General features: G+C 74.5%; 42 protein-coding genes (1 of these 42 cut by a window edge). 28 read left to right on the plus strand and 14 right to left on the minus strand.

What is annotated here, in order from left to right:
- The first annotated feature begins 275 nt into the window (after positions 1–275).
- From ACZ4VT_RS06760 to ACZ4VT_RS06775, 4 genes are read left to right on the plus strand one after another with little or no spacing between them, the layout of a single operon-like run.
- Positions 276–1,529, plus strand: a complete 1,254-nt coding sequence (locus tag ACZ4VT_RS06760) for a hypothetical protein (RefSeq protein ID WP_467947245.1) — start codon at positions 276–278, stop codon at positions 1,527–1,529.
- Positions 1,526–3,610 carry a VMAP-C domain-containing protein gene (locus tag ACZ4VT_RS06765; protein ID WP_467947247.1) on the plus strand — a complete coding sequence of 695 codons (2,085 nt, stop codon included), beginning with the start codon at positions 1,526–1,528 and terminating at the stop codon, positions 3,608–3,610. Before ACZ4VT_RS06760 ends, ACZ4VT_RS06765 begins: the two co-directional genes overlap by 4 nt.
- Positions 3,611–3,642: 32 nt before the next feature.
- Positions 3,643–4,737 (plus strand): AAA family ATPase, encoded by a 1,095-nt coding sequence (locus ACZ4VT_RS06770; RefSeq protein WP_467947249.1) that lies wholly within the window; start codon positions 3,643–3,645, stop codon positions 4,735–4,737.
- On the plus strand, positions 4,734–8,351 hold the full coding sequence (locus ACZ4VT_RS06775) for an SAV_2336 N-terminal domain-related protein (RefSeq protein WP_467947251.1): 3,618 nt from the start codon (positions 4,734–4,736) through the stop codon (positions 8,349–8,351). The genes ACZ4VT_RS06770 and ACZ4VT_RS06775 overlap by 4 nt, the downstream gene beginning before the upstream one ends.
- A gap of 13 nt (positions 8,352–8,364) precedes the next feature.
- On the opposite strand, the gene ACZ4VT_RS06780 is transcribed toward ACZ4VT_RS06775, so the two are convergent.
- The 4 genes from ACZ4VT_RS06780 to ACZ4VT_RS06795 all read right to left on the minus strand — a co-directional run bounded on the left by ACZ4VT_RS06780 (position 8,365) and on the right by ACZ4VT_RS06795 (position 11,987).
- The gene (locus ACZ4VT_RS06780; RefSeq protein WP_467947253.1) at positions 8,365–9,264 is read right to left on the minus strand and encodes an ion transporter; all 900 of its coding nucleotides are present in this window, start codon (positions 9,262–9,264) and stop codon (positions 8,365–8,367) included.
- A gap of 146 nt (positions 9,265–9,410) precedes the next feature.
- Positions 9,411–10,181: a thioesterase II family protein gene (locus ACZ4VT_RS06785; protein WP_467947255.1), complete on the minus strand. Its 771-nt coding sequence runs from the start codon at positions 10,179–10,181 to the stop codon at positions 9,411–9,413.
- A gap of 37 nt (positions 10,182–10,218) precedes the next feature.
- A complete protein-coding gene (locus ACZ4VT_RS06790; RefSeq protein WP_467947256.1) occupies positions 10,219–10,422 on the minus strand; it encodes an acyl-CoA carboxylase epsilon subunit in 204 nt (67 codons plus the stop codon).
- Positions 10,423–10,427: 5 nt separating this feature from the next.
- The gene (locus ACZ4VT_RS06795) at positions 10,428–11,987 is read right to left on the minus strand and encodes an acyl-CoA carboxylase subunit beta (RefSeq protein WP_467947258.1); all 1,560 of its coding nucleotides are present in this window, start codon (positions 11,985–11,987) and stop codon (positions 10,428–10,430) included.
- Positions 11,988–12,258: 271 nt separating this feature from the next.
- Here ACZ4VT_RS06795 and ACZ4VT_RS06800 point away from each other — a divergent pair, with 271 nt between their 5' ends.
- From ACZ4VT_RS06800 to ACZ4VT_RS06835, 8 genes are read left to right on the plus strand one after another with little or no spacing between them, the layout of a single operon-like run.
- Positions 12,259–14,070 carry a fatty acyl-AMP ligase gene (locus ACZ4VT_RS06800; protein ID WP_467947260.1) on the plus strand — a complete coding sequence of 604 codons (1,812 nt, stop codon included), beginning with the start codon at positions 12,259–12,261 and terminating at the stop codon, positions 14,068–14,070.
- Positions 14,067–15,878 (plus strand): acyl-CoA dehydrogenase, encoded by a 1,812-nt coding sequence (locus tag ACZ4VT_RS06805; RefSeq protein WP_467947262.1) that lies wholly within the window; start codon positions 14,067–14,069, stop codon positions 15,876–15,878. Before ACZ4VT_RS06800 ends, ACZ4VT_RS06805 begins: the two co-directional genes overlap by 4 nt.
- Entirely contained in the window at positions 15,875–16,177 is a 303-nt protein-coding gene (locus tag ACZ4VT_RS06810) for an acyl carrier protein (protein ID WP_467947263.1), read from the plus strand. Before ACZ4VT_RS06805 ends, ACZ4VT_RS06810 begins: the two co-directional genes overlap by 4 nt.
- Positions 16,177–19,146: a type I polyketide synthase gene (locus tag ACZ4VT_RS06815; RefSeq protein WP_467947265.1), complete on the plus strand. Its 2,970-nt coding sequence runs from the start codon at positions 16,177–16,179 to the stop codon at positions 19,144–19,146. The genes ACZ4VT_RS06810 and ACZ4VT_RS06815 overlap by 1 nt, the downstream gene beginning before the upstream one ends.
- Entirely contained in the window at positions 19,143–20,201 is a 1,059-nt protein-coding gene (locus ACZ4VT_RS06820; RefSeq protein ID WP_467947267.1) for a 3-oxoacyl-ACP synthase III family protein, read from the plus strand. The genes ACZ4VT_RS06815 and ACZ4VT_RS06820 overlap by 4 nt, the downstream gene beginning before the upstream one ends.
- A gap of 7 nt (positions 20,202–20,208) precedes the next feature.
- Positions 20,209–22,140, plus strand: coding sequence for an HAD-IIIC family phosphatase (locus ACZ4VT_RS06825; RefSeq protein ID WP_467947269.1), 1,932 nt, complete (start codon positions 20,209–20,211; stop codon positions 22,138–22,140).
- A complete protein-coding gene (locus ACZ4VT_RS06830) occupies positions 22,127–22,363 on the plus strand; it encodes a phosphopantetheine-binding protein (protein WP_362807644.1) in 237 nt (78 codons plus the stop codon). The genes ACZ4VT_RS06825 and ACZ4VT_RS06830 overlap by 14 nt, the downstream gene beginning before the upstream one ends.
- Positions 22,360–23,274: a 4'-phosphopantetheinyl transferase family protein gene (locus ACZ4VT_RS06835; protein WP_467947271.1), complete on the plus strand. Its 915-nt coding sequence runs from the start codon at positions 22,360–22,362 to the stop codon at positions 23,272–23,274. The genes ACZ4VT_RS06830 and ACZ4VT_RS06835 overlap by 4 nt, the downstream gene beginning before the upstream one ends.
- Before the next feature lie 16 nt (positions 23,275–23,290).
- On the opposite strand, the gene ACZ4VT_RS06840 is transcribed toward ACZ4VT_RS06835, so the two are convergent.
- Positions 23,291–24,328 carry a LuxR C-terminal-related transcriptional regulator gene (locus ACZ4VT_RS06840; RefSeq protein WP_467947273.1) on the minus strand — a complete coding sequence of 346 codons (1,038 nt, stop codon included), beginning with the start codon at positions 24,326–24,328 and terminating at the stop codon, positions 23,291–23,293.
- Between the two features lie 207 nt (positions 24,329–24,535).
- Between ACZ4VT_RS06840 and ACZ4VT_RS06845 the strand changes: the two genes are divergently transcribed.
- Positions 24,536–24,691: a hypothetical protein gene (locus ACZ4VT_RS06845; protein ID WP_467947275.1), complete on the plus strand. Its 156-nt coding sequence runs from the start codon at positions 24,536–24,538 to the stop codon at positions 24,689–24,691.
- Positions 24,692–24,712: 21 nt separating this feature from the next.
- On the opposite strand, the gene ACZ4VT_RS06850 is transcribed toward ACZ4VT_RS06845, so the two are convergent.
- Complete coding sequence (locus tag ACZ4VT_RS06850) at positions 24,713–25,441, minus strand: 4'-phosphopantetheinyl transferase family protein (RefSeq protein WP_467947277.1); 729 nt, start codon at positions 25,439–25,441, stop codon at positions 24,713–24,715.
- Positions 25,442–25,751: 310 nt separating this feature from the next.
- On the opposite strand from ACZ4VT_RS06850, the gene ACZ4VT_RS06855 reads away from it, so the two are divergent.
- From ACZ4VT_RS06855 to ACZ4VT_RS06865, 3 genes are all read left to right on the plus strand, one after another.
- Positions 25,752–26,579, plus strand: a complete 828-nt coding sequence (locus ACZ4VT_RS06855) for a metallophosphoesterase family protein (protein ID WP_467947278.1) — start codon at positions 25,752–25,754, stop codon at positions 26,577–26,579.
- A 145-nt stretch (positions 26,580–26,724) separates the two neighbouring features.
- Entirely contained in the window at positions 26,725–29,430 is a 2,706-nt protein-coding gene (locus ACZ4VT_RS06860; protein WP_467947280.1) for a helix-turn-helix transcriptional regulator, read from the plus strand.
- Between the two features lie 165 nt (positions 29,431–29,595).
- On the plus strand, positions 29,596–30,546 hold the full coding sequence (locus tag ACZ4VT_RS06865) for a polyprenyl synthetase family protein (protein WP_467947281.1): 951 nt from the start codon (positions 29,596–29,598) through the stop codon (positions 30,544–30,546).
- Positions 30,547–31,369: 823 nt separating this feature from the next.
- On the opposite strand, the gene ACZ4VT_RS06870 is transcribed toward ACZ4VT_RS06865, so the two are convergent.
- Genes ACZ4VT_RS06870 through ACZ4VT_RS06885 form a run of 4 tightly spaced genes read right to left on the minus strand, consistent with a single transcriptional unit; the run spans position 31,370 to position 39,199 of the window.
- Positions 31,370–33,097 carry an AMP-binding protein gene (locus ACZ4VT_RS06870; protein ID WP_467947282.1) on the minus strand — a complete coding sequence of 576 codons (1,728 nt, stop codon included), beginning with the start codon at positions 33,095–33,097 and terminating at the stop codon, positions 31,370–31,372.
- Positions 33,088–35,409: an ATP-binding protein gene (locus ACZ4VT_RS06875; RefSeq protein ID WP_467947283.1), complete on the minus strand. Its 2,322-nt coding sequence runs from the start codon at positions 35,407–35,409 to the stop codon at positions 33,088–33,090. The genes ACZ4VT_RS06870 and ACZ4VT_RS06875 overlap by 10 nt, the downstream gene beginning before the upstream one ends.
- Positions 35,406–38,189: an AfsR/SARP family transcriptional regulator gene (locus ACZ4VT_RS06880; protein ID WP_467947285.1), complete on the minus strand. Its 2,784-nt coding sequence runs from the start codon at positions 38,187–38,189 to the stop codon at positions 35,406–35,408. Before ACZ4VT_RS06880 ends, ACZ4VT_RS06875 begins: the two co-directional genes overlap by 4 nt.
- A gap of 5 nt (positions 38,190–38,194) precedes the next feature.
- On the minus strand, positions 38,195–39,199 hold the full coding sequence (locus tag ACZ4VT_RS06885) for an AfsA-related hotdog domain-containing protein (protein WP_467947286.1): 1,005 nt from the start codon (positions 39,197–39,199) through the stop codon (positions 38,195–38,197).
- A gap of 552 nt (positions 39,200–39,751) precedes the next feature.
- Here ACZ4VT_RS06885 and ACZ4VT_RS06890 point away from each other — a divergent pair.
- From ACZ4VT_RS06890 to ACZ4VT_RS06940, 11 genes are all read left to right on the plus strand, one after another.
- Entirely contained in the window at positions 39,752–41,167 is a 1,416-nt protein-coding gene (locus ACZ4VT_RS06890) for an MFS transporter (protein WP_467947288.1), read from the plus strand.
- Between the two features lie 96 nt (positions 41,168–41,263).
- Entirely contained in the window at positions 41,264–42,214 is a 951-nt protein-coding gene (locus ACZ4VT_RS06895; protein WP_467947289.1) for an AIR synthase-related protein, read from the plus strand.
- A gap of 143 nt (positions 42,215–42,357) precedes the next feature.
- Positions 42,358–42,957: an acyltransferase gene (locus tag ACZ4VT_RS06900; RefSeq protein ID WP_467947291.1), complete on the plus strand. Its 600-nt coding sequence runs from the start codon at positions 42,358–42,360 to the stop codon at positions 42,955–42,957.
- A 407-nt stretch (positions 42,958–43,364) separates the two neighbouring features.
- Complete coding sequence (locus ACZ4VT_RS06905; protein WP_467947293.1) at positions 43,365–44,534, plus strand: hypothetical protein; 1,170 nt, start codon at positions 43,365–43,367, stop codon at positions 44,532–44,534.
- The gene (locus ACZ4VT_RS06910) at positions 44,531–45,301 is read left to right on the plus strand and encodes a WecB/TagA/CpsF family glycosyltransferase (RefSeq protein ID WP_467947295.1); all 771 of its coding nucleotides are present in this window, start codon (positions 44,531–44,533) and stop codon (positions 45,299–45,301) included. The genes ACZ4VT_RS06905 and ACZ4VT_RS06910 overlap by 4 nt, the downstream gene beginning before the upstream one ends.
- Complete coding sequence (locus ACZ4VT_RS06915) at positions 45,301–46,557, plus strand: nucleotide sugar dehydrogenase (RefSeq protein WP_467947297.1); 1,257 nt, start codon at positions 45,301–45,303, stop codon at positions 46,555–46,557. Before ACZ4VT_RS06910 ends, ACZ4VT_RS06915 begins: the two co-directional genes overlap by 1 nt.
- A 5-nt stretch (positions 46,558–46,562) precedes the next feature.
- Positions 46,563–47,705 (plus strand): non-hydrolyzing UDP-N-acetylglucosamine 2-epimerase, encoded by a 1,143-nt coding sequence (gene wecB / locus ACZ4VT_RS06920; RefSeq protein ID WP_467947299.1) that lies wholly within the window; start codon positions 46,563–46,565, stop codon positions 47,703–47,705.
- A 22-nt stretch (positions 47,706–47,727) separates the two neighbouring features.
- Positions 47,728–48,486 (plus strand): YveK family protein, encoded by a 759-nt coding sequence (locus ACZ4VT_RS06925; RefSeq protein ID WP_467947301.1) that lies wholly within the window; start codon positions 47,728–47,730, stop codon positions 48,484–48,486.
- A complete protein-coding gene (locus ACZ4VT_RS06930) occupies positions 48,483–49,940 on the plus strand; it encodes an oligosaccharide flippase family protein (RefSeq protein ID WP_467947303.1) in 1,458 nt (485 codons plus the stop codon). The genes ACZ4VT_RS06925 and ACZ4VT_RS06930 overlap by 4 nt, the downstream gene beginning before the upstream one ends.
- Positions 49,937–51,010 (plus strand): hypothetical protein, encoded by a 1,074-nt coding sequence (locus ACZ4VT_RS06935; protein WP_467947304.1) that lies wholly within the window; start codon positions 49,937–49,939, stop codon positions 51,008–51,010. Before ACZ4VT_RS06930 ends, ACZ4VT_RS06935 begins: the two co-directional genes overlap by 4 nt.
- A gap of 13 nt (positions 51,011–51,023) precedes the next feature.
- Entirely contained in the window at positions 51,024–51,827 is an 804-nt protein-coding gene (locus tag ACZ4VT_RS06940) for a glycosyltransferase family 2 protein (RefSeq protein ID WP_467947306.1), read from the plus strand.
- On the opposite strand, the gene ACZ4VT_RS06945 is transcribed toward ACZ4VT_RS06940, so the two are convergent.
- Entirely contained in the window at positions 51,797–52,825 is a 1,029-nt protein-coding gene (locus ACZ4VT_RS06945; protein ID WP_467947308.1) for a glycosyltransferase, read from the minus strand. The two genes, ACZ4VT_RS06940 and ACZ4VT_RS06945, sit on opposite strands and share 31 nt — an antisense overlap.
- Positions 52,741–54,792 (minus strand): O-antigen ligase family protein, encoded by a 2,052-nt coding sequence (locus tag ACZ4VT_RS06950; RefSeq protein ID WP_467947310.1) that lies wholly within the window; start codon positions 54,790–54,792, stop codon positions 52,741–52,743. The genes ACZ4VT_RS06945 and ACZ4VT_RS06950 overlap by 85 nt, the downstream gene beginning before the upstream one ends.
- A 62-nt stretch (positions 54,793–54,854) precedes the next feature.
- Between ACZ4VT_RS06950 and ACZ4VT_RS06955 the strand changes: the two genes are divergently transcribed.
- Positions 54,855–55,631 (plus strand): hypothetical protein, encoded by a 777-nt coding sequence (locus tag ACZ4VT_RS06955; RefSeq protein WP_467947312.1) that lies wholly within the window; start codon positions 54,855–54,857, stop codon positions 55,629–55,631.
- On the opposite strand, the gene ACZ4VT_RS06960 is transcribed toward ACZ4VT_RS06955, so the two are convergent.
- Both ACZ4VT_RS06960 and ACZ4VT_RS06965 read right to left on the minus strand, forming a co-directional pair.
- Positions 55,550–56,599 carry a glycosyltransferase gene (locus ACZ4VT_RS06960; protein WP_362857275.1) on the minus strand — a complete coding sequence of 350 codons (1,050 nt, stop codon included), beginning with the start codon at positions 56,597–56,599 and terminating at the stop codon, positions 55,550–55,552. The two genes, ACZ4VT_RS06955 and ACZ4VT_RS06960, sit on opposite strands and share 82 nt — an antisense overlap.
- A protein-coding gene (locus ACZ4VT_RS06965; RefSeq protein ID WP_467947314.1) for a DUF4082 domain-containing protein crosses the window boundary here: on the minus strand, positions 56,596–57,671 show its end. 2,230 nt of this gene lie beyond the right edge of the window; 1,076 of the gene's 3,306 nt are visible here — the last part of the coding sequence; its start codon lies beyond the right edge, outside the window; it ends in the stop codon at positions 56,596–56,598. Before ACZ4VT_RS06965 ends, ACZ4VT_RS06960 begins: the two co-directional genes overlap by 4 nt.

The raw sequence follows: 57,671 nt of genomic DNA on the forward strand, positions 1-57,671 counted from the left end.
GGGGCTGGGGTGGTGTTGTGCGTTGTCGCGGCGGGGGGGGGGGGGGGGCGGCGGGCCCCCCCCCCGCCCCCCACGCCTCGATCGTCTCCGCCGACTGGTACTCGCTGCCCCAGGACCTGGCGACGGTGGTGCCGCGCGGCCGCTCAGCCCCCCGGGGCCCCAGATCCCAGATCCCAGATCCCAAGGAGCCCCGAACTCCCGGTTCCCCGCCCCTTGTTACCCGCACGGCGCTATGGTGCGGGCGGGGGCGACTGTACGAGGGGGGCGGGGCGACGATGCGTTTTCTGTTGGTCCACGGCACGGGGGTACGGCGCGAGCGGCACGACCGCCTCTTCGCCCTGGTCCGGGAGCGGCTGACGGCGAGATTCCCCGACGCGGCCGTCGAATCCTGCTACTGGGGCGACCGCTTCGGCGCGACCCTCGGCGCGGGCGGCCGGTCCGTTCCCGGGCTGCGGAGGCCGGGTCCGGACGCCGAGCCCGACCCCGTGGACGCCGAGACGGCCGAATGGGCGCTCCTCCTCGCCGACCCGCTGTGCGAGCTGCGCGTCCTCGCCGAGGCCGGCTGGGAGAGCCGGGACGGCGACGACGCCGAGGACGACGGCTTCGCGATGCCCGGGGTCCGGTCCGCCGGCGCCCGGGTGCTCGCGCTGCTGGCCGCGATGCCGCCCGCGCCGCCCCGGGCCGGGGACGAGCTCGGCGCGCTGCTGCACGGCACCGGGCTCGCCGCGGGCTTCGCCGCCGCCCTGGAATCCACCGCCCGCTCCGCCGAGGCGGCCCGGGCCGGGGAACGCGCCGCCGGCGAGCCGCAGGCCCGGGAGCTGGCCACCGCCCTCGCCCGGGCCGTGACCGCCGCCGCGCTGGCCCGCGCCGGAGCCGAGGCCGACTGCACCGGCGCCGAACGGGACCGCCTCGTCGAGCTGCTCACCACCCGCCTCGGCGGCGACGCCCGGGTGCCCGGCGCCCGCGCGGCCGCCGTCCTCGGCCGGCTCGCCCTGCGGGTCACCACCCAGCCGCTGCTCAACGCCTGGCGCGGCTCGCTCACCGTCGGCGCCACGCCCGCGCTCGGCGACATCCTGCGATACCAGGCCCGCGGCCACGACCTGCGCACGTTCCTGCACGCCCGGATCACCGCCGACCCGGTGCCGACCGTACTCATCGGTCACAGCCTCGGCGGGATCGCCCTGGTGGACCTCCTCGCCCTCGCCGCCGCCCGCGGCGAGGCCGTCCCCGGGGCGGAACTGCTCGTCACCGTCGGTTCCCAGGCCCCCTTCCTCCACGAGCTCGGCGCGCTGGCCGCGCTCGAACCGGGCGCGAAGCTCCCGTACGGCTTCCCGCGCTGGCTCAACGTCTACGACCGCCAGGACGTGCTCTCCTACCTCGCCGGGCCGGTCTTCCCCGGCGACCCGCGCGTCACCGACCACGAGGTCGGCAGCCGGCAGCCGTTCCCGGCCTGCCACAGCGCCTACTGGAAACAGGACTCCCTCTACGAGCGGATCGAACAGGCGGTGGCCGAGGCGGAGATCGGGTGACACCCGCCGACTTCCTGCCCCCGGCCCTCGGGCCGGGGCGCACCTTCGCGCTCGTCGCCGGGGTCGAGCGCTACGAGATCAGCCACCACTGGAACCTGCGCGGTCCGGCCCGCGACGCCCTGCGCTTCGCCCGCTGGCTGACCGGTCCCGCCGAAGTGCCGGCCGGCAACGTCCGGTTGCTGCTGTCCCCGCTCGACGCGCCGGACGACCTCGACTGGACGGACACGCCGGCCATGGCCGCGCTGCGGACGGCGCACCGCCCGGCGACCGAGGAGAACGTGAAAGCGGTGCTGCTCGACGAACTCCCGCAGTGCGACGGCGACCTGCTGTGGATCTTCTGGGCCGGACACGGCTACCTCGGCCCGCGCCAGGAGCTGATGCTGCCCTGCGCCGACGCCAGCCGCGGCCAGATCAGACACCTCAACCTCGACTCGGCGCTCCGCTGGTGGCGGACCGACCTGGTCAAACCGCGCCGCTTCCCGCTCCAGGCCGCCCTCGTGGACTCCTGCCGGGTCGACGCGCCCCGCGACGCCCGGTGGAACTTCGGCACCACCGACTACGGCGGCGGCAGTTCGGTGCCGGGCCGCCGCCAGTTCCGGCTCTACGCCTCCCGGGAGGGCGAGGCCGCGCAGAACGACGCCGAGCGCGGGGCCGGCCGCTTCACCGAGGCCCTGCTCGGCGAGATCGGGCACCGGTCCCTGCGGGAGAGCGTCAGCGGGCTGCCCGGCGCCGCCCTCAGCATCCACCGCGCCTTCCAGGAGCTGCGCGAGCGCGGCGAGGGCTGGCAGCTGCCGCAGTTCGTGGTGGACCGGGACTGGGACGCGTGCTCCTTCCTCGACGACGAGCTGCCCGGGCCCCGGCTGCCCCGGGCCGCCCGGCTCGACCAGCGCGCCTGGGACGGGCTCGGCGCGCTCTTCGAGGGCCGCGAACCGCCCCGCGGCGCGCACGAGGCCTACGCCTGGGCGTTCAAGGTGGCCGGCTGCGCCACCCCGGTGCGCGGCGGACTGCCGGGGGACAGCCTCCTGGAAGTGGTCCAGGACCTGGACGAGCGCCAGGGTGGGCGCGGCGGGATGCCGCTGGCCGTGCCCTTCGTACGGTTCCTCGCGGACCGGGCCGGCAAGGCGGGCGACGCGGCCTGGGCGGACCGGCTGACGGACTGGGTGCACGCCACCCGGGAGCGCCTCGGCCTGCCCGCGGTGCCCACGCCCCCGCCTCCGCCGCGCACGACGGTCGTGCACGTCCGGCTGGAGGCGCCGCCGGGCGGCGGCCCCGGCCACCTCGCCCGGATGTGGCTGCACGGCGAACGGGCCGAGCACATATGGGAGTCCGAGGACGCGCCGGTCCGGCTGGACGCGGTACGGGAGGAACTCGTACGGCAACTGGCCCTCATCGGGGCGACGCCGGGCGGCAGCGGGGAAGCCGGCCGGCGGACGTACGGCGCGGTGGACCGCATCGAGTTCCACGTGCCGTACGAGCTGCTGGACGCCGACTTCGACCAGTGGCCGGTGCCCCACGGCCCGGCCGGCCGGTCCCGCGCCCTCGGCCAGCTCCACCAGGTGGTCGTGCGCTGCCCGCAGGAGCGGGCCGACACCCGGGCCGCATGGCACACCTCCTGGCGGTGGCTGTGCGCCCAGGGCGGCCGGCACCGCGACGCCGTCCGGGTGGTGGCGGACACCGAGGTCACGGACGCGCTCGGGCTGGAACTCGCCGACGGGCCGGCGCCCGCCTGCGTCCTGGCGCACACGACGGCGGCGCCCCACGCCGGGCTGCTGGAAGCCGTACTCGAAGGCGGGGTCCCGGTCGCCGTGTGGCGGCGCGGGGGCGGCGTACCGGCGCCCGCGCTCCTCGACCTGCTCGCGCCGGCCGGGCCGGACGGCCGGCCCGACCCCGGCGCGCTCGACGTACTGGACCTGCCCGCACGCGTGTGGGCCGTGCGCCGGGCGGCCGCGAAGGCCGCCGCGCGCGCCCCGCGCGCGGCCGCGGGAGCCGCGAGCGCCCGTCAACCTCCCTCAGGGGGAGACCAGTTGGTGCTCCTGTGGGACGATCCCGACGACGTGCCGGGCCTCCGGTCCCTGGCCTGACCCCCGACCACTGACAGACCGCGACACGGACGATGGAGGCAGAGGCAGTGGCGAAGGACTGGTGGCTGTACCACGGGAGCGGCCCCGGCGCGGACCGGCGCACCCGCCTGGAGGCCGGATCCCCGCCGCCCTGGCGGGACTTCACCGGCACCCCCGACCCGGGATACGAGCCACCCGGGTGCGAGGGACCGGCCTGGGAGCGCACCTGGCGGCGCGGCGCGGGCTACGTACCCGACGAGGCGGAGAAGGACGTGGTCAACACGGCCCTGTACCTGCGCCGGCCGCTGCTCGTCACCGGGAAGCCCGGCGTCGGCAAGTCCACCCTCGCCTCCAGCATCGCCACGGACCTGGGCCTGGGCCCCGTACTGCACTGGCCGATCACCAGCCGGACCGTGCTGCGGGACGGGCTGTACCTGTACGACGCCATCGGGCGCCTCCAGGAGGCCGGGCTGGAACAGCTGCGCACGCCGGGCGCGCACCCCGCGACCCCAGCCGCCGTACCGCCCCCGGACCCGGCCGCCGCCCCCGCTTCCGCCCCGTCGATCTCCCGCTACCTGCGCCTCGGGCCGCTCGGCACCGCGCTGCTGCCCCAGGACCGGCCGCGCGTCCTGCTCGTCGACGAGATCGACAAGAGCGACATCGACCTGCCCGGCGACCTCCTCACCGTCTTCGAGGACGGCGGTTTCCTCATCCCCGAACTCGCCCGCCTCGCCCAGGAGGACCCCACCGTCGCCATCGGCACCGACGACGACCCCGAAGCCGCCGTGCGGATCACCCAGGGCCACGTCCAGTGCCGGTACTTCCCCGTCGTCGTCCTCACCAGCAACGGCGAACGCGACTTCCCGCCCGCCTTCCTGCGGCGCTGCGTCCGCCTCCACCTGGAGCCGCCCGGACCGGAGAAGCTCGCCCGCATCGTGCGCCGCCGGCTGGGCGTCGACATCGAGGCGGGCGAGGAGTACCAGGAGCTCGTCCAGAGCTTCCTCGACCGCGGCGAGGACGGGGACCTCGCCACCGACCAGCTCCTCAACGCCATCCAGCTGCGCCTCGCCGGAGCCTGGTCCGCCCCCGGGGACCGCGACCGCTTCCTCGCCACCGTCATGCAGCACCTGACCGGGCCCACGGCGTGATCGAGAGGCTGCTCGCCGCCTTCGCCGAGGGCGCCGAAGACGGCGGCCCGCGCACCGGCGTCGGCGTGGAGGAGATCGCCGACATCCTGTGGCTGGCGGCCCGGGTGGACCCCGCCGGGGCCCGCCCGCCCGGCGCGCCCGCCGTCGGCCCGACGGGCGAGCAGCCGCCGGTCCCCGAACCGGCCCCGCCCGAGGCCGGTCCCGACATCCTTCCGCCACCCGAACCGGACCGCCCGGACGAGGGCCCGCCCGCCGTCCAGCTCTTCCCGGCCTCCCCGCCCGACCCCGCCGGAATGCCGGCCGACACCGCCGGGGCCCGCCGGGGCTCGCCCGTACGGCTGCCCCGCGCCGCCTCCCTCGACGATCCCCTCGCCCTCATGCGCTCCCTGCGCCCCGTCGGCCGGCGCTCCATCGGCGGCCCCGGAGAGGAACTGGACGAGCAGCTCACCGTCGAGCGCAGCATCGAGCGGATGGTGGCGACCCCGGTCCTGCGGCCCGCCGAGAGCCGCTGGCTGGACCTGGCGCTGGTCGTCGACACGCACCACTCGATGCTGCTGTGGTCGGACCTCGTGGACGAACTCCGCGGCGTCCTGACCCGCAGCGGGGTCTTCCGCGACGTACGCACCTGGCAGCTGACGGGCACCGGCCCCGGCGCCGCCCCGATGCTCACGCGCGGCCGCGGCGGCCCGCCCCGCAACCCGCTGGAACTGGCCGACCCCGCGGGCCGCCGGCTGATCCTCGTACTCTCCGACACCGTGGCGGGCGGCTGGCGGGAGGCACCCGTGCAGGGCATGCTCCGGCACTGGTGCGCGCACAACGCCGTGGCCGTCCTGAACGTCCTGCCCGAACGGCTCTGGACGCGCGGCGCCGTCCGGCCCGTCCCCTTCGCCGTCCGCGCGGACCGGCCGGCGGCCGCCACCCGCTCCTGGCAGCAGGTCCCGGCCACCCGGCGGTCCGGCGCGGGCCGCCGCCGCGCCGCCGCGGCCGCCGCGGCCGTCGTGCCGGTGGTCGGCATCGCCTCGGGCAGCCTGGCCCGGCTGGTGCGCGTGGTCTCCGGCGACGGCCGGTGGCGGCGGCTGGCCTGCCTGCGGCTGGACGCCGAGCCGGGGGCCACGAGCACACCGGAGGATTCCGCCCCCGCCCGCGCCCGCAGCGCGCTGGAGGTGGTGGAACGCTTCCGGGCGAGCGCCTCCCCGACCGCGCAGCAGCTCGCCGCCCACCTGGCCGCCGTACCGCTGACCCTGCCGGTGATGACGCTGGTGCGGCGCTCCCTGCTGCGGGACTCGGAGCACGGCCACCTCGCGGAGGTCGCCCTCGGCGGGCTCTTCGCCCCCTGGGGGGGCGCCGAACAGGCCACCGAGGAAGTGGAGTTCGAGTTCCTGCCCGGGGTGCGGGAGGCCCTGCTCGGCTCGCAGCTGCGCGGGGACGTGGCCGCCGTGAGGGAGCTGGTACGCCGCCGCGTCTGGGAGTTCATGTCCCGCAACCGGCGGCCCGCACCCGACTTCACCGCCGTCCGGGTCACCCCGGGCGGGACCGGCCGCCGCACGGTGGCCGACGAGGCCCTGCCCTTCGCGGCCGGGCCGCCGCAGGAGCCGGGCCTGCGGGACCGGGTCGTACGCGTCCGCTACGACGCCATGCCGGAGCCCCAGGAGGTCGGCACCCTGCTGACGCCACGGCTGGTGCTCACGGTCGGCGACGCCCCGCTCTCCCGGGGCGCGGTCGCCTGGGTGCGGGCCGGTGCCCGGGAGGTCCCCTGCCGCCCGGTGTGGTGGGACGACGCACTGCCCCGGGTCTCCCTGCTGCTGGCCGACGAGGACCTGGCGGACCGGACCGTCCGGCCGGAGCCGTTGTCCTGGGCGGAGGCGGACACGGGGACCGCGCGGGTCCGCGTCGACGGTCGTACGGACCGGGGGGAGCCCGTCGCGCTGACGGGCGAGGCCGTCCCGAACGACGGCGCCCGCAACGGCGAGCTCGTCCGGCTCTCCGCCGAGCCCGAGAGCTGGACGCACTACCGCGGCGGCCCGGTCTCCCACGCCGGCGAGCTGGTCGGCGTCGTGCACGGGGTCTGGCCGGACCGCATGGTGTTCCTGTCGGGCCGCGCGCTGCGGGAACTGCCCGGCTTCCGGGAGGCCATGGCCGAGCACGAACAGGCGGGCGAGGCGGAGGACTCCGGTGTGTGCCTGGCGGTGCTGCCCGGTGACGACGGCGTGTACCCGATCGGAAGCTCGCCGGACGAGGAGGTGAGAGACCTCATGCTGCAGCTCATGGGGGACGCGGACGTCACCCTCCGGCTGGCCGGCTCCGGGGAGGGTACGCCGAGGCTCGTGCTGCTGAACGCGCCGGGAGCCCTCGGCAAGGCCGGCCGGCTGCTGTCCGAACTGCCCCGCGCCATGGCCCTGTTCGCGAGCCGCAGGAGGGACGGCAGGCCCTTCTCCCTCCGCGTGGCCGTGGCCGCGGGGCCCACGCGAGCCCTCTGGGCGGGGAGCCGCGTCAGCGCCTCGCCGACCGCGTCCGAGGCCGTCCGGCTCCTCCGCCGGGTGGACCGGACCGGGTCGACGCCGGGTCCCCTCGCCGTGGCCCTGTCCCACTCCCTGTACGAGGAACTCGCCGAGCTGGTCGGTCCCACGGCGGTGCGCACCCTCGTGCCGGCCGGCGGCGCGGCGGAGGGCTGGTTGTGCACCGGCGACCCCGTCGAACTGGGCCTCGCCCTGACGGAGGCCGGTGAGCTCCAGGGCGAGGGCATCGACTGGCCGGTCTGCGGCCACCGTTCCGCGCGGTCCCTGCCCACCCCGTGCACGGGGATCCGGCTGCCCGGGTACGACCGCTGTCTGGCCCATCTCGGGCCCGAGGAGGAGCACGTCTACCTGGGGACCCTCGGGCCGGGATCCCCGGTGGACTTCAGGGGCACCAGGTTCGGCCAGGGCCTGCTCCAGCGACTCCTGGCGGCACTGCGGGAATCGCCTTCGCACCCGGTCAGGCCGGGCCCGGCGGACTTCGACCGAGCGTTCTTCGTGGACGACTGGAACGACGGAGGGATCGAGTTCCTGGCCCGTGCCTCCTTCGTCCGAGCCGTGTTCTCCGGGCGGGCCGGGCTCGGGGGCTCCACCTTTGCCGGGCCGGTCTCCTTCGACGGCGCGGTCTTCCTCGGCGTCGGCGACTTCGACCGCAGCCGCTTCCACCGCGCGGCCGGTTTCCGTCGTACGGAGTTCCGGGGCCCGGCGGGTTTCGAAGACAGCACCTTCCTGGACGAGGTCTCCTTCGCCCGGGCGGTCCTGGAGGCATCCGCGGACCTGGACGGGATGCACGTGGCCGGGAGGTCGGACTTCTCCCGCGCCCTGTTCTGCGGCCCGACCGGCCTGAGCAGAGCGGGCTTCGCCGGACCCGTCTCCTTCGCGTCCGCGACATGGGAGCAGGGGCTGCTGTCCACCGGTGCGGTATTCGAAGGACCGGTGGACTTCGGGAAAGCCACGTTCCGGGGACGGGTCCGTTTCGAGGGACTGAGCCTGCAGACGAGCCCGTACGACGGTCTCACCGACCAGTACGGCCGCTGGGACACGCACCGGCGGCCGGACGGCACGTGGGACATCCGCCTGCTCGACGTCGGGGGGACGTGAGCCCCCCTGCCGGTCAGGGCCCGCTGTGCGAGGCCTCCAGCTGCCGCGGCGGGCGGCCGTCCGCCGCGGTGAGGGTCGCCTCGATCTCGTCCAGGGCGCGGCGGGCCGTCGCGATGCGGTCCCGTACGTCCGCGTCGGTCGGCGGCGGCCCCGGCTGCTTCAGGTCGCGGTGGGCCGCGTCCTCGATCTCGCGCGCCTCGTCGAGGGAGTTGAGGACGACCCCGATGAGGACGTTCACCAGCACGAAGGAGGCGAGCAGCGCGTAGGAGGCGTAGTAGATGATGCTGAGCCGGGAGATCTGCAGCCCCGCCCGGACGGCGTCGGTCAGGCCGTCGAGGGTGGTCAGCAGGAACAGCGTGAGCATCGCGCGGCCCACCGAACCGTAGTGCTGCGGGTCGGAGTCGGCGAAGCAGACCCAGCCGACCATGGCGTACACGTACAGCACCAGCGCGCCGACGAACAGGAAGCTGGCGGTCCCCGGCAGGCTGCGGCCGACCGCGATCAGCAGGATGCGCAGGTGCGGCAGGAAGCGCGCGGTGCGCAGGACGCGGGCCAGCCGCAGCATCCGCAGCAGGGTGGTGTTCTCCCGCACGAGCGGGACGAAGGCCGAGGCGACGACCGCGAGGTCGAAGAGGTTCCACGGGTCGCGGAAGAATGCTTTCGGCCGGTCCGCGCACGCGCCGATGCGCAGCAGCATCTCCAGGCTGAACAGGGCGAGGCAGCAGTTCTCCGCGGCCTCCAGCAGCTGCCGGTGGTCCGCGGCGAGGCCGCTGTACGTCTCCACGCCCATCAGAGCGGCGTTGAGCAGGATCGCGCAGAAGACGACCAACCCGAAGGCGGGGGCCTCCGTGGCCACCCGGCATCGGGCTGCCAGCTTCATCCGGCCGCGTCCGGCCGGCTTCGGGTCTCTCATCGTGCTCCTCGTGCTCTCGTCTGCACCGCGGGCGAACGGCGGCCCACCTCTCTAACGCCCCACAGCCGATCGGGTTTCATCATTTTGCGCACGCCAACGCGCCGACTCGTGCGGGTTGTCCGCCGATCCGGTCCGGGAACGCGCGGCTAGGCCAGCCCGCGCCGGAGCAGGGCGATCACCTCGGCGGCGTGCTCGTTGAGGTAGAAGTGGCCGCCGGGGAAGCGGTACAGCGAGAAGGGGCCGTCCGTGTGGTCGGCCCAGGCCGCGGCCTCCTCGGCGGTCACCTCGGGGTCGCTGTCCCCGGTGAGCACCGTGATCGGGGAGGTCAGGGCGGGGCCGGGGCGATGGCGGTAGGTCTCGGCGGCCTTGTAGTCGCCGCGGATCGCCGGGAGCACCGAGCGCAGCAGTTCGTCGTCGGCCAGGACCGCCGGATCCGTGCCGTTCATCGCCTTTATCCGGGCGAGCAGCTCGGCGTCGGGGGCGAGGTGGACCAGCTGGTTCGCGCGCGGCCGCGAGGGGGCCCGGCGCCCCGAGGCGAACAGCGCCACCGGTGCGGGATCGCCGGCCGCCTCCATCCGCCGCGCCACCTCGAAGGCCAGGGACGCGCCCAGGCTGTGCCCGAACAGCGCCACCGGCCGGTCGCACCACGGCCGCAGCTTCGCGACGACCCGGTCCGCGAGCTCGTGCAGATCGTCGACGCAGCGCTCGTGGCGGCGGTCCTGGCGGCCCGGATACTGCACGGCCACCACGTCGGCGTCCGGGGACAGGGCCCGCGACACCGGGAACCAGTAGCTCGCCGAGCCGCCCGCGTGCGGGAAGCAGAACAGCCGTACGGGGGCGTCCTCGGCGGGGTGGAAGCGGCGCAGCCAGGCGCTGGTCGCCGTCGGGGTCGAAGGGGTCAGGGTCGTACGGGTCATCGTCGGTCGGTGTCCTTTCGGGGGAGGTGGTTCCGGCTCACCGCGCGGTCCAGGTGCCCGGCGGACGCCAGCCGCGGGCGGGACCCCAGCCGGCCCGGGCCGGGGGCGGCGGGGTCTGCGCACCGCCGTCGCCCGGCAGCCGGGCGACGGCGGCGAGCAGCGCGAGGAGGACGGCGGCCAGTTCGGTGCCGTCCGGTGCGCCGCGCACGATCTTCACGTCCGGTTCGGCCCGCTCGCTCATCGGGCTCAGAACGGCGGGTTGCCGTGCTTGCGTTCGGGCAGCGGCACGTGCTTCGCCCGCAGGACCTCCAACGAGTCCGCCAGCACCTGCCGGGTGGCGGCCGGGTCGATGACGTCGTCGACGAGGCCGCGCTCGGCGGCGTAGTAGGGATGCATGAGTTCCTGCCGGTACTGCTTGACGCGCTGCGCGCGCACCGCCTCCGGGTCGTCCGAGGCGGCGATCTCCCGGCGGAAGACCACGCCCGCCGCACCCTCGGCGCCCATGACGGCGATCTCGTTCGTGGGCCACGCGAACGACAGGTCCGCGCCGATCGAGCGGGAGTCCATGACGATGTAGGCACCGCCGTACGCCTTGCGCAGGATCACCTGCACCCGGGGCACCGTGGCCGCGCAGTACGCGTACAGCAGTTTCGCGCCGTGCCGGATGACCCCGCCGTGCTCCTGGTCGCTGCCCGGCAGGAAGCCCGGCACGTCCACCAGCGTCACCAGCGGGATGCTGAAGGCGTCGCAGGTCTGCACGAAGCGGGCGGCCTTCTCCGAGGCGTGGATGTCCAGCACCCCGGCGAGCGAGGCGGGCTGGTTGGCGACGATGCCGACCACGTGCCCGTCCAGCCGGGCCAGCCCGCAGATGATGTTGGTCGCCCAGTGGGCGTGGACCTCGAAGAGATCGCCGTCGTCGACGATCTCCTCGATCACCGCGCGCATGTCGTACGAACGCGCCGGGTCGGCCGGGACCAGCTCGGACAGCGCCCCCGTCCGGCGGTCGGCCGGGTCGCCGGCGGGCACGGCGGGCGGCATCTCACGGTTGTTGGACGGCAGCAGCGACAGCAGGTGCCGTACCTCCTCCAGGCACTCCTCCTCGGTGTCGTAGAGGAAGGCGCTCGCGCCCGAGACGCAGGAGTGGACCTGCGCGCCGCCGAGATCGTCGTGGCTGATCCGCTCTCCGGTCACCGCCTGCACCACGTCGGGACCGGTGATGTACATCTGCGCGATGTCGCGCACCATGAACACGTAGTCCGTCAGCGCGGGCGAGTACGCCGCCCCGCCCGCGCACGGCCCCAGCATCACGCTGATCTGCGGAATCACCCCGGACGCCGCCACGTTGCGGCGGAAGATGCCGCCGTACCCGGCGAGCGCGGTGACCCCCTCCTGGATCCGGGCCCCCGCACCGTCGCTGAGCGACACCAGCGGGGCGCCGGCCGCCAGCGCGAGGTCCATCACCTTGTGGATCTTCTGCGCGTGGGCCTCGCCGAGCGAGCCGCCGAAGATCCGGAAGTCGTGCGCGTACACGAACACCCGGCGGCCCCCGACCTTGCCCCAGCCGGTCACCACGCCGTCGGTGTGCGGTCTGCGGTCCTCCAGGCCGAAACCGGTGGCCCGGTGCCGGCGCAACTGCTCGATCTCGCGGAAGGTGCCCGGATCGAAGAGCAGGTCGAGGCGCTCGCGCACGGTCAGCTTGCCGCGGGCGTGCTGCGCCTCGGAGGCGCTCGGGGACGGGCCCAGCTCGGCGGACTCCTTGATCGCTCCTAGTTCGGCCACTCGGACACCGACATCGGCAACTGTCATGCTCCACCCGTTTCCTCGGCCGTCGGGGCGCGCCGATGGCGGCCCTGGGCAGTGCCCGCCATTGAAGGCGGCCGGGGGGCGCGCGGAGAACACCGACCACCCCCCTGACCGGGATAGGGGTGCCGTCCGCGGGTCCCCGGAGCCGGCGGGCGCGGCCGCCGCGGGCCGCGCTGCCGGCGGGCGCAAGCGCCCCTTAAGGACGTCCGCGCAGGATCCGGGGGAATCGAGGTCCGCCATTCCACGGGCCCGCTGACCCGAGGGGATGCCGCGGATGTCACCGTCACGCTTCGCCACCTTCACCGAACTCCTCCGGGTTCGGGCGGCTGAACTCGCCGACGAGGACGTACACGTCTTCCTCCGCGACACGGCCGGCGGCGTGGAGGCCGAGCACCTCACCTACGGCGAACTGGACCGCGAGGGCAGACGGATCGGAGCCTGCCTGCGCGAACACGGGGCGACCGGACAGCCGGTGCTGCTGGTCTACTCCTCCACCGTCGAATTCCTCAAGGCGTTCACCGGCTGCCTCTACGCCGGCGCCATCGCGGTCCCCGTACCCATGCCGGGCGAGGCCGGCCGCGACAAGCGGCTCAACCGCACCACCGCGGTCCTCAAGGACACCGCCGCGAAGGTGGTCCTCACCGAGACGGCCGCAGCCCCCGAGGTCGCCCTGTGGCTCGCCCGCAACGCCGGCCCCGACGCGGTGTGCGTGGTCAGCGACGTGCCCGGCATCGGCGACGCCGACGCCTTCCAGCCCGTCAACGCCCGCCCCGACGACCTGGTGTTCCTCCAGTACACCTCGGGCTCCGTCTCCGAACCGCGCGGCGTGACCGTCTCGCACCGCAACCTCCTGGCCAACCAGGCCGCCCTGCAGAAGGCGCTGAGGACCACCCGCGAGGACGTCTTCGGAAGCTGGCTGCCCTACTTCCACGACATGGGACTGGTCGCCCACCTCCTGCACCCGGTGTGGCTCGGCAGCCACAGCGTCCAGGTCACCCCGCTGTCCTTCGTCAAGCGCCCGCTGCGCTGGCTCCAGGCCATCGACGCGTACGGCGTCACCGTCGGCGGCGGCCCCAACTTCTCCTACGACCTGTGCGTACGCCGCGTGAAGGACGAGCAGATCGCCGCGCTCGACCTGTCCCGCTGGCGGCTGGCCCTCAACGGCGCCGAACCCGTACGCCCCGAGAGCCTCGACGAGTTCGCCGAGCGGTTCGCCCCGGCCGGCTTCCGCCCCGAGGCCCTCTACCCCTGCTACGGACTGGCCGAGGCGACCCTCGTCGTCTCCGGCGGGGTCCCCGGCACCCCGCACGTCCGCAGGGACTTCGACCGGACCGCCCTCCAGCGCGACCAGGTGCTCCGCGCCGGATCCGGACAGAACGTCAAGACCCTGATCGGCTGCGGCACCCCGGCCGACGTGGAGGTCCGCATCGTCGACCCCCTGACCCACCGCGAACTGCCGGCCGGCGCCGTCGGCGAGATCTGGCTGCGCGGCTACAGCGTGGCCCGCGGCTACTGGCGGCGGCCCACCGAGACCGCCCACACCTTCCTCGCCAGCCTCAACGGCGAGGAGAGCAACTTCCTGCGCACCGGCGACCTGGGCATGCTCGAAGAGGGCGAACTGTTCGTCACCGGGCGGCTCAAGGAAGTCATCATCATCAACGGCCGCAACGTGTACCCCCAGGACATCGAATGGGCCGCCCGGACCGTCAGCCCCGCGCTGACCTTCGGCGCCGGGGCCGCGTTCTCCGTGGACGCCGGCGGCGAGCAGCTCGTCCTCGTCCAGGAGGTGCGCGGGGCGGGCAGCGCCGAACTGCGCACCGTCGCCCAGCGGATGCAGGCCCTGATCGGCAAGGAGTTCGAGATCCCGGCCGGCAACGTGCTCCTGGTGCGCCCCGGCACCGTACGCCGCACCAGCAGCGGCAAGGTCCAGCGCACCCTGATGCGCAAGCTCTTCCTCGACGGCGTCCTGCGCGGCGAGTACGAGGTGCTGACCCCGGACGTGTACGCGCTGGCCCGCGCCGAGGACGTGCTGTTCGGGGAGGACCTGCTGCGGCCGGAAGGAGCCGACGGAGGAAGACGGTGGTGACGTCGCTCCTCGGCGACCAGGCAGCGGCCCAGCGGCGCGAGAGGACCGTCCGGGCCCGGGTGGCCGAGCTGGAGTCGCTGTTCGGCGACCCCTCGGACCCGGCCAACCCGGTCGGCTACACCGCGCTGCTGGAGGCCGACCGGGCCGCGGTGCCCTTCGCCGCCGGCGAGGCGCTGCTCGACGGGTTCGGCATCACCGACGAGTACATTCCGCGCGCCCTGGGCGGGCGGCTCGACGGGATGGACACCCTGGTCAGGATCATGCGCCCGGTCTTCCGCCGGGACGTGGGCCTGGCCATGGGCCACGGCATGACCACCTTCATGGCGGCTTCCGACGTCTGGACCGCCGGGAGCTCCCGGCAGCGGCACTGGCTCGCGGGGCTGCTGCGCGACGGCGGCAAGGCGGCCATCGCGCAGCACGAGACCGCCCACAGCAACGACTACGTACGCAGTCAGGTCACCGCCCGCCGCAGCGGCGACGGCTATCTGATCAGCGGCGGCAAGCCCATGGTCAACGACCTGGAGCGGGCCGGGGCGCTCGTGCTGTTCTGCCGTACCGACCCGGCCCCCGGCAGCCGCAGCCACTCGGTGCTCCTGCTGGAACCCGGGCAGCTGACGGACGCACGGGCCGCGGTGACGGCCCGCCGAACCCCCGTCGGGCTGCGCGGCTGCCGGTTCGCCGGGATCGAGTTCGACGACTGTCCGGTGCCCGCCTCCGCCCTGCTCGGCCCGGAGGGCAGCGGAATCACGACCGCCCTGCGGTCCTTCCAGATCAGCCGGACCGTGATCGCCGCGACGGCCGTCGCGGCCCTCGACACCAGCCTGCGCACCGCCGTCCGCTTCGACCGGGAGCGCTCCGGCGGCTGGCAGTCGGGCGGCCGCGGTGACGGCGGCCGCACCGGCGCGGCGCTCAGCAACGCCTTCGTCAACCTCCTGCTGTACGACGCCCTCGCCGTCGTCGCCACCCGGGCCCTGCACCTGCTGCCCGCCGAGACCAGCGTCTACTCGGCGGCGCTCAAGTACCTGCTGCCCCGCGTGCTCACCGAGACCATGTACGACCTGTCCATCGTGCTCGGCTCCGGCTTCTACACCCGCGAGGGCACCCTCGGCATCTTCCAGAAGCACGTCAGGGACGTACCGGTGCTCAGCCTCGGCCACGCCGGGACCGTCGCCTGCCAGGCCACCGTCATCCCGCAGATGCCGCGGCTGGCGAGGGCGTCCTGGTTCGTCGAGGACGAGGCGCCCGCCGCGCTGTTCCGGCTGCAGGGCGACCTGCCGCCGCTGCGGACCGACCGGCTCAGCCTCGCGTGCGGCCGGGACTCCCTCAGCGCGACCATGCTCGCCGTCAGCGCGGGCATCGACGGCACCGGCCCCGTCGAGAGCGCCCTGCGCACGCTCGCCGGGCAGCTCGTCGAGGAGTTCCGCGACGTACGGGCCCGGGTGCTGCGACTGGACGCGGCCGGCACGGCGGCCACCGCCCAGCCCGCGAAGTTCGCCCTCATGGACCGGTACGCGCTGCTGCTCGCCGCGGCCGCCGTGCTGGGGCTGTGGGACCAGGGCCGCTACGGCCCCGACCCGTTCCTCGCCGACCCGTCCTGGGCCGCCGCCGCACTCCACCGCATCGCCCGGCGGCTGGGCACGCGCGTCGCCGACCTGCCGGCGGAGTGCGAGACCCGGATCCGGCACGAGGTCCAGCTCCGCTTCAGCACCCAGATCAGCTACGACCTCTATTCCACGCCCATCCCCGGCTGGCCGGTCGCCCGGCCGGCCGGCGGACGCGCCGTACGCACTGAAGGAGTCCCACGATGACCGTTCCCACCGCTCGGCCCGCCGCGGCCATCGACGGCGCGCTGCCGCACGAGTGGCTGTACGCCCGGCTCTCGCTCTACCTGCGGCGCGCACCCGAGACCATCGACCCGGGCGTGCCGCTCGCCGAGTACGGCATGGACTCGGTGGCGGCGCTGAGCCTGTGCGGCGACCTGGAGGACGAGTTCGGCCTGGAGGTGGAGCCCACCCTGCTGTGGGACCACCCCACCGTGACCAGCCTGGCCGGCTACCTGTCCACGGTGCTCCCGGCCGCCTCGCCGGACGCGCGGGGCCGGCACTGATGGGGGACGTCGCCGTCGTCGGGATCGACTGCGCGTTCCCCGGGGCGGCGGGCGTGCAGGCGTACTGGGACCTGCTGATGCGCGGCGGCGACGGCATCGGCCCCGTGCCCGCGCAGCGCTGGGAGGCCAGGGACTTCCCCGCCGTCAGCGGCAGCGGCGGTTTCATCGACGACGCCGATGTCTTCGACAGCGACTTCTTCTCCGTCACCCCGCGCGAGGCCGCCGCGATGGACCCGCACCACCGGCTCCTGCTGCCCTGCGCCTGGCGGGCGCTGGAGGACTCGGGCCGCGCCCCCGGCGACCTCGCGGGCACCGAGACCGGGGTGTTCGTCGGCGTGATGGGCGGCGAATGGGGCCGCCTCACCATGAGCGACCTCGCCCGCGTCACCCCGCTGCTCGGCGCCGGCAGCAGCGCCGGCATGGCGGCCAACCGGATCTCCTACCACTTCAACTTCACCGGACCGAGCCTCGCCGTCGACACGGCCTGCTCGTCCTCGCTCGTCGCCGTCCACCTCGCCGCCGGCTCCCTGCTGACCGGGGAGTGCGACACCGCCCTGGCCGGCGGGGTCAACATCGTGCTCTCGCCCTCCCTGGGCATGGTCTACGGCCAGCTGGGCCTGGCCGCCTCCGACGGACGCTGCAAGCCCTTCAGCGCCGACGCCGACGGGATCGGACGCAGCGACGGCGTGGGCCTCGTGGTGCTGCGCCGGCTGGAGGACGCCCTCGCCGACGGACAGCGGATCTACGCCGTCCTGCGCGGCAGCGCCGTCAACCAGGACGGCCGCAGCAACGGGGTGATCGCCCCCAACCGCTGGTCGCAGCAGCGGGTGCTGGACTCCGCGTACCGGCGCGCCGGGGTCACCCCCGACCGGGTCGCCTTCGTGGAAGCGCACGGCACCGGGACCGTACTCGGCGACGCCATCGAGTGCGCGGCGCTCGGCGCGGTCCACGGGGTCCCGCGCGAGACCCCCTGCGCGATCGGCTCCGTGAAGGGCAACCTAGGCCACACCGAGGGCGCGGCGGGCATCGCCGGCCTCATCAAGACCGTGCTGGCCCTGCACCACCGGATCGTCCCCGCCAGCCTGTTCGCCGACCGCGAGAACCCGCGGCTGCGGCTCGGCGAACGCGGCATGCGGCTGCTGAAGTCCCCGATGCGGCTGCCGCGCGGGGAGAGCCTCGCCGGCGTCAGCAGCTTCGGCATGGGCGGCACGAACGCCCACGCCGTGCTCGGCTCGGCGCCCCGGATCCCGCTCGCCCCGGGAGCCCGTACGGGCGGGGCACGCGACGCACGCGACGCCGTCGGCGTCTTCACCGTCAGCGGCGACACGCCCGAGGCGCTGCGCCGCAACCTCGCCGCGCAGGCCGAGGCGGTGGCCAGGCGGCCGCGCGGCGGCGCGGCGGCCCTGTGCTGGAGCAGCAACCGGATCAAGACCGGCCTGCCGCACCGGTTCGCGGTCCCCGTGCGCGACACCGACGAGCTCGTGGCCGCACTGCGCCGCGCGGCGGGCCCGCAGGACGTGGCCGGGAGCGGCGGGCGCCCGTGGGGCAGGCCGGTCGTGGCCTTCCTCTTCACCGGCCAGGGCAGCGAGTTCCCCGGCATGACGGCCGGGCTCCACCGCGACTCCCCGGCCTACCGGCGCCATCTCGCCGAGGCCGACGAGGCGCTCGCCGCGCACCTCGGCACGTCGGTGCGCGAGCTGATCCTCAGCGGCGACGAACGGGTGCACCGGCCCGAGTGCGCGCAGCCGGCGCTGTTCGCCGTCGGCTACGCGCTGGCCCGTACCCTCATCTCGCTCGGGATCACCCCGGCGGCCGTCCTCGGCCACAGCCTGGGCGAGTACGCCGCGGCCGTGATCGCCGGGGCCCTCTCCCTCGACGAGGCCGCCCGGCTGGTGGTCCGGCGCGGCGCGCTGATGGGCGAACTGCCCGCGGGCGGCGCCATGATGGCCGCCGGCACCGGCCCCGAGGAGCTCGCCGAGCTGCTGGCGGGAGAGCCGGGCACGGTCCTGGCCGCGCTCAACGGCCCCGCGGACACCGTGGTCTCCGGACCGCTGGAGGCACTGGAGCGGATCGGACGGGCGCTCACGGGCCGCGGCGTACGGGTCGAACCGCTGCCCGTCTCCCACGCCTTCCACTCGCCCCTGATGGCCCCGGCCGCCGCCGGCCTGCGCACCGAGTCGGTGCGCTGCGGGCCGCCCACCGTGCCGGTGGCCTCGACCCGGCACGGCCGGATGCTGCGCCACGAGCTCATGGACGCCGGCTACTGGGCCGACCAGATCGAGGAGCCCGTGCTCATGGACACCGCGCTCGGCGCCCTCGTCGCCGACGTGGCCCCCACCCATCTGATCGAGATCGGGCCGCGCGGCACGCTCCTGCAGATCGCCGCCCGCGGCGGTCGCGCGGCGGCGGCGGAGCTCCTGCACCCCGCCCCGGGCGCCGGGGCCACGGGGAGGGAGCTCGCGGAGACCGTCGCCGCCCTGTACCGGGGCGGGCTGGACCCCCTCTGGGAGGAGCTGTACGCACCGGGGCACCGGGTCGTCGAAGCGCTGAGCCCGTACGTCTTCTCGTCGGCGCAGCGCCACTGGGACCGGCAGGCACTCGTGCACACCGCCCCGCCCCAGCCCGCCGGGCCCGTCGCCGTTCCCCCCGTCACCGTCCCGCCGGTCGCCGAGCCTTCCGGGGCCGGGGCCGGCGGGGCCGGGGACCACGCCGACGATCCGGTGCTGCTCGCGGTCGTCCAGGCCGTCACCGAGGTCGGCGGCTACCCCCCGGAACGCGTGGTGCGCGAGGCCCGCTTCTACGAGGACCTCGGCTTCGACTCGGTGATGATCATGCAGCTGAAGAACCAGGTGGAGGCCAGGCTGCCACGGGTCGGCGAGGTCTCCGTCCAGCAGATGCTGCCCGCGCTGCGCTCGGTCGGCTCGCTGGCCGCCTTCCTCGACGACATGCTCCTGGCGAGGTCGGCATGACGCGGGCGGCGGACGCGGCGGACGCGGCGGACGCGGCGGACCGCGCCACGGTCTACCTCGCGGCGACCGGTACGGCGCTGCCCGGCGACCCGGTGGACAACACCGCGCTCGGTGCGCTGCTGGGCGTGAGCGAGGAGTGGATCGACCTCTTCGTCGGCACCAGGACCCGGCACTTCGGCTGGGACCCGGTCACCGGAGAGGTCCGCGGCTCGCTCGCCGACCTGTGCGCCGAGGCCGGCGCCCAGGCCATGAGCACGGCGGGACTGGCCCCCGCCGACATCGAGTTCGTGGTGCTCGCGACCGCGACCCCCGACCTGCTCCTGCCGACCACCGCGAGCGAGGTCGCCGACCGCCTGGGCCTCGACCACCTGCCGGTCTACCAGATCCAGGCGGGCTGCTCCGGCGCCGTCCAGGCCCTCGACCTGGGCCGCACCCTGATCCTCGGCGGCCGCCGGGCCGGCCTGATCCTCGGCGGGGACGTCACGCACCGGTTCCTGTCGCCGCGCCGGGACACCGCCCGGATGCCCACCGAGGAACTGGTCAACTACGTCCTCTTCGGGGACGGGGCCGGCGCCGCCGTCCTCACGGACGAGCCCGAGGGCGAGCGGGTCGCCGTACGGGCCGTGCTGAACTCCTGGACCGGGCAGGGCCGTCCGCCCGGCCAGCTCCTGGACTGGTACGGCACCACCGACCGCGACTCGGGGCGGCGGATGCTGGCCGAGGACTACAAGGCGATCGAGGAGCACGTGCCGAAGATCTCCGTGGAGATCCTCTGGGAGCTGCTCGGGGGACTCGGATGGAGCCTCGACGACATCGGCTTCCTGCTGCCGCCCCAGCTGTCCGAGCGGATGACCGCGCGCATCGTCGAGCGGCTGCCGGCCGGCCCCGCCCGGGAGGTCTCCTGCGTGTCCGAGACGGGCAACACGGGCAACGCCCTGCCCTTCCTGCAACTCGAGCGGCTGCTCCCGCAGTTCGCCGCCGGGGACCGGGCGCTGGCCCTGTGCGTGGAGTCCAGCAGGTGGATCCGGGCCGGGTTCGCGCTGGAGAAGGTGTGAGGCGGCGATGACGAGCGGACTGGACCGGCTGCGCGAACTGCGTGCGCAGGGCGTGCTGGAGAAGGCGTACGACCAGGTACCCGGGCTGCTCGCGCTGGAGAGCGGGCCGGGCGGACCCCGGGCCGGGTCGGGGACGACCGGAGGGGCGGTGCCCGCGGCGGCGGCCGGCCGGCTGCTCGGCGGACTCGACGCCGACGCCGTGCTGGCCCACCACCCGCGGACCCCCGTCGTGACGGTGGCGGTCACCGGCCAGTCCACCGTCGGCCACGTCATCGACCCGCTCCGGGGCGAACTGGCCCGCCACGGAATGCTGCTGAGGCCGGTTCTCGGCGAACACGGCACCTACCTGCGCGACCTGACCGACCCCGGCAGCGAGCTGTGGACGGCCCGGCCGGACCTCACCCTGTGCCTGCTGGACGCCGAGACCGTCTTCGCCCAGGTCCCCGCGGTGTGGCGGCCCGAGGACGTGGAACGCGCGGCCGAGGAGGTGCTGGGCCGGTGCGCCGCGCTGGCCGAAGCGGCCCCCGGGACCCTGGTGCTCAACACCGTCCCGCTGCCGCGCGGCCACAGCCATCAGCTGATCGACCACCGCTCCCGGGCCCTCCTGGGGGCGGTGTGGCGGGAGTTCAACGCCCGGCTGCTGCGGCTCACCGAGTCCGATCCCGGCGGCCGGCTCGTGGTGATCGACCTGGACCCGCTGATCGGAGAGGGCGGCCCGGTCACCGACCCCCGGCTGGCCGGCCACGCCAAGGTCCGGCTCGGTGCGGAACTCCTCGCCGCCTACGCCCGCGAGGTCGGACACCTGGCCCGCGCGCTGGCCGGCCGGGTCCGCAAGTGCCTGGTGCTCGACCTCGACAACACCCTGTGGGACGGGGTGCTCGGCGAGGAGGGGCCCGAGGGCATCGCGGCGGCCGGCACCCTGCGCGGGGAGGCCTTCGGGACCTTCCAGAAGTGCGTCAAACAGCTCGGCTCCCAAGGCGTGCTCCTCGCGGTCAGCAGCAAGAACGACGAGGGCCCGGTCCTGCGGGCGCTGAACACCCACCCCGATCTGGTGCTGCGCGAGGGCGACTTCGTACGGATCAACGCCAACTGGGAGCCCAAGGACGCCAATCTGGCCGACATCGCCCGAGAACTGGACCTCGGCACGGACGCCCTCGTCTTCGCCGACGACTCACCGGCCGAGCGCGCGCAGGTACGGCACGGGACGCCCGACGTGGCCGTCGTGGCGCTCGACGGGGAACCCGCGCTGCACGTGACCCGGCTGCTGGCCGACGGCTGGTTCGACACCCCGCGGCTGACCGACGAGGACCGGGCCCGGACCGGCGAGTACCACCGGCAGCGCGAGCGCCGGGCGCTGCACGCCGGTTCGGCCTCGCACGAGGAGTTCCTGCGGGCACTGGAGGTCCGGGTCGGGCTCGCCCCGCCCCGCCCGCACGAGTTCGCCCGGATGTCCCAGCTGACCCTGCGCACCCACCAGTTCAACCTGGCCGGCGGGGGCCACCCGGAGTCCGAGCTGGCCGTGCTGGCCGCCGACCCGGCCCGGCTGCTGCTCGCCGCCCGCAGCGCGGACCGGTTCGGCGACAACGGCCTGGTCGGAGCGGTGCTCGGGACCGTCACGGAAGGCGTGCTGCACCTGGACAACATGTGGCTCAGCTGCCGGGTGCTCGCCCGCGGTGTCGAACAGGCCTGTCTCGCGGTGCTGCTGGACCGGGCCCGCGCGCTCGGGCTGTCCGGGGTGACGGCCCGGTACGTCCCCACCGCGCGCAACCACCGCGCCCGCGGCCTCTACCCCTCCTGCGGCTTCACGCGGACGGGGACCGGCGGGCCGGCGGACGCGGCGGTGGAGTTCCACCACGACCTGGCGCGGGTACCGGACGTACCCGCGCACGTGCGCATCACCGAAACCCCGGGGGGAAGGGGAAGCGATGAGCCTCGATAGCCTCGACGAGTTCCTGCGGACGGTCCGCGACGACCTTGGCCTGGACATCGCGATTCCCGAGGGCGCGGACACCGCACTGGTGGACCTGCCCGGCTGGGACTCACTGAACCTGCTTCGCCTGGTGGCCCTCCTGGAGGAATCCGGCCACCGGGTACCGGTACACCGTCTGCTGGAGGCGCACCGCTTCCGGGAGATCCACACCCTCGTGAAGGAGTACGGATGACTGCCCCGGGCAGCCCCTCGCTCGGCCCCCCGCTCGGCGAGCCCGTCGCCGTGGTGCCGGGAGGCGACTCGTGGGACCGGGTACGGGAGGACCTCGCCACCCACGGGACGGCGCTGGTCTACGCGTGGCTGAGGGACCTGGAGCCGCGCGTGCCGTCCGGCGACGGGCTGCGCGAGCTGCTCGGCCGGGACTGGACGCGCTACCTCGACCTGACGCACGCCGATGTCCGCGGCCGCTACACCGCCTCCCGGATGCTCCTGAAGTACGCGGCGAGCGCGGTGCTCGACAGCGATCCCGCGGACCTGGAACTGGCCTACGGACCGACCGGACGCCCGTACCTGCGCGGCTGCGACCAGATCGACATCAGCCTCAGCCACACCGAGGACCTGCTGCTCGTCGGGCTGACGACCACCGGCCTCATCGGGGTGGACGCGGAGCGGGCCGACCGCGAGATGCACGCCGGCGGGCTGGGCCGGCACATCTGCACGCCGTACGAGTCGGTGCTGCTGTCCGGGATGCCGGAGGCGGAGCGCAACGACGCGCTCGTGCGGCTGTGGACCCTCAAGGAGGCCTACAGCAAGGCCATCGGCCAGGGCATGCAGTTCCGGTTCACGGAGTTCGGGTTCGGTCCGGACGGCAGGGCCGTGCGGGTCCAGCGGCCGGACGGGACCGCGGGGACCGGGGACGAGTGGATCTTCCGTACGTTCCCGGTCGCCGACGGCTACGTCGTCAGTGCCGCGGTGTACGACGCGGGCTTCGGCCGGCTCCAGGACGCCCACGTCACCACGATGCTCGACCAGGACTGCGTGGACGCGATCACGGAGGCGCTCGACGAGACGGTGCGGGAGGAGAGGGCGTACGAGGAGGGGGCGAACGGCGGGGAGCCGTACGGCGGGGACGGCGGCCGCTGAGACCACGTCGCCGGGATCACGACAGGGAGGGGACCGACCCCCCGGAGAGCATTTCCTGCCGGGCCGCGTTGTAGCCCGCCTGGAAGCGGCTGGTGGCCTCCAGCTCCTCGGTGATCTCGGCGATGTGGCGGCGGCAGGTGCGCACGGACATGCCGAGCCGGCGCGCGACCATCTCGTCCTTGTACCCCTTGGTCATCAGCCGGATGATCGACCACTTGAGCTCGTCCGAGGAGGCCGGGGAGCGTTGGGAGTCGACGACGTAGGGGGACGCGCCGTCCCACAGGTACTCGAAGACGGAGCACAGGAACGCCACGAGCGTGGGCTCGCGGACGATCGCCGCACCGGGCGCGCTGTCGCCGTGGGTGCGTTCCGGCAGGAAGACGACCTCCCGGTCGTAGATGATCAGCCGGTCGATGACTTCGTCCGCGGTGCGGATCTCCGCGCCCTGTTCGCTGACCTCGCGGACGTAGGAGCGGGTGGGCAGGTCATTGCGGGCGGTGTGCTGATAGATCGTCCGAATCCGGACGCCGCGGGAGAGGGTGGACAGGGCCGAGTCCTTGGCCTTCGCGAGCAGATCCGCCGGGCGTGCGCCGCCGGGCTGGACGGTGAGCAGCTCGCTCTTGCAGTTCTGGCTCAGGTGGTCGAGCATCGCCTGGATCCGGGAGACGTCGGTGATGACGTCGAAGGCCTCCAGCCGGTTGCGCAGGCGGCGCCCCTCGAAGTACAGGGGTGTCAGGGACAGCAGCTTGGCCCGGACGTCGGTGACCGCCTGCTGCAGGTCGCGTATGTGCCGTTCGGCGGGCCCCACCAGGGAGGCGGCCGCGACATCGGGTGTGACGGGGGTGAGCTCGCTGGCGTTCCCCGGCATGGACTGCAACAGACGCACCCCGGCCAGCACCTGTTCCACCCGTACGACCTCTTCGGACGTCAGTGACAGCTGCTCGGCGATCTGATCGCGTACGAAGCGGCCGCGCTGGACCGCGAGACCGTACGCGGTGGCGCTGACGTCGTCCAGCTCGGCGAACCCTGAATCCGAGCCCTCCCCAGTAAACATGCCAGCCCCCGCTGATCGGTGTAATTGCTGCCACGTAACTTTACGCCAACGTACCGCCCTTGGCGTGGCTGATCGAGATCAAGCAGTCTGTTCGCATCACCCGGAGCCACTGAGTCGGAAGTGTCCGGCGGTGCGGGTGGAGTGGAACTCGATCTTCGACTGGGGGAAGTCGTGAGAACTATTTCCGTTAAGGTATCTTCGATTTACTTGACTGTGGTGACGAGTGTGGTATTAGCGCTGGGAGTTCAGGCCACGGCGGGCCCGGTGGTGTCGAACGCGTCCGCCGACTCCCTGATCACCGTCGCGCTCGACGGGGGCACCCCTGAGGTGGGTGTCGTACCGGACGACGACCGATGGGGATGACCGACCTCCCCGGCTAGTGGTTCAGAAGGCGCTCCCCGCACGGCAGATGCGGGGAGCGCCTCTCCGTACCGGAGCGCCCACGGCGGCGAGCCGGACAGCAGGCACCGCTATGGCACTCAGCAGTACGCCGTTCTCCGCCGACCAGCGGCCGCTGAACGAGGTCGGCCCGGCCGGGGAGAGTGTGGAGGGATCCGGCAACAGCCGGGCGTGGAAGGTCTCCTGCCCGGGATCCACGCTCACCAGGGCGTCGGTGAAGTCGAGTTCCTGGCCCGTGAGCGGGAACCAGGTCTTGTAGACGGCCTCCTTGATGCTGAAGAGCAGCCGGTCCCACGCCACCTCGGGCGCCGCCCGCCCCAGCTCCCGCACGAGACGGAGCTCGTCGGGCAGGGCGATCGAGTCGAGAACCCCTTCCGGCATGGGGGCGTTGGGCTCCGCGTCGACTCCCACGGAGGCGAACTCGGCGCTCCGGGCGAGTGCCACACCCCGGAAACCGGCGCAGTGGGTCATGGATCCCACGACCGAAGGCGCCCACTGCGGGACACCGCGCCGGCCCGGCACCACGGGAGCGGGCGGCAGGCCCAGCTGTCCCATGGCGCGACGGGCGCACCACCTGACGGTCCCGAACTCCAGCCGCCGCTTGGGTACGGCGTTGCGGATCAGGCGCTCCTCCTCGGGGTAGAGGAAGACGTCGGCAGGGTCGGTGGTGGCTTCGGCGGTCGCGACGTTCGCGGGCAGGAGCTTTGTGAGCACGGCATTCCCTCGGGTCGCTGTTTCGGTCTGACAGCTCCCACGCTCGCTCTGTCGCCCCGCCACGACCAGGAACGAAGTCCCAGGTCAACCGGACTGACCCGGAGTAACCCCGGTTCTCTCCCAGGCTGCTGCCATCCACCGGGCCGTGCAACCGGCGCCTGCGGGGGCACTGCCGGGTGACCGGGCGGGCATTGTCATCTCCCTGTCATGTGCCCGAACAGGGGTTCGTTCTCGTCAATTGAGGGGTAGGGAAGGGGTGTTCATGCCGCCTCCGACCGTGCAGACTCACGGAATGCCGCACGGAAACCTCATGGGTATCAGCGACCTCCATGTCGGATTCCCGGAGAACCGCCGGATCGTCGAGGAGCTCTATCCCGACAGTCCCGCCGACTGGCTCATCGTGGCCGGCGACGTGAGCGAGTCGCTCGACGATCTCCGATGGGTGCTCGACCTGCTCACCCGGCGCTACGCCACCGTGGTGTGGGCACCCGGGAACCACGAACTGTGGACCGTACGCGACGATCCGCACCCCCTGCGCGGCGAGGCCCGCTACCGGCGGCTGGTCGAGATCTGCCGCTCCTTCGGCGTGCACACGCCCGAGGACCCCTACCCCGTCTGGGCGGGGCCGGGCGGCCCGCTCATCGTGGCCCCCCTCTTCCTGCTGTACGACTACACCTTCCGCACCCCCACGGCCGCCACCAGGGAAGAAGCCCTGGAGCAGGCGTACGAGGCCGGGGTGGTCTGTACGGACGAGTTCATGCTGCACCCCGACCCGTACGCCTCCCGGGAGGCGTGGTGCCGGGCCCGGGTCGCCGCCACCGAGCAGCGGCTGGCCGCCTGCGACCCCGACCTGCGCACCGTGCTCGTCAACCACTTCCCGCTCGTGCGCACCCCCACCCGGATCCTGCGGCACCCGGAGTTCGCCCAGTGGTGCGGCACCGAGCTCACCGCCGACTGGCACACGCGGTTCCGGGCCGCCGCCGTCGTCTACGGGCACCTGCACATCCCGCGCACCACCTGGTACGACGGAGTGCGCTTCGAGGAGGTGTCCGTGGGCTATCCGCGGGAGTGGCAGAGGCCCGGACACCCGCGCGACACCCCGCGCCGGATCTTCCCCGTCGCCGGCCGCGGGAATTGATGCGTGGCAACTTCCGGACAGTGTGGGCCGCGTCGTCCCCGCCTAGACTGACCGTGAATTCCTGCTCGCTCCACGCTCGAACAGTCCCGTTCCGTGCTCGCGCTTTCCTGCCGAATGTGCGGAACAGGGACACTGGGGGACTCTTATGCTTTTGTTCCGGCGCGCCGAGGAAATTGCCCTATTAGATGCGCTGCTCTCCGGCTGCGCGGCCGGGAATTCCGGACTGCTGCTCGTCGAGGGTGCGGTCGGCTGCGGAAAGAGCGAATTCCTCGAAACAGCCGCCGGACAGGCGGAGATCCGCGGCGCAGCCGTTCTGCGCGCCATCGGCACCGCCGCCGAACAAGGCCACCCGCTGGGCGTCCTGCGCCAGCTGACCGCCGACGCCCCGGCCGGTGCGCTCCCCCCGCCGCCGGCGTCGCCGGACGAAGCGGAACGAGTCGAGTCCATGCGGACCTTCGCCGCGGCCGTCCGCGAACTGAGCCTCACCGCCCCGGTGGTCGTCTGCGTCGACGACCTCCACCACGCCGACGAGCTGTCCCGCCGCTACCTGCTGCACCTCGCGCGCGGCACCCGGCAGGCCGCCGTCCTGCTGGTGCTCGCCGAGTCCGCGCACGAACACGGCGACGACCCGCTGCCGCGCACCGAGCTGATCCGGCTGCCCCACTTCGCCCGACTGCGCCTGGAGCGGCTCGCACCCGAAGCCGTCCGCGCGATGCTGGCGGACCGGACCGAGGCGGAGGCCGGCCGGCTGTACGAGGCCAGCGGCGGAAACCCGCTGCTGCTGCGGGCCCTGCTCCAGGACCCGCAGGCCCTGCCCGGCGACTGCTACGCCGAGGCCGTGCTCGCCTGCCTGCACCACAGCGGTCCCGCCACGGCCGACCTGGCCCAGCCGATCGCCGTACTCGACGACCTCGCGACCCCGGCCCACCTCGCACGGCTGACCGGCGGCGCCGAGGCCAGCGCCGCCCGGGCGCTCACCGCGCTGGAGGCCGCGGGCCTGCTCGCCCCCCAGGGCGGGTTCCGGCACCCGGCCGCGCGGGCCGCCGTACTCGACCGGATGGACCCGGCCGCCCGGGCGGCCCTGCACCGCGAAGCCGCCCTGCTGGCCCGCGCGTCGGGCGCCCCCGACACCGCGGCCGCCGCACAGCTCCTCGCCGCACGGCACACCCGCGAGGAATGGGCCCTGCCCGTGCTGCGCTCGGCCGCCGACCAGCACCTCGCGGACGGGAACCTCGACCGCGCCGTGGCCCTCCTGCGGCTCGCCCACGAGGCCTGCCCGGACGACACGCGGCGCGCCGAAGTGAGCGTCAGGCTCAGCACCCTCGCCGGACGCACCGACCCGGCCGCCGCCGAACACCACCTCGCGGCCCCGCTGGCCGCCGTGGCCGGGGGCCGGCTGGACCCGCACGCCCTCGGCTCGCTGGCCCGGGCACTGGCCGCCCAGGGCCGCATCGACGCGGCCGTCGACGTACTGGAACGACTCGCGCCCGGCGACGGACGCCGCACCGGCGCACCGGGCGAGGACCCGCTGGACGGCCTCTCGGCGTTCCCCCAGTGGGCCGCCTCCGCCCGCCGCGGGAACACCGACGGCGGGCCGCACCCGGCGGTCCGCCCCGCCCGCACCGCCGTCCACCCGGCGGCCCTGTGGACCCTGCCGGGGGAGGCGGAGGAGGGCACGGCGGGCCGCGCCGCCGAACTGTTCCTGCGCGGGGCCACCCTCGCCGAGGGCACGGTGGAACCGGTCGCGCAGGCCCTGCGCACCCTGCTGTACCTCGACGGCCCGGCCCGCGCCCTGCCCTGGTGCGAGGAGTTCGTCCGGCAGGCGACGCAGCGCGGAGCCACCGGCTGGCGGGCCGTGTTCGCCGGCCTGCTCGCCGAGGCGCGGCTGCGCACCGGCGACCTGACGGGCGCCGCGGACACCGCCGAGGAGATCCTGCGCTCGGCGCCGGGGCGGCGCGGCAGCATCCTGCTGAGCGCGGTGGCGGGGACGCTGGCCCGGGCCCGCACCGCCATGGGCCGGCCCGAGGAGGCGGCGGCCGCCCTGAGCCGGCCCGTCCCCGCCGAACTGGCGGGCAGCGTCCACGTGCTGGGCCACCTGCGCGCCCGGGGCCAGTACGCGCTGGCGACGAGCCGGTTCCACGCGGCCCTCGGCGACTTCCTGGACATCGGCCGCCACATGAGGCGGTGGGGCCTGGACCGGCCCCGGGTCCTGCCCTGGCGCACGGACGCGGCGGAGGCCCTGCTCCGGCTCGGCGAGACCCACCAGGCGGAGCGGTTCCTCGCGGACCAGCTCACCACCCGGGACGCCGCCGACCCCTGGGTGCGCGGCATGTCGCTGCGGCTGCGGGCGTCCCTGCGCGAGCCGAGGGAGCGGCAGGCGATGCTCGCCCGGGCCGTCGACGAACTGCAGCGATCCGGCGATCAGTACGAACTGGCGCGCGCCATGGGCGATTTCGGCCAGGTGCTGCGCGAGGTGGGCGAACCGGCCCGGGCGGCCATGGTCGAACGCAGGGCCTGGCACCTGGCCAAGGCGAGCGGAGCCGAGGCGCTGTGCGTGAGGATCCTGCCCGGCCACACCGGTGAGGACGACGAGACGCGGGAGGCGGCCGAGGCGCCGGACGCCGGACTGGTGGCGAGCCTGAGCGAGTCGGAACGGCGGGTGGCCCTCCTCGCGGTGCACGGCCACACGAACCGGGAGATCTCGAAGAAGCTCTTCATCACCGTGAGCACGGTGGAACAGCACCTGACCCGGGTCTACCGCAAACTGAACATCCCCGGCCGGCAGGCCCTTCCGGCCGACCTCCAGCCGGGCGTCGCGGAGCTCGTCCGAGGCGGCGGGGACCCCGTATGACAAGGTGATGGCAAGCCAATCCCTCCCCGCCCGGGCGTGGCAGACATCAGGGACTCCCGGCCCCGCCGCGCACCCCGGAACCTGCCTGTGCGCGCTCTTCGGTGGCTTCCGCGCCCTGCGTACGGGAAAGTCGGTCATGAGGACGTAGCCCGCAGGGAGGGCACCATGACCACACCGACACACGACCAGCCGTGGCGCACCGCGCCGCCCGGACAGGTGCGTGACGCCATGATCGACCGGGTCGAGGAACGACTCGCCGGACTGCTCGCCGAGGAGCACCGCACCCGGCGCACGTCCGACCCGCGCAGCGCCGTCCTGGTGATGGGCGTGGCCGAGCTCGTCCAGGCCGGCGGGGAGCGGGCCCGACCCGCGATCTGCCTCACCGGGTACCTCGCCGCCGGCGGAGACCCGGCGGGGGCGGAGGCGGTGACCGCGGCCGCCGCCCTCGAACTGCTCGACACCTGCCTGGTGATCCGCGCCGACGTACGGGACAACGCACCGCTGCGCCGGGGCATCCCGACCCTGCACATCAGCCATGCCGCCGAGCACGAGCGCAACGGCTGGCGGGGCGAACCGCGCCGGTTCGGGGAGGGCACCGCCGTCCTCGCGGGGGACCTGGCCCTCGCCTACGGGGACCGACTGGCGGTCGGACTGCCGCACGAGGCACGGCGGTGGTGGGACGACCTGCGCGCCGAGCGGGCCATCGGCGCGCACATGGAGGCCGCCGCGGCGACCGAGTACCTCGACGACGCGTGGCCGGGGCAGTGCCTGGAGGTCTGCGGCAGCGGCTGCGGTGCGGGCTGGTACGGGCTGCGGCACGCGCTGCTGATCGGCGCCGCGCTGGCCGGACGGGAGGACCTGGGCGAGGCCTACGAGGCGTACGCCGGGGCCGTGCACGGGGCTTGGCGGATCCGCGGATTCCTGAGCGGCGGCCCGGGCTTCGACGGCGACGCGCAGTTCCTGCGCGACGTGTTCTTCGACGCGCAGGCGCGGGACCGGGCGGAGGAGACGATCGCCGGCCTTGTGCTCCGCGCGGACGAAGCCCTGGCGGGCGCCCGGATCCCCCGCGCCTGGCGCACCGAACTGGGCGCCCTGGCCCGCGAGCTGGCCGGCTGACCCGTCTGCCACGGCCCCGCACCCCGCGCCTCAAACGCCGGCGGGGCTGGAGTAGTGCGGCGGGGCTGAATGGTGCGGCGAGGCTGGGGAGGGTGCGGCGGGTTTGGACGGTGCGGCTCAAAGACCGGGGCTCCGCCCCGCACCCCGCGCCTCAAACGCCGGCGGGGCTGGATTTGGTGCGGCGAGGGCTGGATGGTGCGGCGAGGCTGGGGAGGGTGTGGCGGGTTTGGACGGTGCGGCTCAAAGTCCGGGGCTCCGCCCCGCACCCCGCGCCTCAAACGCCGGCGGGGCTGGAGTAGTGCGGCGGGGCTGAATGGTGCGGCGAGGCTGGGGAGGGTGTGGCGGGTTTGGACGGTGCGGCTCAAAGACCGGGGCTCCGCCCCGCACCCCGCGCCTCAAACGCCGGCGGGGCTGGAGTAGTGCGGCGGGGCTGGATTTGGTGCGGCGGAGGCTGAACATGGTGCCGTGGGACTGGATGGTGCGGCAAGGTTGGAGGGGCTGGGGTAGCAGCCGGGGCCGGTTGGGACGGGGTCGGGTGTGTGTCGGGGTGATCCCCGCAGGGCGTCGAACGCAAGGTGCCTCCGCTCTCCGACTCCTCGTCACGTTCGGCGCCCGAGGAGACGCCCCGGCGCGCGCCCGGCCCCGGCACAACCGGCCCCCCGTACTACCCCGCCCGAGCGGCGCAGCCAACCGGCGCCCGGCCCCGGCCCAACCGGCCCCCGTACTACCCCGCCCGAGCGGCGCAGCCAACCGGCGGCGCAGCCAACCGGCGGCGCAGCCGACCGGGCCACCGAGCCCGCGCGAGCGTCGTCGCCGGCCGGGGTCAGGTGGGGGAGGGGCGGGGGGTGCCGGGGTGGAGGCGGGTCAGCCAGGTGCGGAGGGCGCCGCGTCGGATCCGGCCGCCCTCGTCCCGCGGCAGGGCGCCGACGATCTCCAGCCGCGTGGGCAGGAAGGCCTCCGCGACGCCCAGCGAGACGAGGTGCTCGCGCAGTTCGGCCGGCCCCGGCGGCCGGTCAAGGGCGGTCGGGACCACGACGGCGCAGGGCAGCTCCCCGTGCTCGGGGTCGGTGTAGGCGACGACCGCCGCCTCGCGCACCCGGGGGTGGGTCAGCAGCTGTTCTTCCACCTCGGCGACCGGGACCATGAAGATGGCGCCGGTCCGCGTGCCGGCCCGGGCGAGGACCCGTATCCCGCCGTGCCGGTCGGCGGTCGCCAGGTCACCCGTGTCGAGCCAGCCGTCCCCCCGCTCCCAGGTGGGCACCGGCGCCGGGGCGCCGTGGCGCCAGGTGGCCAGGCAGACCGACGGGCCGCGCACCTCCAGCGGCGACGTGGCGTCGGCGGCCGACACCTCCAGTCCCCGCAGCGGGTGTACCCCGTCACCGCCCCGCGGGGTGTTCCCGGAGAGCGCGCCCATGCCGAGCTCGGGCGCACCCCACACGGAGAGCGCCGGTACGCCGAACACCTCGCGGAGCTCGGCGGCGAGCGGCGCCGGTGTGCTGGTGCGGCCCCCCGACAGCACCAGCCGCAGCCGGTCCGTCTCCCGGCGGCGCCGGCGCTGCGCGGTGACCAGCTCGGACAGGTAGGCCGGCTCCGCGTAGACCTGGTCGACCCCGGCCGCGGCCATCAGGTCGAGGCACCGGCCCGGATCCCACACGTCCTGGAGGACCCCCGTCCCGCCGACCGCCAGCGGCCAGCACACGGTGTACAGCAGCGAGGCCAGCGAGGTGAGCGGCAGCGTGCTGAGGAAGACCTCGCCGGGCCGCCGCCCCGGGCCGTCGGGCCCGCTCTGGGCCGAGATGTTGGCGTACAGGGTGTTGGGGGAGTGCAGCACCGAGGTGTACGCGTCCCGCAGGCCCATGACGCTGATCAGCAGCGCGGGCCGGTCGGCCTGCCCGCCGCGCGGCCGGCTGCGCAGGCCCGCCTCGGTGCGCTCGTGCGCGGTGCGCTGGAAGTACGCGGTGAAATCGACCGCTCCGGTCGCCGCCGCGTCCCCGAGGACGACCCGGTGGCGCAGCCACGGCAGCCGCCCGGCGAGGTCCGCGAGGGCCTCGGCGTGCGCGAAGCCCTCCCAGACGTCCGGCACCACGCAGATCCGGGCCCGGGTGCCGTCCAGGATCCGGTGGAGCCCGTGGGCCCGTACCGTCGGCAGTACAGGCACGGCGACCGCGCCGACCCGCAGACAGGCGAGGGTGAGGGCCGCGGTCTCCCACCAGTCGGGCAGCTGGAAGGCGACCGGATCGCCCGGGGCGACCCCGAGCGAGGTCAGGGCGCCGGCGAACCGGTCGACGTACCGGGCGAGCTGGGCGTAGCCGAGGGTGACCCGGCGCAGGCCGGCGGGCCGGTGCGCGCGCTCCGAGACGATGGCGGGGCGCCCGGGCGCGCGGGCGGCCGTACGGTACAGGTCGTCGAGGAAGGTCTGCGGGCGCCACCAGCCGGCCGCCCGGAACCGCTCCGCGACCTCGGCGGGCGGGGTCAGGTCCAGCGGGCGGGCCGGGGTGGGCCCGGGGCGCGTGGCCGCCGTACCGCGCGCGGCGGGGCCGGTCAGGCCCATCGGCCCACCGCCCCGGCCACCTGCACGCGCGAACTGCACCCGAGGCGGCGCATCACGTGCCGGACGTGATTGACGACGGTCCACTCGGAGATATCCAGCCTGGCTGCTATCTGACGGTTGGTCATTCCTTCGGAGACCAGCAGGGCCACCTGGACCTGCCGCGGGGTGAGCGACTGTGTTTCGGCCGCCGTCCCGGCCGCGGCGCGCCGCGAGGGCGCGGGCGCGGAAAGGGCCTCCGCCACCGCCGCGGGCACGGGCATCCGGACCCCCTCCGCCCAGGCCACGGCGAAGTCGGTCCAGCCGAGGCGCGCGCTCAGCTCCGTACGGGCCCGCTCGGCCGCGGACCGCCACTCGTCCGGCACCTGCGCTCCCGTCTCGGCGCGCAGGGTGTCGGCCGCCGCCAGCAGCCGGACCGCGCGCGGCTGCTGGGCGGGCGCGGTGCGGAGCAGCAGCAGGGAGAACTCCTCCAGCACGCCCGGCAGTTCGGTCCGCTCGCCGAAGGCCCCGTACAGCCGCAGGCTCTCCCGCAGCGCCCGGTCCGCCCCGTCCGGCTCGTCGCCCTCCAGGGCGAGCGCGGCCGCGAGCCGCAGCGCGCCCGCGAGCCCCCGCCCGTCGCGGATCCGGCGGAACGTCTCCACGGACCGGTCCAGCAGCTCCTGCGCCTTGCGCCGGTCGCCCTCGGCGCGCAGGACGGCGGCGAGCGAGCCCGCCGCCTCGGCCGCGCCCCCGGTGACGCCCATCGACTCCAGCGCGTTGAGGGCGGTCACCAGGACGGCCCGCGCGCCCGCCGGATCGCCGGCCCGCAGCAGGGCGGCGCCGAGCCGGGCGGAGACGAGCGCGTTCTGCCGGCGGTCGCCGACGCCCTTGCCCAGGGCCAGCGCGTGCCGGTGGCGGCGGACGGCCTCCTGCGGATCGCCCAGGGCGAGCGCGAACACGCCGGACGTGTCGGAGAGCCGGGCCCGTACGGCCTCCGGCAGCGCCGCCCCGCCCGCCTCGGCGGTGTCGTCGCACCACTCCAGTCCCTCCCGCAGCCGCCCCTGCGCCAGCCACGGGAGGCGGCAGCCGAGCACCAGGGCGGCCGTGGTCTCGCTGTCGCCGCGCTCGCGCAGCCGCCGCAGGGCGCCGCTCACGTTGGCGCCCTCGGCCGCCAGCTCGCGCAGCAGCCGCTCCTGTCCGGTGCCCCGCAGGCCCGGCAGCGCGGCGGTGACCAGCAGCCGGTAGCGCTCCGCGTGCGCGTCCAGGGCCGCACCCTCGCGGCCCGAATCCACCAGCCCGGCGCGGCAGTGGGACCGTACGGGCTCGGGCACCGCCAGCCGCAGCTCCCCCTGCTCCTCGCCCACCACGGAGAGCAGCCCGCGGTCCAGCAGGGACTCGACGGCCGGCTCGGCCGACAGCCCGGCCGCCGACAGGCCGAAGCCCGGCTCGTACACCGAGAGCCGGCCCAGCAGCGCGCGGGCGCCCTCGTCCAGGCCGCGGCAGCTCCACTCGGCGAGCGCGGCGAGCGAGCGGTGCCGTTCGGGCGCGTTCGCCGGGCCGCCCGACAGGATGGTCGTACGGCCGCGCAGCCGCCCGGGCAACAGGTGCGCGGGGAACAGCCGCAGCCGCCGCGCCGCGAGTTCGACGGCCAGCGGCAGGCCGCCCAGCAGCGTGCAGATCTCGGCGACGGCCCCGGCGTTCTCCAGGGTGAGGGCGAAGGAGGGGTCGGCGTCCCGGGCCCGGCGCACGAACAGCGCGACCGAGGCCGCCTCCTGCACCTCCTGCGGATCGGCGGCGCCGCCGGCCGCTCCCCGACGGGGCCCCGGTACGGGCAGCGGCGCCAGCGGCAACAGCTGCTCCCCGTACACCCCGAGCGGCTCCACGGCGGTGGCCAGCACCACCACGCGCGGATCGCCGGCGAGGGCCTCCACGGCCGCGGCGGCGGCCGGGCGCGCCTCGTGGTCACAGCCGTCGAGCACCACCAGGATCCGGCCGGCCGGGTCGTGCGGACCGCCAGGGTCGCGCGTCTGCGGCAGGTCCGGCAGGTCCGGCAAGTACGGCAGGTCCGGGCTCGTGACCGCGGGGTCCAGGTGCTCCACGCGGGCGAACTCGCCGCAGGCCTCACCGCCGGCCTCCCCGCCCATCTCCCCACTGATCTCCCGTACGACCTCCAGGGCCAGCCGGCTCTTGCCCACACCGGCCCGCCCCGTCACCGTCACCAGCCGCACCGCCGGGTCCCGCAACCGCTCCCGCAGCGCCGCGGCTTCGAGCTCGCGGCCGACGAGCTCCGGCACCGGACCGAGGGCGTGTCCCGCCGACCCCTGCCACCCGTTCATGTGCGGACCCCGGCCGGATGGATCCGCCAGAGCCCCGGACGGATCTCCACGGCACGCGTCGCCGCGGGGCCCGAACCGGACCCGGACCCGGAGCCGGAGTCCGCGCCCGCCCCGGACGGGCCGCTCAGCGCGCGCAGCGAGCGCAACGCGTACACCTCCAGCCGGTGGTCGCGCAGCGCGCCCGCCAGCTCCAGGCACTCGCCGAACCAGGCCCGGGCACTCTCCGGCCCGTCCTGTGCCAGCGCCAGCAGCGCCCGCGCGCGGCTCGCCTCGTACCGGCCCCGCGTGCGGCCGGGCGCCGACAGGGCGGCGAGGGCGGGCTCCAGCAGGGCGGCCGCCTCCGCCGACTCACCGGCGTCCAGGCGCAGTTCGGCCAGTCCCACCAGGGCGCGCGCCGCCTCCTCCTCGTCGTCCGCGGCCCGGGCGAGGGCCAGCGCCCCGGAGAACAGCTCGTGGGCCCGCTCCACGCGCCGGTACTGCCAGGCGAGATCGCCGAGCGAGCGCAGCATCCGCGCCTGGGCCGGCCGGTCCGCGCACCGCTCGGCGGCGTCCAGGGCCAGCGTGTAGGCGGCCTCGCCCTCGTCCTGCACCCACGCGCCGGCCAGCGCGTCCGTCAGCCGCACCGTCAACGCCCACAGTCCGGCCTCGTACGCGGTCCTGGCCAGGCGTACGAGCCCGCGCGCACCGGAGTCCGGTACGTGACCGGGCTCCGCGGCGGCGGCGACGTACGCCCGGCCCACCCGCTCGGCCCCCGCACGCACCGTCCCGGGCTCCTCCTCCAGGGCCAGCCGTTCCACCGCCAGCAGTCGCAGCAGCTCCGGAAGCTGCCAGCCGTCCCGGTCCACCGCCACCAGCCGCTCGTCGGCCAGGGCCTCCAGAGCCGCCGAGGCCCGCGGCCCCGTCACGTCCAGCGCGGCGGCGGCCTGCACGGCGCCGAACCGGCCCGGGGGCAGCAGGGACAGCAGCCGGAAGGCCCGCCGCTGCTCTTCGGGGCACGCCGCGTACGCCTCCAGCAGGCGGGCCCGTACGTCCACGTCCCCGCTGCGCAGGGCGTCCAGGCGGCCTCTCTCCTCCCGCAGCCGCTCCGCCAGGGTGGCGGCCGACCAGTGCGGCCGGGCCGCGAGCTGCGCGGCGGCGGTCCGCACGGCGAGCGGCAGCCGCCCGCACAGTTCGGCGATCTCGGCGACCGTTCCCGGATCGGGGCCCGGGCCGGGATCGGCGACGGGAGTGCCGCCGCGGGTCACCGCGCGGGTCCCGGCGCGCCCGGTGAACAGCCCGGCGAGCCGCCTGGTCTCCTCGGGCCGCCACGGTCCGAGCACCACCGACCGCAGTCCGGGCAGCCCGGCGGGCACGCGGCGCGCGGTGAGCAGCACCACGGCGCCCCGCAGTGCGGGCAGCAGGGGACGCACCTGGGTCTCGGAGGTGACCCCGTCCAGGACCACCAGCACCCGGGGGGCCGCCGAGGGGCCGTCCGACGGGCCGGCGGGCCCGCCGGAGCCGTGCAGCAGCCGGTCCAGGGTCTGCGCCCGCTCCGCCTGCGGGCCGTCCGCCGGCGTGCCGGCGCCGTCCCGCAGGTCCATGAAGATCCGCCCGTCGGGGAAGGCGTCCGCGACCCGGTGCGCGGCCTCGACGGCGAGGGCCGTCTTTCCGGCGCCCGGCATGCCCGTGACGGCGACGCAGCCGCCCGCCGGGGCGCTGCGCAGCATCCGCTCCAGTGCGGTGAGTTCGTCGGCCCGGGCGGTGAAACAGGGGTCGGCGGCGGGCAGCGGCGCGCCGGGCGCCGCGGACGGGCCGCCCGCGGCGAGCCCGTCACGGGTGCCCGACGCCCGCTCGCCGTAAGCGACTTCGGTCCCGGCGCCGGCCGCGCCGTCGTCGTGCGTGGCCCGTCCCGGTCCGGCCGGCGCCACGCCGGTGCCCGCCTCCTTCGTCCCCGTCCCCGTCCCGGTCTCCGGCCTCGTCCCGGCCGCCGTCCTGGCCCTCGTCCCGGCCCCCGACCGCGACAGCGCGGGGTCGCCCTCCAGGATGCGCCGCTGGAGCCGGCTCGACGCCGGACCCGGCTCGATCCCGAGCTCCTCGACCAGGGTCTCGCGCAGCAGCGCGAACGCCCGTAAGGCCTCGGCCTGCCGCCCGCACCGGTACAGCGCCACCATCAGATGGGTGTGGAACTCCTCGTGCATCCGGTGCTCGGCCACCAGCTCCTGGAGTTCGGCGACGAGTTCACGGTGCAGCCCGAGGTGGAGCTCGGCCCGGATGCGCTCGTCGAGCGCCGTCGTGCGCGCCTCGGCCAGGCGCACGGCCGCGCCCTCCAGTACGGGACCGTGCGGGGTGTCCGACAGCACCGGCCCCCGCCACAGCGCGAGCGCCCGCCGCTGCAGCTCGGCCGCGGCGGCGAAGTCGGCTGCCTGCAGGGCCTGGTGGCCGCGCCGGGACAGCTCCTCGAAGGCCGTGCTGTCCACCGCGTCCGCGCCGACCCGCAGCAGATAGCCCGGCCGGCGGGTGACCAGCGCCTCCCGGCCGTTCTCCGGGTCGGCGCTCTGCAGGGTCTTGCGCAGGTGGGAGACGTACACCTGGAGCGTCGTCGTCGCGGTGCGCGGCGGCGCGTCCGGCCAGAGCTCGTCGATGAGGCTCTCCACCGACACGACCTCGTTCGCCCGGACCAGCAACGTGCCGAGGACGACCCGCAGTTTGGCGGCCTGCGGGGCATACGAGGTCGTCTGGCCGGTGTCCGTGGGGCCCGTACCGCCGGCGATCTCCAGCGGGCCCAGAATCCCGAAGCGCATGGTGCTCAGTAGTCCTGCACCACGGAGGTACGGGCCTCGGCGACGGCCCGGCGGCGCTGTGTCAGGGTGAGCGTGACGGGAACGGTCGGCCGCCCCCCGTCGTCCCGCCCCAGCGGCCCGGCCACCGCCACGCAGCGCAGCGGGAGATCGCGCTCCGCCGGCCCGCGGAAGTGCACCTGGCAGGCGCCCAGCGTGCTGCGCGCGGGGTTGAGGCCGTGCGCGCGGCCCGAGGCGAGCAGCGAGGTCTGGCGCAGGGCCTCCATCAGGTGCAGACCGGAGTACTGGCCGTCCTCGCCGGTGAACACCGGGCTGACCCGGGTGGAGAGCAGCCAGGTGCTGAGCCGGCCGCGCGAGACGTCGGTCGGCTCGCTGATCACGATGTTCTCGGGGGTGTAGCGGCCCGCCTCGGCGGAGTCGGCCGGGAGCAGCGGGCCGTCCGGGGCGTCGTCGAGCTCGGGCGCGGCCTGCAGGGCCTGCCGGGAGTGCTCCACGTGCTTGCGGTACAGCTTCGGCATGAGGAAGACCAGGCCGGCGGCGCCCGTCGCGCACGGGCGGCCGTCGATGGTGACCTGGAGGTGGAAGTCGAGACCGCGCGGGACCTCGGCCACCACGTTCGCCGGGCGGGCCGTGATGTGGGTGGCCAGCGGGACGGGGCCGGCGGCGCCCGCGTCCGTGCGCCAGGCGGAGAGGTCGGTGAAGTCGAGGGTGAAGCGGTAGAAGAGACCGGGCCGGTCGTCCGGCACGCCGAAGTAGCGGTGCCCGACGAACTCGCCGATCTCGCGCACCGTCTCGGTGGCGATCTGCAGGTCGTGGAAGTGCCCCGGGCCGTCGTTGAAGAGCGGGTGAGTGACGGGAGTCGCGCCGACGAGGGTGAAGTGCTCCTCACCCAGGCTGGGTGCGTCCAGGGCGTAGTACGCCCGGGTGGGCGGACGGTGGATCAGGTGCTGGGTGCCCGCGGTCGCGTGTCCATGGATGGTGGGGGGCGAGGTCGTGCCGTTGTCGACTGTCATGTCCCTCTCCTTCTCTGCAGCCATGGTGGAGCGGCGGTGGAGCGGGCAGCCACCCGGCGCCGGTGTCAGCAAGGTGCATGGCAGGAACTCGTCCCGCTCCGCGGATCCCCCGCGGGGCCCGGCGGTCGAGGAACTCGCAGGCGCGGGGCTGCACTCCGCGCGAGCGGAGGTGCTCCGACGCCGGCCCCGGGCGGGGTTCGTGCCCGTCGTCCAGGCGCGGGCCACGTGCTGGTTCTCGCACGCTTCGCTGTAGCGCCTCGGTGGAGGCGGTGATGCGCACGGTGCGAGGGGCGGTGGCCACGCCGGGGCGTCCAGAGCGCAACCGTGCCCGAGACCCCGGAAGCCGCCAGGGCGCATGTCCACCTCGCCTGCGCCCCGGTGCAGTGGTTCGGGATCAGTGACCCGCACTCATCCGGGCCCCGGGTTTTAGTGACCTCCATGCGGGGGGACGCACTGTTCGTCCCGAGGCCCCGCCCCCCGGGACATCCCCCACCCCTTCGGGCGGGGCCTTCGCACCGTCGCTCTCCCCGATCCCGGAAGGGAGCCCCCCCGATGGCCACGACAGGGTCCGCGCGCACCCCCCGCGCCGTCCCGGACGTCCCGCCCGCCCCGGAGCCGGCGGGAGCACCGGGCCCGCCCGCCCCCTCGGGATCGCCGAACCGGCCGCCGGCCGCTCTGCCCGCCCGGCTCCGGTTCGGCTACGCCTCCGGCTCCCTCGTCACCGGTACCTTCACCACCCTCCCCGGCCTGCTCCTGCTCCCGTACCTCACCGACACCCTGGGCGTGGGCGCCGCGCTGGCCGGCGCGATCGTCTTCGTCCCCAAGGCGTGGGACGCGCTGCTCAACCCGCTGGTCGGGCGGGTCAGCGACCGCACCCGTACCCGCTGGGGCGCCCGCCGCCCGTACGTCCTCGGCGGCGGCCTCGCGATGGCCCTGGCCTTCGCGCTGACCTTCGCGGGCCCGCTGCCCGGCACCGCCGGCGCCTGGTTCACCGCGGCCGGCTACCTGCTCACCGCCACCGCTTTCGCCTTCTACCAGGTGCCGTACGTCGCCATGCCCGCCGAGCTCGCCGACCGCGACCAGGACCGGATGCGGCTGGTCGGGGGGCGGGTCGCGGTCATCGGGGTGGCGGCCCTCGTCACCGGCGCCGCCGCTCCCGCCCTCGTCGACGCCGGTGGCGGCGGCCTCGCCGGGCACCGCTGGGTCGGCGTGTTCGGCGCGGCGGTCATCGCCCTGGGCACGCTCTGGGTGTTCGCCGGCACCTCCCGCGGCGGCACCTGCGGCCCCGTCCTGGAGAGCGAGCCCAGCCTGCGCCGCCAGTTCGCGGCCGCCCGCGGCAACCCCTCCTTCACGGCGCTGCTGCGGTGCGCGGTCGTCCAGTCCGTCGCGACCGGGGTCCTCCTCGCGGGCGCGCCGTACTTCGCCGACCACGTGCTGCACGACTCCGCCGGGGTCGGCCCCATGGTGGCCGCGTTCGTCGCCCCCAACCTGCTGACCCTCCCGCTCTGGTCACGGCTGCGCGGCCGCCGCGGACACGCCCTCGCCTCCGCCCTCTTCGCCACCGGCTGCCTGCTCTTCCTCGCCGCCCCGCTGCTGCCCCCGGCCGCGGTGCTCGCCACCATGGCGATCGCGGGCACCGGCCACGCGGGCCAGCTGCTCTTCCTGTACGCGATGCTGCCGGAATGCATCGCCCGGGACTCCGCCCGCACCGAACGCCGCCAAGCGGGCGTCCTGTCCGGCCTGTTCACCACCGGCGAGGGGCTGGGCGTCGCCCTCGGCCCCTTCCTCTACGGCCTCGTGCTCCAGCTCTCCGGCTACGTCTCCTCCGGCACCGGCCGCGCCGCCGAGCAGAGCGCGACCGCCGAACTCGGCATGCTGGCCGGCTTCGCCCTGCTCCCGGCCCTGGCCACCGCCGGCGCCGTCGTCCTGCTCCGCGGCTACGGACGTCCCGGCCGCCGCCCCTACTGACCCCTCATCCGTCGCCGTACGGCCGAAACGGGTAGGCGGGGCCCCGTACGCGCAGGATGATGGGGCGATCATGACTCGCGGGCATCGGGGGATGGCGTGACGTACACACAGGGGTGGGACGCGGCCCAGGTCGGTTTCGGTCCGGGGGTACGGGCCCTGATCGAGGAAGAACTCCCGCCGGACCGGAGCGTCGTCGTCCGGACCGGCACGTACGTCGTCGACCCGCCCTTCTTCGGCAACGGCGACATCGGGCGGGTGGCCGTCTGCGGCGCCGTCAACGAACTGGCCGTCACCGGCGCCGAACCCCGGCACATCGCCCTCGGCATCGTGCTGGAGGCCGGCCTCCCGCTGGAGCTGGTGCGCAGGCTGACCGCCTCCGTGCGCTCCGCCGCCGCCGAGGCCGGGGTCACGATCGCCGCCGTCGACACCCAGGTCGTCCGTGCCGGCGAGGCCGACCGGGTCTTCGTCACCGCGACCGCCTTCGGGGTGCTGGGCCCCGGCGCACCGGCCCTGGACCTCGACTCGGTCCGGCCGGGCGACCGCATCGTGGTGACCGGGCCGCTCGGCAGCCACGCCGCCCACCTGGTCTCCCTGCGCGACGGACTCGGCTACGAGCACCACGTCCCCAGCGACTGCGCCCCGCTCGGCGGCATGCTGCGGGAGGTGGGCGCCGACATCCACCACGCCCGGACCGTGGTCGCGGGAGGCCTGGCGGAGGTGCTGCGCCAGTGCGCCGCGGGCCGCGGCCTGACGCTGTGCGTGGACGAGGCCGCCCTGCCCGTACGGTACGAGGCCCGGGTGGCCCTCGGCGCCCGCGGCCTGGCCCCCCTGGACGCGGCCTGCGCGGGCTGCCTGTGCCTGTTCGTCCCGCCGGAGCACACCGGCCGGGTCCTGACGGCGCTGCGCGCCCACCCCCACGGCCGGCAGGCCGCCGTCGTCGGCGAGGTCACCGCCGACCCGATGGGCGACGTCGAGTTCCGGGCCCCCGACGGCCGCCTCCACACGCGCACCGTCCCGGCCGGCTCGGTCCCCGAGCGCCTCCTCTGAACCAAGGAGCGAATCCGGCCAAATCCTGGGCGGAGGCGGTTGGTTGATCCACGCGTGGGGTGTTCGGCCGGCGCATATGCTCGGCTCGTACGGGCGTGCGTCCGTACGTCCGCATGCCTCGCGAACCGTAAGGGGACCGCGCCGTGAGTGTCCGCATCCAACCCTCCTCCCAGGTCGACGAGAGCGCCGAGCTCGGTGAGGGGACCACGATCTGGGATCTGGCGCAGATACGGGAGGAGGCCCGGCTGGGGCGCGGGTGCATCGTGGGGCGCGGGGCGTACGTCGGTCCCGGCGTGAAGATCGGGGACCACGTGAAGCTCCAGAACTACGCGCTCGTGTACGAACCGGCCGAACTCGGCGACGGGGTGTTCATCGGTCCGGCCGCCGTCCTCACCAACGACTTCTACCCGCGCGCGGTCGAGCCCGACGGCCGGCTCAAGCGCGACGGCGACTGGGAGCCCGCCGGGGTCGTGGTCGCCGAGGGGGCCTCGCTGGGGGCCCGTTCGGTGTGCGTGGCCGGGGTACGGGTCGGGCGCTGGGCGCTGGTGGCGGCCGGAGCGGTGGTGTCGAAGGACGTACCGGACTTCGCGCTCGTCGCGGGTGTGCCGGCGCGGCGTATCGGCTGGGTGGGCCGGGCGGGGGTCCGGCTGGTGGAGCGCGCGGACGAGCCGGGCGTGTGGGAGTGCCCGCGCACCGGCGCGCTGCACGACGAGAGGGACGGCACGCTCCTGGAGCGCACCTGACGGAACGTCGGCAAAACTACGGCACCGGCATTTCCTCAAAACCGCAATCAACGAACATCCGTGGGCATACCTTGTCCCTGTATACGGGATCTGAGCACGCAACAGACTGTGCTCAGTGGGGGGTTGTAAACACGACGAGGGCATCGCCGGCAGTGTGACGGCGGCGCGGACACCCGCGCCCGCCTGCACTGCCGATCACGCATGCTCCGGTTCGAGGCATCGCTGGGGGGTCCAGACGCAGCCTCGGGACGGCTCGTGCCATCGGTGGGACGACACCGGCGGCACGGGCGTCGTCGTCACGCGCAATTCCCCTCCGAGTAACGATCAGAGGGGGTAGGTGTCTTGGTGCCGTACGGCTCGGACATACGGGGTGCGCGGAGCACCCGGGGAATCGGGGTGGGGACCCGATGACCGGCACACGATTAGAAGCACTGGCCGGCGCGGACCTGCCGCTGCACGCACTCGCCGAACGGCTGCTCGCGCTGGCCGAGGCGGGACTTCCCGCGATGTACCTGCCGGGCGCCGAGACCTTCGTCTTCACCAGGGCGGGCACGGTCTCGCCCGACGGCACCCGCCGCCTGGAACAGCGGGGGACCAGCACCCGGTACGCGGCCATCACCGCGCTCGGCGCCCGGTTCCTGCCCGAGGACCGCCAGCGCGCCCTGTTCGGCGGGCGCTCCGCCGGGGAGTTCGCCGGCCTGCTCGTCGAGCGGCTGCCGGGGGTGGTGAACCTCGGCGACGCGGCGCTCATCGCCTGGGCCGCCGCCGAGACCGGCCACCCGAAGCTGTCCGGCGCCCTCGACCGGGTGGCGGAGCTGGACGTGCCCGGGCGGCCGCAGTACACGGTCGAGGCGGCCTGGGTGCTCTCCGCCCTCGCCGCCGCGCGCGGCACGGTGGACGTGGAGGACCGCCTCGCGGCCGCCCGCACCCGCCTGCTGACGGCCGGGACGGACGACAGCCCGCTCTTCCCGCACGCCACCGGGCCGGGGCTGGTCCCCGGATACCGCTCCCACGTGGCCTGCTTCGCCGACCAGACCTATCCGCTCCAGGCACTGGCCCGGCTCCACGCGAGCGGCGACGACCCGGAGGCCCTCGCGGCCGCCGACGCCTGCGCCGCCCGCATCTGCGCCCTGCAGGGCGACGGCGGCCAGTGGTGGTGGCACTACGACGCCCGCCGCGGCGACGTGATCGAGGGCTACCCGGTCTACAGCGTGCACCAGCACGCCATGGCCCCGACCGCGCTGCTCGACCTGGCCGAGGCGGGCGGCACCGACTTCGGTGCGGCCGTCCGCAAGGGCCTGCGCTGGATGACCGACGTGCCCGAACTCGCCGGCCCCACCGGGAGCCCGCGGGAGCCGATGATCCGCGAGGACCACGGGGTCACCTGGCGCAAGGTCCACCGCGGCGACCCGAAGAAGGCCGTCCGCGCCGCCCGCGGGCTCACCACCCGGGTCGTGCCGGGCGCGCGCCTCGCCCCGCTGGACCGGATCTTCCGGCCCCTCGCGGTCGACCGCGAGTGCCGCCCGTACGAGTTCGGCTGGATGCTCTTCGCCTGGCTCGGGGGGCTGCCGAGATGACCCAGCGGCCCTTCCTCTTCGGGATCGCGCTCGATCCGCTGACCATGGACGAGACCGTGCAGCGCTGCCTCGACGCGGTGCGGCGCGGTGAACAGATCGAGATCGGCATGGTCAACGCCGCCAAGCTGGTCAACATGCGGCGCGACCCCCGCCTCGCCGCGGCGGTCGCCGGCTGCGACCTCGTCCTGGCCGACGGCCAGGCGGTGGTCTGGGCCGGCCGCGTCCTGGGCGTCCGGCTGCCCGAACGGGTCGCGGGAATCGACCTGTTCATGCGGCTGCTCGCGGCGGCCGAGGTGGCGGACGTTCCCGTCTATCTGCTCGGCGCCGAACAGTCCGTGCTGGAGAAGATGCTCCGGCAGATCTCCGAACGCTTCCCGCGCCTGCGGGTGGCCGGCAGCCGCAACGGCTACTTCGACGACTCCGACCAGGAGCCGATCGCCGACGCCGTCGCGGACAGCGGCGCCCGGATGCTGTTCCTCGGGATGACCTCGCCCAAGAAGGAGATCTTCACCGCGGGCTACGGCAAGCGCACCGGCGCCCACGTCGTCCACGGAGTCGGCGGCTCCTTCGACATCCTCGCCGGCATCACCAAGAGGGCCCCCCTGGTCTGGCAGCGGATGGGACTCGAATGGTTCTACCGCACCCTCCAGGAGCCGCGCCGTCTCGGCAGGCGCTACCTCACCACCAACGCCGCCTTCCTGGCCATGACGGTCCGGGAACTCATCCACCGCACACCGTCTGCCGGTTCCGCGAACAGGAGTCACTGATGCGCGTCGTCGTCGTGGGACAGGGATACGTCGGACTGCCGCTGGCCATCCGGGCCGCCGAGGTCGGACACCAGGTGATCGGGTACGACGTGGACGCGCGGCGGGTCAAGAGCCTCGCCGCCGGCGAATCGTACGTGGAGGACGTCTCCTCCGAACGGCTGAACCGGGCGCTGGCCAACGGTACCTACCGCCCGAGCGAACTGGCCCGGGACTGCGGCGGCTTCGACGTCGCCGTCGTCACCGTGCCCACCCCCTTACAGGACGGGGCCCCCGACCTGCGCTACATCGAGGAGTCGGCCCACACCCTGGCCCGTTTCCTGCGGCCGGGCGCGACCGTCGTCCTGGAGTCCACCACCTATCCGGGTACCACCGAGGAGCTGTTCGCGCCGATCCTGGAGGACGGCTCCGGGCTCACCGCGGGCGAGGACTTCCACCTCGGCTACAGCCCCGAGCGCATCGACCCGGGCAACACCGTCTGGGGCTTCCAGCAGACCCCCAAGGTGGTCTCCGGAGTCGACGCCCGTTCCCTCAAGGCCGTCGAGGCCTTCTACGGGGACCTCGTCGACACCACGGTCCCGGTCCGCTCGCCCAAGGAGGCCGAGCTGGCGAAACTGCTGGAGAACACCTTCCGGCACGTGAACATCGCGCTGGTCAACGAGATAGCGATGTTCGCCCGCCACCTCGACATCGACGTCTGGCAGGCCATCGAGGCGGCCTCCAGCAAGCCCTTCGGCTTCATGAAGTTCACCCCCGGCCCGGGCGTCGGCGGCCACTGCCTGCCCATCGACCCCTCCTACCTGAACTGGCGGGTGCAGCGCGAACTCGGCCAGAACTTCCGCTTCGTCGAACTCGCCAACGACATCAACAACCACATGCCCGAGTACGTGACGCGCCGGGTGATCGACGCGCTCAACGCCAAACGCCGCTCGGTCAACGGCTCCAAGGTCCTGCTGCTGGGGCTCGCGTACAAGAAGAACACCGGCGACGCCCGGGAGTCGCCCGCCGTCCGCATCGCCCAGCTGCTCCTCGACATGGGGGCCAAGGTCCGCGCGGCCGACCCCCACGTGGTGGAGAGCATCAAGGTCGACGCCCGGCTCGTACGGGTCGAACCGACCCGCAAGGAGCTGGCCGCCGCCGACGTGGTCGTCCTGCTCACCGACCACGACTCCTTCGACTACGCGATGGTGACCGAGCACGCCTCCTTCGTCCTCGACTGCCGCAACCGGGTCTCCGGACCCATGGTGGAGGTGCTCTGATCCCCATGACCAGGATCGTCTGCGTGGCCGGTGCCCGGCCCAACTACATGAAGATCAAACCGGTGATGGACGCACTGGAGCGCCGCGGCGCCGAGGTGATCCTCGTCCACACCGGACAGCACTACGACGAGTCCATGAACGACGTGTTCTTCCGCGACCTCGGCATCCGCCCGCCCGACCGCTACCTGGGTGCCGGATCCGGCAGCCACGCCCAGCAGACCGGGCGGGTGATGGCGGCCTTCGAGCCGCTGCTCGGCGAACTGGCCCCGGACGCGGTGGTCGTGGTCGGCGACATCAACTCCACCCTCGCCTGCGCCCTGGTCACCGCGAAGGCCGGCCCGCTGCTGGCCCACGTGGAGTCGGGGCTGCGCAGCCGGGACTGGAGCATGCCGGAGGAGGTCAACCGGGTCGCCACCGACCGGCTCAGCGACTACCTGCTGGCCCCCTCGCCCGACGCGGCCGCGAACCTGCGGGCGGAAGGGTACCGGGAGGACCAGATCCACGTCGTCGGCAACGTCATGATCGACACCCTCCTCGCCAATCTGGACCGGGCCAGGACCTCGGACGTCCTGGACCGGTACGGACTCACCCGCGGCGGATACGGCCTGGTCACCCTGCACCGGCCCGCCAACGTCGACGACCCCGGCGCCCTGCGCGGTCTGCTCAAGGCCCTGGGCGAGATCGCCGACCGCTGCCCGCTGCTGCTGCCCGTGCACCCGCGGGCCGCGGAGCGGCTCGCCGAACTGGGCGTGCCCGGCGGCATCCGGCTCGTACCGGCCGCCGGATACCTCGACTTCATCGCCCTGCAGGACTCCGCCCGCGTGGTGCTCACCGACTCCGGCGGCGTCCAGGAGGAGACCACCGCCCTGGGCGTGCCCTGTGTGACCCTCCGGGAGAACACCGAGCGGCCCATCACCGTCGAGGAGGGCACCAACGTGCTCGCGGGCACGGATCCGGAGCGCATCACGGCCACCGTGAACCGGGTGCTCGACCACCCGCCCGCGCCGCGCTGCCCCGCACTCTGGGACGGCCGGGCGAGCGAGCGCATCGCCGCGGTCCTGCTCGACGGCCCGCCCGCGCACACCCGGCCGCGCCCGACCGACCTCGTCCCGCGCGGGGCGGCCACCGATCGACAGCACGTGCTGTAAACGCAATGCGAAGGGGAAGACCATGGATCTCGCGGAGATCTGGCGGGTCATGCGCAGACGCTGGTACGTGCTGCTGCCCGGACTGCTGATCACGGCGGCGCTCACCGCCGCCGTGTACCTGCTGGTCCCGGTGGAGTACCGGTCGCAGAGCACGGTGACGCTGCTGAACTCGAAGAAGGCCACGGTGGCCTTCGACGGCAACCCCTTCCTGAGCACCCAGGCCTCGCTCACCGGCATGGCCGACGGCCTGGCCCGCAACCTGAACTCCGACGGCGCCAAGGCCGACCTGAAGGCCCTGGGCCTCACCGGGGTGCACGAGGCGAAGATCGCCGACAACGCGCTCGGCCCCTACATGTGGCTGAGCGTCGTCGGGACCGACCCGGCCGCCGTGCTGAAGTCGGACGAGATCCTCACCGCCTACGCGGAGAAGCGGCTGCTGGAGTTCCAGAGCCAGCAGTCGGTGGCACCCGACGCCATGATCCGGATGTCGACGATCGTGCCTCCCCAGAAACCGGAGGCACAGACCAAGGCCAGGCTCCAGTTCCTGGTCATGGCGGGCGCACTGGGCTTCGTACTCAGCCTGGTGGCCACCTTCTTCGTGGAGGCCCGCAAGCGGCAGCGGTCATCGCCCGGCAGGCACCGGCCCGCGCCCGGCGACGGCGGCGAGGCCGGCGGACCGGCCGCGGAGGACGCCGGTGACCCGACGGCCACCCTGCGCATGACCGTCGCCCACCCGGCCGGCTCCGGCGCGGCCGGCTCCCGTACGGGCGGCTCGCCGTGACCGCCGCCGGAACGGACACCGAGACCGCCCCGGCGGCGCCGTCGCTCGGGCGCAAGGTGGGCTCCGCCGCCCGGTGGAGCCTCATCAACACCGTCGTCATGCGCCTCGGCAACTTCGCGACCGGGATCATCCTGGCCCGCTTCTTCCTCGGGCCCGAGGCCTGGGGCGTGTACGGGATCGCGCAGACGGTGCTGCTGGTCCTGCTCTCCGCGAACGAGCTCGGGGTCTCGCTCGCGATCATCCGCTGGGAGGACGACCCGCGCCGCTTCGCCCCGACCGTCCTCACCCTGAGCGCCCTGTCCAGCGGCCTGCTGTACGTGGTGCTGTTCGCGGTGGCCCCCGCGGTGGCCGGCGTACTCGGCTCGCCCGAGGCCTCCGGCGTCCTGCGGGTCATGTGCCTGGTCGTGGTCCTCGACGGCCTCTCCCAGGTGCCCGCGGGCTTCCTCACCCGGGCGTTCGCGCAGGGCCGGCGGATGGCCGTCGACGCCGTCAACTTCGTCCTCAGCACCACCGTGACCCTGCTGCTGGCCGTCCAGGGCTGGGGCGCCATGAGCTTCGCCTGGGGCGCCGTCGCCGGCAGCGCGGGCGCGCTCATCGGCTGCTGCCTCGCGGCCCCCGGCACCCTGCGGTTCGGCTGGGACCGGGAACAGGCCCGCGCCCTGCTCCGCTTCGGCCTGCCGCTCGCCGGGGCCAGCCTGCTCGCCCTCGGCGTCGCCAACGTGCCTCCCATGGTGGTGGGTTCCACCCTGGACCAGCTGGCCCTCGGCTTCTACGTGCTCGCGTTCAACATCTCCGGCTGGCCCGTACGCATCGTCTCCGAGGCGGCCCGCCGGGTCTCCTTCGCCGGCTTCTCCCGGCTGGCCGAGTCCCCGAAGGCGCTGGCCGACGGATTCGGCCGCGCCCTCGCCGTCCTGGTGACGGTCACCGTCCCGCTCTGCGTGCTGCTCGCCGGCCTCGCCGGACCCATCGTCGAGCTCGTCTACGGCGAACGCTGGGGGCCCGCCGCCCGCGCACTGCCCTGGCTGATGGCACTCGGCCTGATCCGCATCGGCTGCGAACTCGCCTACGACTGCCTGGTGGCCATCGGCCGGCGCCGCTCGCTGATCGCCGTCCAGGGGCTGTGGCTCCTCCTCCTGGTCCCGGTCCTCGTGGCGGGCGCCCGCACCGGCGGGATCGCGGGGGTCGCACTGGGGCAGGTCCTGGTCGCCGCGGTCGTCGTGGTGCCGGTGTACCTGGTCGCCCTGCACCGCGGCGGCATCCCCTTCGCCGGCGTCGTCCGGGCCTGCGCCTGGCCCTTCCTCGGCGGAGTGGTGATGACGGTGATCGTCCTCGGCCTGGAGCGGTACCTGGGCTCCGGGGTCCTCGCGCTCCTGGCGACCGCGATCGCCGGCACGCTCGTCTACGGCCTGTGCGTCCTGCCCAGCCGTTCGTTACTGCGGGGGCAGGCGGCGTGACAGAGCACCTAAGGCGTCTGGGGGCCTGGCTGCTCGCCGGGGTCGTGCTGGCCGTCGTACTGACCCTCTACCAGGCGGACCGCACCGGCGTGGGCGATCCCGCCGCCGCGCCGCCGCCCGCCACACCGACCGCCGCACCCTCCGGTACGGCCGCCCCCGCGCCCACCGCCACGCCGAGCCCCTCGGCCACACCCTCCCCGGCGTCCTCACCGGGGACGGCCGAACCCCCGCCCTCCGGCTCCCCCTCCTCCTGCACCTCGCCCGGAGCCTGCGGATTCCCCGACGAGAACAGCACCGGCCCGCGCATCGCGCTGGAACGGCACGACACGGGCAACATGTCGGTCAAGAAGGACGGCACGGTCATCAAGGGCTGGGACATCCGCGGCTCGCTCGACATCTACGCCAACGACGTCACCGTCATCGACAGCAGGATCACCTCCACCAACTGGTGGGGGATCAACCTGCGCCCCGGCTTCAGCGGACTGAAGGTCCTGCACACCACCATCACCGCCGTGCCGGGCAAGGGCCCCGACAACGGCGGTGTGAACTACGCCGTCTCCAACATGGGCGGCAGCTCCATCGAGGTGGGCTGGTGCGACATCTCGGTCTTCGGCAACGCCCTGTCCATGGGACAGGGGGACCTGCACGACAACTACGTGCACGACCTCGTCGCCTTCCGCAACCTGGGCGGCGAATGGCAGCACACCGACGCCGTCATCAGCGGCGGCGGCAACAAGGGCCGGCTGATCCTGCGCCACAACACCCTGCTGAACTCCACCCCGGTGGACCGGGGGGCCACCGCGGCCGTCGGCCTGTTCGCCGACACCGGGGTCGTCTCCTCCGTCGTCGTCGACGGCAACTGGCTCGCCGGGGGAGCGTACGCGCTCTACGGCGGCGGCGCCGGCGCCACCGGCATCCAGGTCACCGACAACGTCTTCTCCACCCAGTACCACCCGGGCGCCGGAGCCTACGGGCCGGTCGCCGCCTGGAACGCCGGCGGCGCCGGGAACGTGTGGAAGGGCAACCGCATGTCCGACGGCCGGCCCGTCACCCCCGAACCACCCAGCTGAGGATGGAGAGTTCATGATGCGCCGGATCGCGCGGGCCCCCTGGGAGCTGCTCAAGCGGGCCTTCGGCTGGCTGGTGCTCTTCGAGGCCAGGAACAAGCTCCTGCTGGCCCCCTCCGCCCTGCGGCTGCGGCGTTTCGAGGATGCCGAGACCACCCGTCTCGCCGCCGTCCTGGGCCGCCCCCCGGCCGCCCTGGTCGCCACGGTGATCGCCACTCACCGGCGCCCCGAGGCGCTGCGCGCGGCGGTCCGCTCGGCGCTGGGGCAGACCGTGACCGACCAGGTGGTCATCGTCGTCGACGACGGCGCAGGCCTGCCCGAACTGCCTTCAGATTCAAGGCTGTTCGCGGTATCGCTGGCCCGCAATACGGCGACCGCCGGAGTCGTGCGCAACGTGGGGATCCGGCTGACCGGCTCGCGCTACGTGGCCTTCCTCGACGACGACAACCTGTGGGAGCCCGACCACCTGGAGCAGGCCCTGGCGGTCCTGGAACCCTCCGGCGGCCCCGACGCCGTCTACACGGCGCTGCGCAGGGTGCTGCCCGACGGCACCGAACGGGACGTCCTGTCCGTGCCCTTCGACCGCCGCCGCGCCGCCCACGAGGCCTTCCTGGACACCAACGCCTTCGTGGCGCGCCGCACCCGGTCCCTGTACTTCAGCCGGCTGCGGCGCACCCCAGAGGTGCTGCCCCGCGAGGACTGGGAGCTCGTCCGCCGCTACGCCCGCCGCCACGAGGTGCGCCACCTGCCCCGCCCCACGGTCCGCTACCTGGTCAACCCGGAGAGCTTCTACACCGCCTGGGACGGCCCGACCCCCTGAGGCCCGGGGGTGGCGCGCAGCGCGGACGGGCTGGCCAGGGCGCGGGCGGCCGCCAGGCTGGCGGGGCGGCCGAGAACCGCCCGCGAGGACTCCCGCAGCAGGACCGCCGCCCGGAAGGCGGCCGTCGCCGCGGCCCCGTGCCGGCGCCCGTAGAGCCTCACCCGGTTGAGCGTCAGCAGGGTCCACAGGCGCGGCGAGACCTGCGAGTCCCCGCCGAGATGGGTGGCCGAGGCCGCCGGCTCCAGCCGGGTGACGAAACCGCGGTCCCGGGCCCGCAGGCAGTACTCGGTCTCCTCCGAGTACAGGAAGAAGGACTCGTCCCAGGGCCCGCAGGCGTCCAGGCACTCCCGGGACAGGGCCATCAGCGCGCCGGTGGCCCAGTCCGCGACCGTCGCCCGCTCGTACGCGGCCGGATCGGTGACCAGCTCGCTCCAGCGCGGGAACCGCCCCGCCCGGCGGTTGCCCATCACCGCCTCGCCGAGCGCCCGGGTCACGCGCGACTCGCGGCGCAGCGAGTGCAGGAGCGTGTGGCCGTCCTCCTCGTACAGCAGCGGGACGCTGATCCCGACCCGGCCGCCGCCGGGCGCCGCGGCGCCGAGCTCGTCCAGGAGCAGCGCGGCGCAGCCCCGCCGCATCCGGACGTCCGGATTGCACACCAGGGCAGCCCGGAAGCCGCCCTCCCATGCGGCGGCGGCCCCGAGAGCGGCGTTCACCCCGGCCGCGTACCCGGCGTTGCGGCCCGTCTGGACGACCGTCGCCGCCGGGGCCAGGGAGCCGATCAGGTCCACCGTGTCGTCGGCCGAGTCGTTGTCGGCGACGACCAGGCGCCAGTCGAGCCCGGCCATGCCCTCCGGCAGCGAGGCGAGGAACTCCGGCAGCACCGCGGCGCTGTTCCAGGTGACGACGACGACGGCTACCGGACCGGATCCGGAGCCGGAGCCGGCATCGGCGCCGGGGCCGGGGAGGGGCCGAGGGGAGACGGGGTGTCGGGAAGACATGGGAACTCCACGGATCGGGGCTTCGGCGCCGCGCGCCGGATGAAGCCGAGGTAGCCGCCTCCGGCGGCGATCGTCAGGAAGAACATCCCGGCGAACATCGGGAAGCTGAGGGCGTCGAAGGTGGCGCTGACGACCAGGGCGACGACGGCGGAGGCGAAGAACGCCTGCCCGAGCTCCCGGTCGGACTCGCCGACGGCCAGCCGGCGGATCGCCCCACCCTGGTGGATGCCGGTGAAGAAGAGGAACAGGAGTGCGAACAGCCCCAGGAAGCCCATCTCGGCGAGGGTCAGCATGTACTGGTTGTCGGTGAAGAAGTACAGCTCGGGAATGAAGGTGCCCAGCCCCCGTCCGGCGAACGGGCGCTCGTCCAGGTAGGGGACGATCGCGCTGTACTTGACCGTACGGGCCTGGGTACTGCTGTCGGAGTTCGTCAGGAAGGACGCGAACAGCGCGGTGATGGTGCCGATCAGCCCGGGGATGATGACCTTGAAGCAGGCCACCGCGCCCAGCAGCACACCGATCGCGCTCCACCGGCGCTGCGGCTTCCAGCGCGGCACCATCACCAGGATCACGAGCAGCGCCCCGATGATCGAGGTGCGCGACACCGTCAGCGGCAGCGCCCCGCCCATCAGCACCACCGGCCCCCAGCGGCGCCACGCCCGCAGGTGCCCGCGTACCGGATCGAAGGCCTGCTGCACGGCGAAGGGCAACAGCAGCGCCAGCATCCCGCCGAACTCCAGCGGCTGCGCCGTGGTGGACCGGGGCCGGGTGAACGCCCCGCGGTCCAGGGTCGCGATCTGCGGGACGCTCGACTGCAGCCCGGGGATGCTGATGCTGTCGGCGATGTTGGTCGCGGTGAAGAAGTCGTAGAACCCGACGGCGGCCACGATCGTCCCCATCACCACCGCCCGGCGCAGCAGTACGTCCAGGCGCGAGCGGTCCTGGATGCCGGCGGAGACCAGCACCACCAGCGACACCCACACCAGCAGGGCGATCAGGCCGCGGTCCGCGCCGAGCAGTTCCTTGCGCACACTGCCGCGGCCCGCGTTGGCGATGTAGGAGGCCAGCACCGACACGGCCAGGAGCCACATGGCCACCCGCGGCAGCCGGGTCCCGGGCGCCGGCCGGATCCGGCCGGTGAGCCAGGTCGCCAGGTACCAGAACAGCGCCAGCAGGGCGAACACGTTGGCCGGGGTGCCCACCCCGCCCAGGCCCGGCAGCGTCAGGTTCGACGGGATGAAGAAGGCCAGCGCCATGTACCCGGTGAGCAGCGCGGTGGCGTCCACGTGGCGGCCCCGGGACCGGCGGCGGCCGGCCTTCCCGCGCGCGGCGGCGTCGGCCGCGCTCTCGCGCCTGCGGCGGCGGGCCGTCAGCAGGGCGTCCGCCACGAAGGAGAGGGTGAAACCCCCGCCCGCGCCGAGGATGAGGACCCCCAGCACCTGCTGGTAGCGGCTCTTCAGCTGTGGCACCGGGGTCTGCGGCAGCACCACGGGCGCGCTCTGCACGAAGTAGGCCGGCTGGACCTTGGCCGCCGCCTGAAGCGCGTTGAGCTGCTCACCGGCGAACGCCGTCAGCGTGTTGGTCTCCTCCAGCACCCTTCCCCGATCGGTCCCCGTGACCGTCATCGTCAGCAGCGGGCCCGAGGTGTTCGCGGCGAAGCCGACCGTGTACGGGTCGGTCACGCCCAGGCTGTGCAGCTCGCGGGCGGCGTCGGCCCCGGACAGCGTCCTGATCAGCACGTCCGCCGTCACGACCAGGGTGCCGCCCGCATTGGATATGGGATTGCCGAAGGCGGGCGGCAGCTGCGAGGCCGCGTTGGAGTCGAGCAGCGCCACCGAGCTCTGCGACTGGTACGCCACCGGCACCGACCGGTACAGGTGGAGCGCCGCCAGCACGCTGAGCAGGATCGCCGGCACGATCACGTACCAGCGCCGGCGCAGCACCGCGCCCATTTCACGAAGGCTCACGAACACCCCTGCCGGGTAGCGGATTTGATGGCGGACCTACCCGGGTCCTGCAAAGATCGGTCATGAAGGAAAGGATCCCCGTGTCGCCTGGTGAGTTGGTCCGTGCGCTGCGTCGGCGCTGGTACGTCCTGGTCGTGGCGGTGCTGCTCGCGGCCGCCGGAGCGGCGATGGTGCTGCGGCCCGAACCGGTCCACCTCAGCTCGGCGATCGTGGTGCTCAAACCGCCGGTGACCAGCACTCAGCCGAACCAGCTCGCGAACCTCCAGCCGCCGCTCGCCGCCGTCTCGTACGGGGTGGTGCAGCAGCTCGGCTCGCCCGCCGGAGCGGCCGAGCTCACGGCCGCCGGGGTCACCGGCACCTACCGGATGACACCGCGCAACAGCGGCACCAGCGTCACCCCGCGGCACCTGATCCCCTCGCTCCAGATCCAGGTGGAGCACTCCGACCCGGCGGCGGCCGACGCCTCCGTACGCAAGATCATCGAGGTCTACACCCGGCACCTGAACGACCTCCAGACGCAGCAGGGCATCCCGGCCGGGGCACGGATGAGCGTGGACCTCCTCGTGCAGCCGCACGCGGTCGCGCGGACCGGCGACCGGGTGCGCGGCCTGGCCGGAGTGGCCCTGCTGGCCGCGGTCGGCGGCGTGGCGGCGACCCTGTGGACCGACCAGCTCCTGACACGCCGGAACCGGCGCCGGCGCGAGCGCGCCGACGCCGGTCCGCAGGACCCGCCGGGAGAACCGGTGGAGACGGAACATCAGATCCCTCGGCGCTTCCAGGACCGCCACCACAGCCACTCGCGCCCCCTGTCGGCCACGGCCGACAGCACCAGAGGCTGAAGGTAGGGCATGACGCGCGCCCCGATGCGCCGGCGCCTGCGCAGCGCCCGGTACTCGGCCAGCGAGGTGTAACGGCCGGGCAGGCACTCCGCGGCGAACTCCACCAGCTCGTCCACCGGAACCACCGCCGTGCGCCCCCGGTCGTACGCCCGGTAGGCGCGCCGCAGCGCGTACCGGGCGAGCCGGGTGCGCGCCGCCAGCGCCAGCCGGTCGGCACCCGGCAGCAGGTCGGCGCACTTGTCGAGCACCGAGTCGAAGGCGACCAGGCGCTGGCGCAGGTCGTCGAGCTGTCCGCCGAAGTCCGTGGTGGACATGTTGTTGCCGTGGACCCGGTAGAAGGCCTGGTCGGCACCCTGGACGTAGCCCACGTCGGCGTGCGCCGCGAGCCGCATCCACATCTCGATGTCACCGGCGTGCGGCAGCTCGGGATCGTAACCGCCGACCTTGCGCTGGAGACTGGTCCGCACGACCACCTCGGGCGAGGTGATGCATCCGGTGCCCTCCCGGAACCGCCGGTCCAGCCACCACCGGCCGGGGTAGACGACCGACCCCGTGCTGTGGGTGCGGGCCGCGGGCAGCGGGCCGCCGTGCAGGAAGCGCAGCGGCCGGCCGTACGCGAAACCGGCCTCCGGATGCGCGTCGAGGAGGGCGGCGGCCCGCACCAGCGCCCCGGGGACCAGCCGGTCGTCCGCCGAGAGCAGGGCCACGTAGTCCCCGTCGGCCCACTCCAGCAGGCCCTCGTTGTACGTGGCGATATGGCCCCGGTTCTGCTCGTGGACCCGGACCTCGATCCGCGGGTCGGCGGCCGCGAGGGCGCGCGCGACGTCCGCCGAGTCGTCGGGGGACGCGTCGTCGATGATCAGCACCCGGACGTCGACGCCCTCCTGCTCGTCCAGGACGCTCTTGACGCAGTCGGCCAGGAAGTGGCCGTACTTGTAGCAGGGGATCACCACGCTGACCGTGCTCACTGGCCGGCCACCTCCGTGGAGCCGTCCGACTGGAGGCCGTTCGGCAGGGTGGTGGTGAAGATCGGGCCGACCCAGTAGTTCACGGAGCCGAAGGTGTTCGTGGGGAACGTGGTGCTCGCGCCGTACTTGTAGAGGCCGTTGGCCCCGCCCGTTCCGTCGGCCGGTGCGACCAGCGGGTAGGAGCGGTGCGCTCCGGCGAAGTAGCCGCCGTCCACCGAGTAGTTCCCGTTCGACGCGTGGTAGGAGGCCACGTACGAGGTGCCGGCGGTGACGGGCACCGGGGTGGTGAACTTGAGCTGCTGCCAGCCGGTCAGGGTCTCGCTGCCGAAGGTTCCGGTGGCGAGCAGGGTGCCGTCGGCGGCCCAGAGGCTGCCGGTGTGGCTGCCGGTGTTGCCGGGGCCCTTGTAGAAGGTGACACCGGTGACGTAGCCGTTCACCGCGGACTGGAAACGGGTCCCCAGCTCCACGGAGTTGGCGTCGTCCACCACGTTGGCGGTGGTCGGCGTGGCGGTGTTCGGCCACAGACCGCACGGGCAGTTGACAATGGGCGGGTGGGGACTCGTGGTGAAGTTCCACGTGACCGGTGCGGCCATCGCGTTGCCCCACAGGTCGCTCGCCTGGACCGACAGGGTGTACGTCGAGTTCAGGGCGAGTTCGCTGGACGGTGTGAAGGTCGCGCTGTTGGCCGCGCCCATCACCTTCGTACCCGGGACGTTGGCTCCCCCGGAGTCCTTCAGAGTGAACACCAGGGTCTCGGAGTCGACGGCCGTGGAGAAGGTCGCCGTCGCCGAGGCCGTGATCTGCGTGCCGGTCGCCGCGGACTGCGGCGAGGTGGAGGTGACGGTGGGCGGTGTCGTGCTCGCGGCCGAGGTGTCCAGGACCGCGTCGACCCAGTAGTTGCTGCCGCTCGCCGCCGTGTTCGGGAAGCCGCCCGTCCCGCTGTAGCGGTAGACGCCGTTGCCGCCGTCGGTACCGCTCTTGAGCGCGGTCAGCGGGGCGAGACCCGCGGAGCCGGAGGCGAAGGTGTTGTCGAAGGAGTACCCGCCGTGCGGCGCGAAGTACGAGGCGATGT

Source organism: Streptomyces sp. NPDC029164, from assembly GCF_055563995.1.

Excerpts from the sequence above, each read along its gene's own strand:
- ACZ4VT_RS06785 (WP_467947255.1), bottom strand. The coding sequence starts at position 10,181 with ATGACCCGTACGACCCTGACCCCTTCGACCCCGACGGCGACCAGCGCC.
- ACZ4VT_RS06915 (WP_467947297.1), top strand. The coding sequence starts at position 45,301 with ATGCGCGTCGTCGTCGTGGGACAGGGATACGTCGGACTGCCGCTGGCC.
- ACZ4VT_RS06885 (WP_467947286.1), bottom strand. The coding sequence starts at position 39,199 with ATGACAGTCGACAACGGCACGACCTCGCCCCCCACCATCCATGGACAC.
- ACZ4VT_RS06820 (WP_467947267.1), top strand. The coding sequence starts at position 19,143 with ATGACGCGGGCGGCGGACGCGGCGGACGCGGCGGACGCGGCGGACCGC.
- ACZ4VT_RS06880 (WP_467947285.1), bottom strand. The coding sequence starts at position 38,189 with ATGCGCTTCGGGATTCTGGGCCCGCTGGAGATCGCCGGCGGTACGGGC.
- ACZ4VT_RS06760 (WP_467947245.1), top strand. The coding sequence starts at position 276 with ATGCGTTTTCTGTTGGTCCACGGCACGGGGGTACGGCGCGAGCGGCAC.
- ACZ4VT_RS06795 (WP_467947258.1), bottom strand. The coding sequence starts at position 11,987 with ATGACAGTTGCCGATGTCGGTGTCCGAGTGGCCGAACTAGGAGCGATC.
- ACZ4VT_RS06790 (WP_467947256.1), bottom strand. The coding sequence starts at position 10,422 with ATGAGCGAGCGGGCCGAACCGGACGTGAAGATCGTGCGCGGCGCACCG.
- ACZ4VT_RS06855 (WP_467947278.1), top strand. The coding sequence starts at position 25,752 with ATGGGTATCAGCGACCTCCATGTCGGATTCCCGGAGAACCGCCGGATC.
- ACZ4VT_RS06810 (WP_467947263.1), top strand. The coding sequence starts at position 15,875 with ATGACCGTTCCCACCGCTCGGCCCGCCGCGGCCATCGACGGCGCGCTG.
- ACZ4VT_RS06835 (WP_467947271.1), top strand. The coding sequence starts at position 22,360 with ATGACTGCCCCGGGCAGCCCCTCGCTCGGCCCCCCGCTCGGCGAGCCC.
- ACZ4VT_RS06770 (WP_467947249.1), top strand. The coding sequence starts at position 3,643 with ATGGAGGCAGAGGCAGTGGCGAAGGACTGGTGGCTGTACCACGGGAGC.
- ACZ4VT_RS06825 (WP_467947269.1), top strand. The coding sequence starts at position 20,209 with ATGACGAGCGGACTGGACCGGCTGCGCGAACTGCGTGCGCAGGGCGTG.
- ACZ4VT_RS06925 (WP_467947301.1), top strand. The coding sequence starts at position 47,728 with ATGGATCTCGCGGAGATCTGGCGGGTCATGCGCAGACGCTGGTACGTG.
- ACZ4VT_RS06905 (WP_467947293.1), top strand. The coding sequence starts at position 43,365 with ATGACCGGCACACGATTAGAAGCACTGGCCGGCGCGGACCTGCCGCTG.
- ACZ4VT_RS06870 (WP_467947282.1), bottom strand. The coding sequence starts at position 33,097 with ATGGGCCTGACCGGCCCCGCCGCGCGCGGTACGGCGGCCACGCGCCCC.
- ACZ4VT_RS06940 (WP_467947306.1), top strand. The coding sequence starts at position 51,024 with ATGATGCGCCGGATCGCGCGGGCCCCCTGGGAGCTGCTCAAGCGGGCC.
- ACZ4VT_RS06780 (WP_467947253.1), bottom strand. The coding sequence starts at position 9,264 with ATGAGAGACCCGAAGCCGGCCGGACGCGGCCGGATGAAGCTGGCAGCC.
- ACZ4VT_RS06945 (WP_467947308.1), bottom strand. The coding sequence starts at position 52,825 with ATGTCTTCCCGACACCCCGTCTCCCCTCGGCCCCTCCCCGGCCCCGGC.
- ACZ4VT_RS06865 (WP_467947281.1), top strand. The coding sequence starts at position 29,596 with ATGACCACACCGACACACGACCAGCCGTGGCGCACCGCGCCGCCCGGA.
- ACZ4VT_RS06875 (WP_467947283.1), bottom strand. The coding sequence starts at position 35,409 with ATGAACGGGTGGCAGGGGTCGGCGGGACACGCCCTCGGTCCGGTGCCG.
- ACZ4VT_RS06890 (WP_467947288.1), top strand. The coding sequence starts at position 39,752 with ATGGCCACGACAGGGTCCGCGCGCACCCCCCGCGCCGTCCCGGACGTC.
- ACZ4VT_RS06830 (WP_362807644.1), top strand. The coding sequence starts at position 22,127 with ATGAGCCTCGATAGCCTCGACGAGTTCCTGCGGACGGTCCGCGACGAC.
- ACZ4VT_RS06955 (WP_467947312.1), top strand. The coding sequence starts at position 54,855 with ATGAAGGAAAGGATCCCCGTGTCGCCTGGTGAGTTGGTCCGTGCGCTG.
- ACZ4VT_RS06910 (WP_467947295.1), top strand. The coding sequence starts at position 44,531 with ATGACCCAGCGGCCCTTCCTCTTCGGGATCGCGCTCGATCCGCTGACC.
- ACZ4VT_RS06800 (WP_467947260.1), top strand. The coding sequence starts at position 12,259 with ATGTCACCGTCACGCTTCGCCACCTTCACCGAACTCCTCCGGGTTCGG.
- ACZ4VT_RS06860 (WP_467947280.1), top strand. The coding sequence starts at position 26,725 with ATGCTTTTGTTCCGGCGCGCCGAGGAAATTGCCCTATTAGATGCGCTG.
- wecB (WP_467947299.1), top strand. The coding sequence starts at position 46,563 with ATGACCAGGATCGTCTGCGTGGCCGGTGCCCGGCCCAACTACATGAAG.
- ACZ4VT_RS06815 (WP_467947265.1), top strand. The coding sequence starts at position 16,177 with ATGGGGGACGTCGCCGTCGTCGGGATCGACTGCGCGTTCCCCGGGGCG.
- ACZ4VT_RS06840 (WP_467947273.1), bottom strand. The coding sequence starts at position 24,328 with ATGTTTACTGGGGAGGGCTCGGATTCAGGGTTCGCCGAGCTGGACGAC.